General features: G+C 37.4%; 59 protein-coding genes (1 of these 59 only partly in view). 16 read left to right on the top strand and 43 right to left on the bottom strand.

Annotation, left to right across the window (positions count from 1 at the left end):
* The first annotated feature begins 83 nt into the window (after window positions 1–83).
* Together G530_RS0105525 and G530_RS0105520 are read left to right on the top strand one after the other, a co-directional pair.
* Window positions 84–509, top strand: coding sequence for a hypothetical protein (locus tag G530_RS0105525; RefSeq protein WP_026933579.1), 426 nt, complete (start codon window positions 84–86; stop codon window positions 507–509).
* Window positions 510–614: 105 nt separating this feature from the next.
* Window positions 615–1,247: a MarC family protein gene (locus G530_RS0105520; RefSeq protein WP_026933578.1), complete on the top strand. Its 633-nt coding sequence runs from the start codon at window positions 615–617 to the stop codon at window positions 1,245–1,247.
* Here the strand turns inward: G530_RS0105520 and G530_RS0105515 are convergent, their stop codons facing one another.
* The gene (locus G530_RS0105515) at window positions 1,248–1,451 is read right to left on the bottom strand and encodes a hypothetical protein (protein WP_026933577.1); all 204 of its coding nucleotides are present in this window, start codon (window positions 1,449–1,451) and stop codon (window positions 1,248–1,250) included.
* A 70-nt stretch (window positions 1,452–1,521) separates the two neighbouring features.
* Between G530_RS0105515 and G530_RS0105510 the strand changes: the two genes are divergently transcribed.
* The 3 genes from G530_RS0105510 (at window position 1,522) to G530_RS0105500 (ending at window position 7,177) form a co-directional block, all read left to right on the top strand.
* The gene (locus G530_RS0105510; protein ID WP_026933576.1) at window positions 1,522–2,958 is read left to right on the top strand and encodes an SDR family oxidoreductase; all 1,437 of its coding nucleotides are present in this window, start codon (window positions 1,522–1,524) and stop codon (window positions 2,956–2,958) included.
* Between the two features lie 24 nt (window positions 2,959–2,982).
* A complete protein-coding gene (locus G530_RS0105505) occupies window positions 2,983–4,476 on the top strand; it encodes a BCCT family transporter (protein WP_026933575.1) in 1,494 nt (497 codons plus the stop codon).
* 238 nt (window positions 4,477–4,714) lie between these two features.
* Window positions 4,715–7,177, top strand: coding sequence for a right-handed parallel beta-helix repeat-containing protein (locus tag G530_RS0105500; protein ID WP_026933574.1), 2,463 nt, complete (start codon window positions 4,715–4,717; stop codon window positions 7,175–7,177).
* A 37-nt stretch (window positions 7,178–7,214) separates the two neighbouring features.
* Here the strand turns inward: G530_RS0105500 and ctlX are convergent, their stop codons facing one another.
* Together ctlX and G530_RS0105490 are read right to left on the bottom strand one after the other, a co-directional pair.
* Window positions 7,215–8,138, bottom strand: coding sequence for a citrulline utilization hydrolase CtlX (ctlX, locus tag G530_RS0105495; RefSeq protein WP_026933573.1), 924 nt, complete (start codon window positions 8,136–8,138; stop codon window positions 7,215–7,217).
* 10 nt (window positions 8,139–8,148) lie between these two features.
* A complete protein-coding gene (locus G530_RS0105490; RefSeq protein ID WP_026933572.1) occupies window positions 8,149–9,060 on the bottom strand; it encodes a dimethylarginine dimethylaminohydrolase family protein in 912 nt (303 codons plus the stop codon).
* 474 nt (window positions 9,061–9,534) lie between these two features.
* Between G530_RS0105490 and G530_RS0105485 the strand changes: the two genes are divergently transcribed.
* The gene (locus G530_RS0105485; protein ID WP_026933571.1) at window positions 9,535–10,563 is read left to right on the top strand and encodes a glycoside hydrolase 5 family protein; all 1,029 of its coding nucleotides are present in this window, start codon (window positions 9,535–9,537) and stop codon (window positions 10,561–10,563) included.
* Window positions 10,553–14,317 carry a glycosyltransferase gene (locus G530_RS17255; protein WP_051199697.1) on the top strand — a complete coding sequence of 1,255 codons (3,765 nt, stop codon included), beginning with the start codon at window positions 10,553–10,555 and terminating at the stop codon, window positions 14,315–14,317. The genes G530_RS0105485 and G530_RS17255 overlap by 11 nt, the downstream gene beginning before the upstream one ends.
* A 60-nt stretch (window positions 14,318–14,377) precedes the next feature.
* Here G530_RS17255 and G530_RS0105475 read toward each other — a convergent pair whose 3' ends face one another.
* From G530_RS0105475 to rpsL, 39 genes are all read right to left on the bottom strand, one after another.
* On the bottom strand, window positions 14,378–15,661 hold the full coding sequence (locus G530_RS0105475) for a citrate synthase (protein ID WP_026933570.1): 1,284 nt from the start codon (window positions 15,659–15,661) through the stop codon (window positions 14,378–14,380).
* 262 nt (window positions 15,662–15,923) lie between these two features.
* Window positions 15,924–17,471, bottom strand: coding sequence for a glycogen synthase (locus tag G530_RS0105470; protein ID WP_026933569.1), 1,548 nt, complete (start codon window positions 17,469–17,471; stop codon window positions 15,924–15,926).
* A 156-nt stretch (window positions 17,472–17,627) separates the two neighbouring features.
* Entirely contained in the window at window positions 17,628–18,917 is a 1,290-nt protein-coding gene (eno, locus tag G530_RS0105465) for a phosphopyruvate hydratase (protein ID WP_026933568.1), read from the bottom strand.
* Between the two features lie 141 nt (window positions 18,918–19,058).
* Window positions 19,059–19,718, bottom strand: coding sequence for a hypothetical protein (locus G530_RS0105460; RefSeq protein WP_026933567.1), 660 nt, complete (start codon window positions 19,716–19,718; stop codon window positions 19,059–19,061).
* Between the two features lie 4 nt (window positions 19,719–19,722).
* A complete protein-coding gene (locus G530_RS16580; protein ID WP_051199695.1) occupies window positions 19,723–20,253 on the bottom strand; it encodes a hypothetical protein in 531 nt (176 codons plus the stop codon).
* A gap of 132 nt (window positions 20,254–20,385) precedes the next feature.
* Window positions 20,386–21,498, bottom strand: a complete 1,113-nt coding sequence (gene carA, locus G530_RS0105450) for a glutamine-hydrolyzing carbamoyl-phosphate synthase small subunit (protein ID WP_026933566.1) — start codon at window positions 21,496–21,498, stop codon at window positions 20,386–20,388.
* On the bottom strand, window positions 21,482–22,099 hold the full coding sequence (locus tag G530_RS0105445) for a hypothetical protein (protein WP_156888597.1): 618 nt from the start codon (window positions 22,097–22,099) through the stop codon (window positions 21,482–21,484). Before G530_RS0105445 ends, carA begins: the two co-directional genes overlap by 17 nt.
* 151 nt (window positions 22,100–22,250) lie before the next feature.
* Window positions 22,251–22,796, bottom strand: coding sequence for a 50S ribosomal protein L17 (rplQ, locus tag G530_RS0105440; RefSeq protein ID WP_026933564.1), 546 nt, complete (start codon window positions 22,794–22,796; stop codon window positions 22,251–22,253).
* 95 nt (window positions 22,797–22,891) lie between these two features.
* Entirely contained in the window at window positions 22,892–23,884 is a 993-nt protein-coding gene (locus tag G530_RS0105435; protein ID WP_026933563.1) for a DNA-directed RNA polymerase subunit alpha, read from the bottom strand.
* 22 nt (window positions 23,885–23,906) lie between these two features.
* Window positions 23,907–24,512 (bottom strand): 30S ribosomal protein S4, encoded by a 606-nt coding sequence (gene rpsD / locus G530_RS0105430; RefSeq protein ID WP_026933562.1) that lies wholly within the window; start codon window positions 24,510–24,512, stop codon window positions 23,907–23,909.
* An 83-nt stretch (window positions 24,513–24,595) separates the two neighbouring features.
* Window positions 24,596–24,997, bottom strand: a complete 402-nt coding sequence (gene rpsK / locus G530_RS0105425) for a 30S ribosomal protein S11 (protein ID WP_026933561.1) — start codon at window positions 24,995–24,997, stop codon at window positions 24,596–24,598.
* Between the two features lie 8 nt (window positions 24,998–25,005).
* Window positions 25,006–25,380: a 30S ribosomal protein S13 gene (rpsM, locus tag G530_RS0105420; protein ID WP_026933560.1), complete on the bottom strand. Its 375-nt coding sequence runs from the start codon at window positions 25,378–25,380 to the stop codon at window positions 25,006–25,008.
* Between the two features lie 2 nt (window positions 25,381–25,382).
* Complete coding sequence (ykgO, locus tag G530_RS17455; RefSeq protein WP_010519235.1) at window positions 25,383–25,499, bottom strand: type B 50S ribosomal protein L36; 117 nt, start codon at window positions 25,497–25,499, stop codon at window positions 25,383–25,385.
* Between the two features lie 116 nt (window positions 25,500–25,615).
* Entirely contained in the window at window positions 25,616–25,831 is a 216-nt protein-coding gene (infA, locus tag G530_RS0105415; RefSeq protein ID WP_011710675.1) for a translation initiation factor IF-1, read from the bottom strand.
* Between the two features lie 2 nt (window positions 25,832–25,833).
* Window positions 25,834–27,171: a preprotein translocase subunit SecY gene (gene secY / locus G530_RS0105410; RefSeq protein ID WP_026933559.1), complete on the bottom strand. Its 1,338-nt coding sequence runs from the start codon at window positions 27,169–27,171 to the stop codon at window positions 25,834–25,836.
* An 11-nt stretch (window positions 27,172–27,182) separates the two neighbouring features.
* Complete coding sequence (gene rplO / locus G530_RS0105405; protein WP_026933558.1) at window positions 27,183–27,635, bottom strand: 50S ribosomal protein L15; 453 nt, start codon at window positions 27,633–27,635, stop codon at window positions 27,183–27,185.
* Window positions 27,636–27,644: 9 nt separating this feature from the next.
* Window positions 27,645–27,827 carry a 50S ribosomal protein L30 gene (gene rpmD, locus G530_RS0105400; protein WP_026933557.1) on the bottom strand — a complete coding sequence of 61 codons (183 nt, stop codon included), beginning with the start codon at window positions 27,825–27,827 and terminating at the stop codon, window positions 27,645–27,647.
* Window positions 27,828–27,840: 13 nt separating this feature from the next.
* Entirely contained in the window at window positions 27,841–28,365 is a 525-nt protein-coding gene (gene rpsE / locus G530_RS0105395) for a 30S ribosomal protein S5 (protein WP_011710679.1), read from the bottom strand.
* A gap of 5 nt (window positions 28,366–28,370) precedes the next feature.
* Entirely contained in the window at window positions 28,371–28,727 is a 357-nt protein-coding gene (gene rplR / locus G530_RS0105390; protein ID WP_026933556.1) for a 50S ribosomal protein L18, read from the bottom strand.
* Window positions 28,728–28,739: 12 nt separating this feature from the next.
* Window positions 28,740–29,282, bottom strand: a complete 543-nt coding sequence (rplF, locus tag G530_RS0105385) for a 50S ribosomal protein L6 (protein ID WP_026933555.1) — start codon at window positions 29,280–29,282, stop codon at window positions 28,740–28,742.
* 19 nt (window positions 29,283–29,301) lie between these two features.
* Window positions 29,302–29,700: a 30S ribosomal protein S8 gene (gene rpsH, locus G530_RS0105380; RefSeq protein ID WP_026933554.1), complete on the bottom strand. Its 399-nt coding sequence runs from the start codon at window positions 29,698–29,700 to the stop codon at window positions 29,302–29,304.
* A 59-nt stretch (window positions 29,701–29,759) separates the two neighbouring features.
* Window positions 29,760–30,029, bottom strand: coding sequence for a 30S ribosomal protein S14 (gene rpsN / locus G530_RS0105375; protein ID WP_026933553.1), 270 nt, complete (start codon window positions 30,027–30,029; stop codon window positions 29,760–29,762).
* 2 nt (window positions 30,030–30,031) lie between these two features.
* Entirely contained in the window at window positions 30,032–30,583 is a 552-nt protein-coding gene (gene rplE / locus G530_RS0105370) for a 50S ribosomal protein L5 (RefSeq protein ID WP_026933552.1), read from the bottom strand.
* Between the two features lie 2 nt (window positions 30,584–30,585).
* Complete coding sequence (rplX, locus tag G530_RS0105365) at window positions 30,586–30,897, bottom strand: 50S ribosomal protein L24 (protein ID WP_026933551.1); 312 nt, start codon at window positions 30,895–30,897, stop codon at window positions 30,586–30,588.
* A 12-nt stretch (window positions 30,898–30,909) separates the two neighbouring features.
* Window positions 30,910–31,278 carry a 50S ribosomal protein L14 gene (rplN, locus tag G530_RS0105360; RefSeq protein ID WP_026933550.1) on the bottom strand — a complete coding sequence of 123 codons (369 nt, stop codon included), beginning with the start codon at window positions 31,276–31,278 and terminating at the stop codon, window positions 30,910–30,912.
* A gap of 2 nt (window positions 31,279–31,280) precedes the next feature.
* Window positions 31,281–31,538: a 30S ribosomal protein S17 gene (gene rpsQ, locus G530_RS0105355; protein WP_011710687.1), complete on the bottom strand. Its 258-nt coding sequence runs from the start codon at window positions 31,536–31,538 to the stop codon at window positions 31,281–31,283.
* Between the two features lie 18 nt (window positions 31,539–31,556).
* Complete coding sequence (gene rpmC / locus G530_RS0105350; RefSeq protein ID WP_026933549.1) at window positions 31,557–31,748, bottom strand: 50S ribosomal protein L29; 192 nt, start codon at window positions 31,746–31,748, stop codon at window positions 31,557–31,559.
* Between the two features lie 10 nt (window positions 31,749–31,758).
* Window positions 31,759–32,178: a 50S ribosomal protein L16 gene (rplP, locus tag G530_RS0105345; RefSeq protein WP_011710689.1), complete on the bottom strand. Its 420-nt coding sequence runs from the start codon at window positions 32,176–32,178 to the stop codon at window positions 31,759–31,761.
* A 20-nt stretch (window positions 32,179–32,198) separates the two neighbouring features.
* The gene (gene rpsC / locus G530_RS0105340; RefSeq protein WP_026933548.1) at window positions 32,199–32,918 is read right to left on the bottom strand and encodes a 30S ribosomal protein S3; all 720 of its coding nucleotides are present in this window, start codon (window positions 32,916–32,918) and stop codon (window positions 32,199–32,201) included.
* Window positions 32,919–32,926: 8 nt separating this feature from the next.
* Window positions 32,927–33,334 carry a 50S ribosomal protein L22 gene (gene rplV / locus G530_RS0105335; protein WP_011710691.1) on the bottom strand — a complete coding sequence of 136 codons (408 nt, stop codon included), beginning with the start codon at window positions 33,332–33,334 and terminating at the stop codon, window positions 32,927–32,929.
* 8 nt (window positions 33,335–33,342) lie between these two features.
* A complete protein-coding gene (gene rpsS, locus G530_RS0105330) occupies window positions 33,343–33,621 on the bottom strand; it encodes a 30S ribosomal protein S19 (protein ID WP_026933547.1) in 279 nt (92 codons plus the stop codon).
* A 3-nt stretch (window positions 33,622–33,624) separates the two neighbouring features.
* Window positions 33,625–34,461, bottom strand: coding sequence for a 50S ribosomal protein L2 (gene rplB / locus G530_RS0105325; protein WP_026933546.1), 837 nt, complete (start codon window positions 34,459–34,461; stop codon window positions 33,625–33,627).
* Between the two features lie 9 nt (window positions 34,462–34,470).
* Entirely contained in the window at window positions 34,471–34,761 is a 291-nt protein-coding gene (gene rplW, locus G530_RS0105320; protein ID WP_011710694.1) for a 50S ribosomal protein L23, read from the bottom strand.
* 9 nt (window positions 34,762–34,770) lie between these two features.
* Window positions 34,771–35,397, bottom strand: a complete 627-nt coding sequence (gene rplD / locus G530_RS0105315) for a 50S ribosomal protein L4 (RefSeq protein WP_026933545.1) — start codon at window positions 35,395–35,397, stop codon at window positions 34,771–34,773.
* On the bottom strand, window positions 35,397–36,008 hold the full coding sequence (gene rplC / locus G530_RS0105310) for a 50S ribosomal protein L3 (RefSeq protein ID WP_026933544.1): 612 nt from the start codon (window positions 36,006–36,008) through the stop codon (window positions 35,397–35,399). The genes rplD and rplC overlap by 1 nt, the downstream gene beginning before the upstream one ends.
* A gap of 146 nt (window positions 36,009–36,154) precedes the next feature.
* The gene (rpsJ, locus tag G530_RS0105305) at window positions 36,155–36,460 is read right to left on the bottom strand and encodes a 30S ribosomal protein S10 (RefSeq protein ID WP_026915146.1); all 306 of its coding nucleotides are present in this window, start codon (window positions 36,458–36,460) and stop codon (window positions 36,155–36,157) included.
* A gap of 10 nt (window positions 36,461–36,470) precedes the next feature.
* Complete coding sequence (fusA, locus tag G530_RS0105300) at window positions 36,471–38,582, bottom strand: elongation factor G (protein WP_026933543.1); 2,112 nt, start codon at window positions 38,580–38,582, stop codon at window positions 36,471–36,473.
* Between the two features lie 6 nt (window positions 38,583–38,588).
* Window positions 38,589–39,065 carry a 30S ribosomal protein S7 gene (rpsG, locus tag G530_RS0105295; protein ID WP_026933542.1) on the bottom strand — a complete coding sequence of 159 codons (477 nt, stop codon included), beginning with the start codon at window positions 39,063–39,065 and terminating at the stop codon, window positions 38,589–38,591.
* A 23-nt stretch (window positions 39,066–39,088) separates the two neighbouring features.
* Window positions 39,089–39,463: a 30S ribosomal protein S12 gene (rpsL, locus tag G530_RS0105290; RefSeq protein ID WP_010230128.1), complete on the bottom strand. Its 375-nt coding sequence runs from the start codon at window positions 39,461–39,463 to the stop codon at window positions 39,089–39,091.
* A 436-nt stretch (window positions 39,464–39,899) separates the two neighbouring features.
* Between rpsL and G530_RS0105285 the strand changes: the two genes are divergently transcribed.
* From G530_RS0105285 to G530_RS0105245, 9 genes are all read left to right on the top strand, one after another.
* Window positions 39,900–43,157, top strand: coding sequence for a SusC/RagA family TonB-linked outer membrane protein (locus tag G530_RS0105285; RefSeq protein WP_026933541.1), 3,258 nt, complete (start codon window positions 39,900–39,902; stop codon window positions 43,155–43,157).
* An 11-nt stretch (window positions 43,158–43,168) separates the two neighbouring features.
* Complete coding sequence (locus tag G530_RS0105280; RefSeq protein WP_026933540.1) at window positions 43,169–44,590, top strand: SusD/RagB family nutrient-binding outer membrane lipoprotein; 1,422 nt, start codon at window positions 43,169–43,171, stop codon at window positions 44,588–44,590.
* 31 nt (window positions 44,591–44,621) lie between these two features.
* The gene (locus G530_RS0105275; protein ID WP_156888596.1) at window positions 44,622–45,347 is read left to right on the top strand and encodes a hypothetical protein; all 726 of its coding nucleotides are present in this window, start codon (window positions 44,622–44,624) and stop codon (window positions 45,345–45,347) included.
* 332 nt (window positions 45,348–45,679) lie between these two features.
* Complete coding sequence (locus G530_RS0105270; RefSeq protein WP_026933538.1) at window positions 45,680–48,766, top strand: SusC/RagA family TonB-linked outer membrane protein; 3,087 nt, start codon at window positions 45,680–45,682, stop codon at window positions 48,764–48,766.
* Window positions 48,767–48,779: 13 nt separating this feature from the next.
* Window positions 48,780–50,300, top strand: coding sequence for a SusD/RagB family nutrient-binding outer membrane lipoprotein (locus G530_RS0105265; RefSeq protein ID WP_084519407.1), 1,521 nt, complete (start codon window positions 48,780–48,782; stop codon window positions 50,298–50,300).
* 17 nt (window positions 50,301–50,317) lie between these two features.
* On the top strand, window positions 50,318–51,175 hold the full coding sequence (locus tag G530_RS17250) for a hypothetical protein (RefSeq protein WP_156888595.1): 858 nt from the start codon (window positions 50,318–50,320) through the stop codon (window positions 51,173–51,175).
* Between the two features lie 101 nt (window positions 51,176–51,276).
* Window positions 51,277–52,011, top strand: coding sequence for a 23S rRNA (guanosine(2251)-2'-O)-methyltransferase RlmB (gene rlmB / locus G530_RS0105255; RefSeq protein ID WP_026933536.1), 735 nt, complete (start codon window positions 51,277–51,279; stop codon window positions 52,009–52,011).
* A gap of 296 nt (window positions 52,012–52,307) precedes the next feature.
* Window positions 52,308–55,520: a SusC/RagA family TonB-linked outer membrane protein gene (locus tag G530_RS0105250; protein WP_026933535.1), complete on the top strand. Its 3,213-nt coding sequence runs from the start codon at window positions 52,308–52,310 to the stop codon at window positions 55,518–55,520.
* 6 nt (window positions 55,521–55,526) lie between these two features.
* Window positions 55,527–56,900, top strand: a complete 1,374-nt coding sequence (locus tag G530_RS0105245) for a SusD/RagB family nutrient-binding outer membrane lipoprotein (RefSeq protein WP_026933534.1) — start codon at window positions 55,527–55,529, stop codon at window positions 56,898–56,900.
* A gap of 79 nt (window positions 56,901–56,979) precedes the next feature.
* Here the strand turns inward: G530_RS0105245 and G530_RS0105235 are convergent, their stop codons facing one another.
* A protein-coding gene (locus G530_RS0105235; protein ID WP_035716074.1) for a rhomboid family intramembrane serine protease crosses the window boundary here: on the bottom strand, window positions 56,980–57,671 show its 3' portion. It continues 55 nt past the right edge of the window; only the last 692 of its 747 coding nucleotides appear in the window; its start codon lies off the right edge, out of view — the gene reads right to left on this strand; its stop codon occupies window positions 56,980–56,982.

Raw genomic sequence — 57,671 nt, 5'->3', positions numbered from 1 at the left:
TTAATAAGTGCGCAAAGATAAAAAGAATTGAAGTTTCAGCCGTTAGGCTTTATGCTCAAATCCTTATATTTAGGAAAAAAGAAATGCTAGTTAATATTTCATACAATCGTCCGGCGATTTCTGAAAAAATAAATCTGGAAGTTGGTAAACCTTTTACTCTCTTTGAAAGGGTTAAACTGAAAGGTTCCGGTTCGCCAAAATTACACATCACCTCAACAAGTATCGATATTCACAACCTTCTAATTCTGGATAATAACGCTAATATTTGCAATGTAGAGATGCGAGGGAATGGAATTATTGTGATGTTCAGATCGATTTTGGAAACTTATGCATTGGTAATCCCTTATTATAAATTAAATCTTTACAAAGGTAAAGCGGAAGAGTACAGCATCTATAAAGACCATCATTTTATCAAGGTAAAAGCTGATAAACCTGGCATCCACAAATTCTTTCAAAAGATCATTGATTACAAAAATGATAATGCTCCTACCCAGATAGAAGATCTTTAAAATTCTATTTACATTCGGTTATTTTCAATACGATTCTTTAACCTAAAATTGACCTGGTTTTAATTCCTCAATTCCATTCCTGGCGCAACTTTGCGAAAAAAATTAATGGAATTATTCATTTATGTTTTCGCAGCACTTTTCTCGGTAATTAACCCATTAGGAACAGTTCCCATATTTGTAGGTTTAACCAAAGAAGATTCAAATAAGGTAAGGTCAAAAACTTCCATTCTTACGGCCATAAACATCTTCGTGATTCTTTTGATCAGTTTTTTTACCGGAAGATATATTTTAAAATTCTTCGGAATTAGCCTTGATTCACTGAGAATAGCGGGTGGTTTGATCATTGCAACTTCAGGATTTGCTTTACTTACAGGATCCTTTTCCAAGCACAAAGGGATGGATAAACCAAGGGTTAAGGAAGATGCTTTTCAAAGAGATGGAGTTTCATTAACTCCTTTGGCAATTCCTATGCTGGCAGGACCTGGTTCAATTTCTTTTTTAATTGGCCTTTATCAGGAATATGAATTATGGAATGATAAATTAATTGCCATAGCAGCTATTTTCAGCGTTTGTTTAGCAACATTTTTAGTACTTAGAAGCTCGCACTACATCACCAGTATACTAGGAGCATCAGGAATTAATGCCATCTCAAGGATTATTGGTTTTATTGTAATTGCGATTGGTGTGGAATACATAAGTTCATCGGTGATGAACATAATGAGAAACGTGTTTAACTAATTACCTTTTTCTAAAGGCCAATCCACCCACCAGGGAGAGGATGCCGAACACGATCATTGCATAAGATTGGGTATTGTCACCATGCGCTTCAACCTGTAATGGACCTGCATCTATGGCAAATTCTGGGGTAATAAGGTTATAAACTCCATATCCCACAAGTCCGATCCCAATAATCAACAGGACAAATTTAAGCACGTTATTCATTTAATAAAGTTTTATTAATCTGAAGTGAAAATAATAATTAAATTTCTAATTTGAAGGTCAAATACTTCAAATGCGCATATTACTTACCGGTGCCAATGGTTATATTGGAATGAGGCTTCTGCCTCAATTACTTGAGCAGGGACATGAAGTAGTTTGCGCTGTTCGAAACAAGAACAGGTTTACTTCAAATGACGAACTGAAAGAAAAAGTTGAAATCGTTGAGTTAGATTTTCTGGAAGATTCTTCGGCTCCGGAAAAGATCAGGAATATTGATATTGCTTATTATCTTATCCATTCCATGACCGGTTCCACCAAGGATTTCGATAAACAGGAAGCTCTGGCCGCTGAGAATTTCATTAAAATGATGTCTGAAACTTCGGTTAATCAGGTTATCTACTTAAGTGGTATCATTAATGAAGAAAAACTTTCCAAGCATTTAAAATCCAGAAAGGCGGTTGAAGAGATTCTCTATAAAGGAGATTTTAATTTAACGGTACTTAGAGCTGCAATCATTGTTGGTTCCGGAAGCTCTTCTTTTGAGATCATCCGCGACCTTTGTGAAAAACTACCAGTAATGGTAACTCCAAAATGGGTAAAAACCAGGTCGCAGCCAATCGCAATAAGAAATATCATACAATATCTAACAGGAGTTATAGATCGTAAGGAATGCTATAATGAATCTTTTGATGTTGGCGGCCCCGATGTTCTAACCTATCAGGAAATGATGGAGCAGTATGCTGAAGTTCGGGATCTTAAGATCTGGATCGTGGGAGTTCCTTTCATGTCTCCAAAGCTAAGTTCATACTGGTTATATTTTGTAACCTCAACCTCATACAGGTTAGCTCAAAACCTGGTGGATAGCATGTCTGTTGAAGTTATAACAAAAGACACCAGACTCAAAGAAATTCTGAATATTGAACTTATTTCATATAAAGAAGCCATTAGACTTGCGTTTTATAAGATCGAGCAAAATGAAGTGCTGTCTAGCTGGAAAGATTCTTTAAGCAGTGGAAGATTTAGAAAAGAACTTAACAAATACATTCAGATCCCTAAATATGGATGTCTCCAGGATAAAAAATCTATCAAGGTAGACAATCCTGAAGAAGCACTGGAACGAGTTTGGGCCATTGGAGGACTAAATGGCTGGTATTACGGTAATTGGTTATGGAAATTTCGAGGTTATATCGATAAACTGTTTGGAGGAGTTGGACTGAGACGTGGAAGGACGCACCCCAATAATATCAATGCCGGAGATTCGCTGGATTTCTGGAGGGTTCTACTGGCTGACAAGGAAGAAAGAAGGCTTCTACTTTTCGCAGAAATGAAAGTACCAGGTGAAGCCTGGCTCGAGTTTAAGATCGACGAGGACAATGTTCTTCACCAAAATGCCACCTTCAGACCCAAAGGATTATTGGGTAGAGCATACTGGTATGCGATGTATCCTTTTCACTTTTTCATATTTGAAGGTATGATCAACAAAATTGCCAAAGGAATAAAAAAGGATTAGCTTAGTGATTAAGAACTAATCAACTTGAAGCCAGTTTTCAACAATCTACTCAAGAACAAGGAATTTTCTGTTTCTGCAGCTATCCTTTTAATTAGTTCAATTTTAATATTCCTATTTACAGATCAATTTTATAATGGGATTGAAGAGATCTCCCTTTGGGTTAGAGCATATTTTGGAAGGTTCTATCTCTGGTTAGGCCTAGGCTGCGTATTTTTTCTTCTCATCATAGCTATTTCAAAATACGGCAGGATAAGGCTAGGAAATTCTCCTCCCGAATTTGATCGCTGGTCATGGATCGCGATGCTATATTCCGCTGGCATGGGTGCAGGAATATTACTGAGAGCTGTACAGGAACCGGTTTATATGTTTATAAATCCTCCTATACAGAGCGGTGAGATTGCCGAAATAATTTCTCTGGAATATACCTTTTATCAATGGGGTTTTACTGCCTGGGCCTTTTATGGCCTTTTTGCTTTAATAATTGGTTACTCAATATTTGTTGAGAAAACTGATGTTAGATTAAGCTCAGGCTTTTCAGCTTTTAGAAAAGTTCGTTTCCTACCAAAAACCATTGATATTCTTACTATTCTTACTACAGTTATAGGCTTGGTTGCAGCCATTGGCCTGGGTACCACCCAAATAGAGGGCGGTTTAAGCTATCTCCAATCAAAACCACCAGGAACTTTATGGCAAAATATGGGGCTGGTTTTCATTATTTGTGCTTTAGCATTCATATCGGCCTGGGCCGGGGTAAACAAAGGAATAAAGAGGATCTCTAACTGGAATATTTACGTGGCAATTCTATTAATGCTTTTTGTTTTCCTAACCGGTAATATTTCTGAAATTCTATTAAACTTTCTCCAATCATTTTATCATTATTTTCTTGATTTTATTCCGTTAAGTCTGGCTTCAGGGAATTTCGATCCTGGCGTACAATTCTTAACTGACTGGACGTATTATTACTGGGCTTTCTGGCTGGCCTGGGCTCCGTTCACAGGAATCTTTATTGCCAGAATTTCAAAAGGGAGAACGATTCGTGAGATGATATTAGGTGTTTTATTAATACCTTCCATTGGTAGTTTTTTCTGGTTTAGTGTATTCGGCACCTCAGCCTTTGAGATCATTGAGAGCTGGAACGTCTATAATAACGAATTTGGAAATGTATTCACCTCCATGTTCGTATTCTTTGATGCATATCCCTTACCAATTGTTACTAGTATTATCGTAATTATTCTGCTTATTAGTTTCCTGGTAACATCTGTAGATTCAGCCATTTTTGTATTGAGCATGTTCACCGATAAGGGTAATCCTGAACCTAAAAAGAAATACCGCCTTCTCTGGGCAGTATTAATCCTAATATTTTGCGAGGCAATAATTGTGTTGGGGCAGGTTAAACCTGATTCCAATGTTTTAACCGCCATGCAGAAATTTTTGATTATCAGTTCTCTGCCATTTGCGTTTTTGAGCGTGGCCATAATCATTCTATTTTGTCGTAAAATAATAAAAAAGACTTCCTGAATCCCGTTAATACAGTAATTCAGTTTTCCAATAATTACTCGCTAATAGGCAATCTAACTGAGAAACAAATTTTAACACTAAAGAACTCAACTTCAATATGTTAAATATTGTGCATTTCGTCGATTATTTTTGTAGTTAATCGATTTATGTGGTTAGTTTGTACCGACCTAATAACCTATTTATAAAATAAAGAATTAAACCATCCCCCCAGGTGCCGTTCTTAATTCCGAAAATCTAAATGAACTTAACCTATTACCCTACAATTTTTCTCACAAGAAAAATTTACAAAATAATTATAGCCCTAATCCCTGTATTTTTCTATGCTTGTTCTACAAATGATGAAGAGTTTATCCAGGAGAATGAGTTCATAAACGAGGAAACAAATGCAAATATAGAAAGCTCTGGAACTTCAATTTTCAAGGGTATTTTCGCCACTTCCGATGCTTCGAGACGAGGGACATTTTTGCTAAAAATTCCTGGTGGCGTTAAAAACCTTAATTTTATTGATGATCATGCTCTGGGAACTATTACTCTTTCTTCAGGAGAAAGCTTTGACGCCGAGGTAACTCAAATAAAGAAAACCGATAAAAGTTCAGATGTAATGGTTCAATTTGACTCTGAAGATTTCAGTTTCAAATTTTCGATTGATGAGAATAATAATCCAGTGATATCTGATGTCAATTTTAAAAATCAGGACGGTTCTATTATTGCTACTGAAGAAACTGCTGATAATAGTGTTACGCCTATAACAGGAACTTACAAATGTACCAACTGCCAGGATCAAGACTCTCCTCTTAATGGAATTGAATTGAATAATGCCGAAAGGACATTTAATATGCTTCTTACCACTGCAGATGGCACTACAAGTATTGACATACAGGCATTGGTAGTTTCTCTCCAGGAAACTGAATTGATTTCTCAGCAATCCTGTACCTCCAATTCTGATTATACTATTTGTGTATATGGCAGTGGAGTAAATGGGACGAACGAAGATTTAGAGTGGTCTGGCATACACCGATATACCTCTTCAGAAGAAAATGGAAACATTTGCGCAACCCTGGGTGGTAAATTCGCATTCAACTATGAGAATTTTGGTAGCATTGAAGGGGAGTTTAAAAGTGATAGTACCTGTCCAGATAAAACCTATTTCCTAAGTAATTCTGGAAATGATGCTAATTCTGGCCTATCACCAGAAGATGCCTGGAAAAGTATAACAAAATTGAATACAGTTGATCTTAATCCCGGTGATCAAGTGCTTTTTAAGGGAGGAGATGAATTCTCAGGTAATTTTCATCTTGACTCGAATGACGCAAACAATAGTGCCAATCCAGTATTAATATCATCCTACGGTACAGGAAGAGCAACAATACAAGCAGGAAACGGTTATGGCATTTATGCCTATAATACATCTGGGATCAAGATAGATAAACTAATTATCGCGGGTAACGGAATGAATACGAATACTAATTCAGGAATTTCATTTTATAATGATCTGGCGGGCAATGTTAAGTTAGATTATATTGAAATTACCAATACGGAAGTTTTCGGTTTCAGGGAGTTTGGTATTGTGATAGGTGCTTATAATGGAAATTCAGGTTTCACCAATGTTCTTATTGAAAACAATAAAGTGCATGACATATTAGATGCGGGAATTTCTTCCTACGGACAGTTTTCTGCAAGTAAAACAGGATATGCTCATTCTAATATTACCGTTAGAAATTGTGAAGTTTTCAATATTATTGGATATGATAAGGGTAAACATTCCGGAAACGGAATTCTATTATCTGATGTTCAGAATTCTGTGATAGAACATTCCACCGTTTACGACAGTGGTAGCGGAAATACCAATTGTGGTGGTCCCGTAGGTATCTGGTACTGGGATGCAGACCAGGTAACCATTCAATTTTCTGAAGTTTACAATATGAGCTCCGGTAGCGATTGCGATGGTGCTGGATTTGATCTGGATGGCGGCGTAACAAATGGATTAATGCAATATAATTATTCACATGATAATGATGGAGCAGGTTTTATGGCCGGGCAATTTACAGGTGCACGTCCCATGAATAATATCACCATTAGATATAATGTAAGTGAAAATGATGCCGCCACCAATGGTGGTAGTGTGTACCTATTTAATGGCGATAATAATTCTATGAGTGATATTTATGTACACAACAATACTTTGTATTTAAGCGAGCATGGAACTAATTCTTCTGCAGCAAACATTAAATATATTTACTGGAAACCGGTTAAGGAAAATATTAATTTCTATAATAACATCCTTTATGCTGTAAATGGTGCAGATCTCGTAAATATCCCGTCAGGTTATGATGGATACTTTGCCGGAAACCTCTATTATTCAGAATCAGATTTCAGAATAAAATATAAAGGCGCGAATTATAATTCATTGGAAAGTTTCAGAGCTACCGGGAATGAAATCTACGAAGGTTTTGATTCTGGATTCCAGGCAGACCCAATGTTAAAAAATGCCGGAAAAGGTGGAATAATAGGTTTTGGCAATAGAACTTCAAGCTTGACCGCTTATTTACTCGAATCTTCTTCTCCAGCCATTAATAATGGAATTGAAATTGATGATTTTGGAAGTAGAGACTTTTTTGGTAATACACTCACCAGCAATTCCAATGATATTGGTGCTCATCAGGCAGATATCACCCGAAGCCAGGAAATCGCTATGAAATAAAAAAAAAGGTGATTCTAACGAATCACCTTTTTAGATTTTAAGCCTTGGGAAGAAAGACTTCTGCCATCATACACCTGGCGCTTCCTCCTCCACAGGTTTCGATTGTCTGAATTTCTGAACTTAGAATTTCACAATGCTTTTCTATCCTTGAAATTTGCTCCTTATTTAAACTTCTATGAGCGCGAGCACTCATTACAAGATATTTTTTCCCTAATCCCTGAACCTGAAGCATATTCCCAGCAAATTCATGCATCTGCTCTTCACTGATGGAGATGATTTCCTTATCATCCATCTTTAAATGCTTCACCAAATTCTTTCGTTCCTTCTTATCATCGATGGTATCCAGACAGATCACCGCAAACTCTTCAGCTATGCACATCATCACATTAGTATGATAAATAGGCAGCCTTTTATTTTCAACACTTTGATATGCATTAAAAATAACCGGAGTAAATTCGAAGTCTTCACAGAACTCGATCAAAAGATCTTCATCTGCTCTTGGTGAAATAGCACAATATGCTTTTTGATTGACCCTATCCAGAATAAGACTTCCTGTTCCTTCTAGGAAAACATCATCTTCTTCAGCAATCGTATAATCCACAATCTCTGTGATCTTTAATCCAGCCTCTTCTAGTCTGGCGAAATATTCCAGTCGGCGCTCTTTTCTTCTGTTTTCAGCAAACATAGGAAATAGAGCGATCTGCCCGTCTTCGTGAAACGAAACCCAGTTATTAGGAAATATAGAGTCTGGAGTGTCATCTCCGGGAACATCATCTACCACTACTACATTCACTCCAACTGCTCTTAGCTTTTCCACAAAAATGTCGAATTCCTGAGTAGCTATTTCATTTATATTATCTCCAGCAATTTTAGTCTGAAAATAATTATTCACTGCCGTTTGTTCATTCATTCTAAAACCAACCGGCCTTACCATTAAAATCGTATCTGTAATCTGCTTCATCTTATTTTTTTTAATCCCTGATTAAAGGCAGGGTTGAGCAACGCAACAAGCCTTCCTGTTTTGAAATCTCAGCATAAGGGACTTCTTCAACAGTAATTCCCTGTTCTCTTAACCATGCATTCAATCTCGTAAATCCTTTTTCTGAAATCACTACGTCTTCTGAGATGGAAAAAATATTGGAATTCATTTGATACATCTCATCGCGAGTGATTTCATATACATTCTCCTTTCCGAAGAATTCAACCAACCAATTGTATTCTTCCTCGATCAAAAATCCTTCTTTATAAAGAATAGCTTTACCTTTTCCAACGGGTTGAAAACAACAATCCAAATGCAACGCATTATCTTTTGCCACGGTATTTGATTTCTTCAGGCTAAAGGAAACAACCTTTTTATCCGGGAACGCTTGTTCTAAAGCTTCAACCGCCTGCCGGTTAGTACGCGCTGTGATAAAGTCTTTATAATCCCTGCCTTTATATGTTCCAACAAAGATGTGATCTCCCATAGGCATAACATCTCCACCTTCAATATGCGCTTCTTCAGGTAATCTAATAATCTTAGAAGAATCAATCTGATCTATAACGTGCTTGATAGCTTCAATTTCCTGATCCCGATCTGGAAGAATATTTGATATTATAAATTTGTCATCTATTACAAATGCTATATCTCTGGTGAATATTTGATTATAATCCTTAATTATTTTCGGTCTATAGACCTTGACATTATATTTTTCTAAAACTGCAGCTACGGCTTCCATCTCCCTGACCATATCCTCTTCCTTAGGATAGGTTCCACCTTTAATATGCTCCTTAGATTTAGGATCATATGCCTCCTCTAAAGTAGGAATAGGTCCTATACTTTCGGCAGTACCCAGTACAACTGCTTTAAGTTTTGAAGTCTCATTGGTTATGTGCAAGTTCATATCGCAAATTTTTGCAAATATAGCAAAAGCCTGTTCCCATAAATACTAATATTGCAACAAAACAGTAGGTTATATATAGCTTAAACATAATGTTACGTAACACTAGGTCTCAAATAATTGCTATTATATAATTGATTTTTCTTTAATATATTAGGCATGATTTAAAATCCATTCTTACTTAAAATCTTTTTTCTGAAAAAATTTAGTTTAAAACTATTAGTAGGGGTAATTTATTTTTCTACAATAGCTTGTAGTGAAAATAAATGCCAGAACCATTCAGCTATTGTTCATATTGAAAAAACTGAAGAGGGATATAGTTTAATACGAAACGGCAATCCCTATTATATTAAGGGTGGTGCAGCTCAAGCCGAATACCTAACGCAATTAAAGAACTCCGGTGGAAATACGGCAAGAATATACGACACCCTATATTTACAACGCACCCTGGATAAAGCGCATTCTCTTGGTTTAGCTGTGGTTGTAGATATTCCTTTACCTAAATTTGATAGAGATCCTGAGTTTTATGAAAATGAGAATCTATTTAGAATCCTTAAGAATAAAGTCGGGAATACTGTAAAAAAATTTCATGATCATCCTGCCCTCCTTTATTGGAATTTAGGGAATGAGATTTACTACCCTTACCTTCATAAATCTACCGATTTCTTTTCAAATTACAACGAGCTTATAGACCTGATCCATACAATAGACCCGAATCATCCTGTAAGCACATCTACAATTGGAGCCAATAAATCCAGAGTGCTAACAATCAACACCAAAAGTCCCCAATTAGATTTTATTTCTTTTAATTCATTTGGGGTACTAAGCAAATTTTCCAGCAAATTAGCTCCCATCGCACCGATCTGGGATGGTCCACATGTTATCACGGAGTGGGGTGTTAATGGACCATGGGAGGCAGCTTTAACAAGTTGGAAAGCGCCCATTGAAGAAACCAGTACAAAAAAAGCTGAACAGATAAGAGAGCGCTATTATAGCTACATTGAACCAATCAAAAAAACAGGATCTTTGGGAAGTTTTGTATTTTACTGGGGTAAAAAAAACGAAATAACACCATCCTGGTATAGTCTTTTTGGAAAGGATAGACTTAAAACTCAGGCAGTCTTCGAGCTCGAAAATATATGGAAAGAAAAGAAGGAGAAATACAACGGCCCCGAATTAGATTATGTTCTGTTAAATGATAAAGGAGCCATGGATAATATAATAATTACCCCCAATTCAGAAGCTATTGCCGAGATAAAATTACCTGATTCAAACAAACAGGATTTAAGCTATACCTGGGAGATCAGGCCAGAGTCATGGTATCGCACAGGTGAAAGCAAAATAGCACCTAATATAAATTTTTCGCAAATAGACAGAAAAGCACGTTTTAAAGCTCCTAAAAACGAAGGGCCTTATAGGTTATTTGTATACTTAACGAACGGCACTGAATTTTACGCAACTGCGAATATTCCATTTTATGTTTTAAACCCACATAATGCGGAATAACATCAAACCACCTACAAAAAACGAGAATAACCTTATCAAGTTTTTAATAATGCTTGGTATTGTAAGTATTCTAAACTTTCTGTACTTCTTTTTTCAGAGTGACTATAGAGGTAATTTATTTTTATATTCATTACTCCTCATTAGCCTACTCTATGGAATAGCTAAAAAATTATACCTGTGGTATAATTATTCTAACATATCTATACCTCTAAAGCCTGAAAGTACTGAAGAATTCACAGTTGATATTCTAACAACATACTTTCCCGGGGAGCCAAGACAAATGGTTATCACAACTCTAGAGGCAATTCTCAAGATCAAATATCCACATGAAACATATTTGTGTGATGAAGCTGATGATCCCTATCTCAAAAATTTCTGTGAGAATCATGGTATTCATCATGTAACCAGAGACAATAGAATAGATGCGAAAGCCGGAAACATTAATAATACACTTCGGAAATTTGCTAAAGGTGAAATTGTTGTAATATTAGATCCAGACCATATTCCTGATTCTAATTTTCTGGATGAAGTTATCCCATATTTCTCAAATCCTGAAATTGGGTTTGTCCAGTCAGTCCAGGGATATTATAATACGAAGGAAACTTTGGTAGCTCGAGGAGCAGCGGAACAAACTTTTCAGTTTTATGGTCCAATGATGATGACCTTAAATTCTTATGGTAGTGTAAACGCTATTGGTGCAAATTGTGTATTTAGAAGATCGGCGCTGGATAGTATTGGCGGGCATGCGCCAGGGCTTTGTGAGGATATGCATACAGCAATGAAATTGTACGCCAAGGACTGGAAAGGCGTTTATGTTCCTAAAATATTAGCCCAGGGCTTATCCCCTTCTAACATTACCAGCTATTTTAAACAACAATTAAAATGGGCTCGTGGAACTTTTGATCTCCTTTTCAATGTATATCCCAGATTATTTAAGGATTTCTCCAACAGACAACGAATTCATTTTGGTATCCTTCCACTTCATTATTTAAGTGGGGTTATATGTCTTATTAATTTTATAATACCAATTATATCACTTCTATTTTCTGTAACACCATGGAAGGGTAACATTATAGATTTTGGTTTAGCATTGTTACCCGTAGTTGTAAGTTCAATCTTGATTCGAACATTTATTCAAAAATGGGTGATAGAAAGAAAAGAAAGGGGTTTTCATATAATTGGTGGACTTCTCGAAATCAATACCTGGTGGATCTATCTGCTGGGTCTTTTTTATACTATCATAGACAGAAAGATCCCTTATTTACCAACGCCTAAAGAAAATGAGTTTGCAACCAATCTAAAAATAATCACACCTAATTTCTTAATCGCAACTCTCTCTTTACTGGCTGTCTTTATAGGGTTATCCCGAGACTATACTCCCTTTAATATTCTCATGTCTGGTTTTGCAATATTCAATGCTATCATCATGGTCCTGGGGATCTACCTAACCATAAAGTCAACCAATGAGAATAATATTTTAAAGAATAACCTGAACAAGAAGGTCTTGAAAAGTTTAAATACCTTCAAGTTTAAATTTTATTCAAGTGGTAACTCTATATTTAACATAACAAGAATTACAGCACTTCCGCTTTTACTTCTAATTCTTATAGGTTCAATTTGGCTTAAACAACAGCAAGATTTATCGAAATGGGAAAATTTAAACCCTATTAAATTTGAAATTAATGCAGGTTCCTATCTGGGTATATTTCAGCCAGATAGAGATACTGGGATAGTAAATTTGAAACAAATAGATAAAATTGAAATGAAACAAGATGTGGATTTCGATATTATCTCTATTTATCTGGGCTGGGACCTTAATGACTCTACCATTTTTCCCGAAAGTCTTATGGATTCTATTGTCCTTAAAGATGCAATTCCTATGATTACCTGGGAGCCTTGGATAAATCAAAGCGCTTCCACTGGAGAAACAAGAACTAGTGGAATCTTTAAACAAATATCAAATGGTGATTTTGACGATTATATTTCAAATTTCGGAAAGAAGTTGGCTGAATTTGACAGACCGGTTTACTTAAGATTTGCGCACGAATTTGATAACCCTCAGTATCCGTGGAGCCAAACCAATGGTGATCTAAAGGAGGAGTTTAAAGCCGCATGGAAACATGTTTATAATATTATTAGAGTTCAGGGAGCTCATAAAGTGATAATGGTATGGAATCCCTGGCAATCTGAAGAAATGCTAGATTATTATCCTGGAGATGATTATGTAGATTGGATTGGCATTACCCTCTTAAATTATGGACCATTGAATAGAAGTGGCCAAAGTGTTTCATTCAAAAATCTCTATCAGCCATTCCACGATAATTTATTCTGGTTTACTAAAAAACCAGTCATGTTAGCAGAATTTGGATCTATCAACACAGGAAGTGATCAAGTAACATGGCTTAAAGAGGCTGCTAAAACTATTGAATCTGACTTTCCGGAAATATCAGCTATTGTAATGTTCAACAGCTCTTACGATAATAATATTCCCGAAGGAAGAATACATCTTGAAAAATACATTAATTGGAAAACCGATTCCATTAGTCTATTTAAAACTAATAGTAAGAACCCTAGCTTTATTTTTAAGGAAGAAGAAAGCCTGGAGACAAAACAAAAGAAACGTACAGAATTTGCAAAAAAACTCCGTGGAGTTCGATATAAAAAAGGTGTTAAATGGAATGAAAATTATTATGTTCTAAGTAGAGAAACATTGCTCAATGACTTTAATTTAATGAAAGAGAATGGTATTAATACAATTCTCTACCCAGGAGGAAATGTATACGACTATAATACTTTAAAATATGCTGAAGAGACTGGCATCAAAATACTTTTCGATTTTCAGCTTATCGAGCCTTCCAATTTCTTAGTTGATAGCCTGAAATTAAAGAAACAGGAAAAGGCAATCTTTAATAAAATTGAAGAAATTAAAACTAATCCGAATTTAATTGGGTTTTCTTTTAATTTTCAACCGGAACTTTACCATTATAAGCCACTGCTTTTTCAGCAAAGGCATGCAATGATAAAATGGTATAGATCAATCTTATCTAAAATAAAATCTCAACACCCATCTATACCCCTAATCGTTAACATCCAATTAAATCATGATACTCAATTTCTGCTTAAAAACCTTAATGAGCAATTACCGGCAGATTACTTCGGCTTAATTATTCAAGATACATTACACCTTGATGAGACTATAGATTATATGAAAAATAACGAGATCTCAGTATTTATTAGCTCCATCCCGCCAGAAATATATGATTTTGAAAACCTTAAACCTTCCTCTGTAATAATTCAGAATTGGCAGGATGAAAGACTAAGTAATAAATTAAGTTTTGACGGAATCCTGGATTTTGAAGGCAGAAAAAAGAACAGTTTCAGAAGAATAAGTGAGCAATGGGGCAAAAATTTTTCAACTGAACATGATGCTAACATCAGGATCTTAAAACCTGCTGTTCCTCTCCTAGCAAATGAGAATATGACCTATAAGGCGATGATATTTAGGGATAATAAATGGATAAGGCCGGAAGAAACAGATAGATATATGTTATATGAATGGACTCTAATAAAAACTGATACTTTTGGAAATCCATTAGCTATAAAACAATTAGGGACCGGACATAAGATCTCTTTCAAAATACCTGAAAACTACGAACATTACAAGCTTTTATTAACAGTAGAATCAACTTCAGAAGATTATGTAATGAGAACGATTTCAAATTTAAACACTCCTTTAAAAACATCTGAAAATTAAAAAAGCTCCATCTGATGATGAAGCTTTTTTTATGAATTCAGTTTTGATAAAAATCAAAGATTATCTGTTACCAAGAGGCTTGTATTCTCTGTGATTCTCACCTACATAAATTTGACGAGGACGACCAATTGGTTCTTTTTTCAATCTCATCTCTCTCCATTGTGCGATCCATCCTGGAAGCCTACCTAATGCGAACATTACGGTGAACATCTCTACTGGAATTCCTAGTGCTCGGTAAATAATTCCTGAATAGAAATCTACGTTTGGATATAGTTTTCTTTTTACGAAATAATCGTCTTCTAAAGCTTCTTTCTCTAAACCTTTGGCGATATCAAGAACAGGATCATCAACTCCTAATTGCGCAAGCACCTCATCTGCAGACTTCTTAATGATCTTCGCTCTAGGATCAAAATTCTTATATACTCGGTGTCCAAAGCCCATTAAGCGGAAAGGATCTTCTTTATCCTTAGCCTTTTGCATGAACTTATGGGTGTCTCCACCATCTTCCTTAATCTTTTCAAGCATTTCTATCACTGCCTGGTTTGCACCACCATGTAATGGCCCCCAAAGTGCAGAAATACCTGCAGAAAGTGAAGCAAATAATCCTGCATGAGAAGAACCTACCATTCTCACCGTTGAAGTAGAACAGTTTTGCTCATGATCTGCATGAAGAATTAATAATTTATCCAACGCATCGATCACCGCCTTATCTACACTATAAGCTTTATTCGGTTTTTCGAACATCATTTTATGAAGATTCTCTACATAACCAAGATCTTCATCTCCGTAGTTCAGCGGAAGACTATTTTTCTTTCTTAAAGTCCATGCTGCCAGAACTGGGAATTTCCCCAAGATCTTAACGATCGCCTTGTACATATCCTCTTCTGAAGAAACATCAACTGAAGATGGATTAAATGCAATAAGAGCACTGGTTAGTGAAGAAAGCACTCCCATAGGATGAGCAGATTTTGGAAATCCGTCAAGGATCTTTTTCATCTCCTCATCTACATGAGACTGTTCTTTAATATCCTTATTGAACTTTTCTAATTGTTCTTTATTCGGTAATTCTCCGAAGATCAAAAGGTAAACAACTTCAAGAAAATCAGCTTTTTCAGCCAGATCTTCAATTGCATAACCACGATATCTTAAAATACCTTTTTCACCATCCAAAAAAGTGATAGCACTCTCGCAGCTTCCAGTATTTTTAAATCCAGGGTCTAACGTGATAAGCCCTGCTTCTCCACGTAATTTTTTAATATCTATCCCTATTTCATCTTCGGTTCCCACGGTAACGGGAAACTCATATTTCTTTCCGTCAAATTCGAGTGTCGCTGTTTTAGACATATTATATTTAGTTCTTTTAGATTAATTTTTAAGGATTGCTAAATTACGAAATTTACTGTTAAAATAATTTTAAGCATAGTAACGAAATTTCATAAATACCCCGATTTTATTCAGTTTTCGTGAATTTTAACTATAGTCAACAAAAAACTTGGGGTAGTTTTAATAAGAATGGCCTGAATATGGAAAAAATATCGCTTTCTATATTTAGTCTCTATATGTACATAAACGATCTCGTTAGCTTTAAAAAGTTAGCAGAAAGAGATCAATTTTCTATACTATAAAGCTTTTCATAATATTCGTCTACAGATTTCTCCCAGGTAAATCTTTGCTTTTTAGCCTTAGCACATATTTTTTTCCATTCCTTTTTATCGTTGAAAAAAAGATCGACCGCTTCTGAAAAGATCCTTATAAAATTCTCAGTTTTCTCCGCTGTTGTTTTTCCATCGAAACTAAAACCTGTTTTTCCATGGATCACAGTATCTTTTAAACCACCTGTATGATGAACTAAACAAGGCTGACCGTTTCTCATGGCAAGCATCTGACTAATTCCGCAGGGTTCAAACTGACTAGGCATCAGGTATAAATTAGAATCCTGATATAGCATATCTATAATACTGTCTGACTGGGCATTGATAAAGATGAAATTCCTATACTTATAACTGGCCTCTCTGAAAATGATCTCATATTCTGGCGCACCAGTTCCAAGGAGAATATAAATCCCATTCACCTCTGTAAGCTTCTGCATCAAACCTGCTAATAGCTCTGGATTTTCCTTAAAGAAAAAGAATTTCTGCTCTGTCAATCTGGCCACACTGGAACAGATAAAATCAGGTTTATGCTCTTGCCAGCGAGTAATTTTTTCACCGGTATGTGCGAGATAATGTGCTTTATAATCTTTCTTTTCTTCCTGAAGCCACCTGAATAATCTGCGTACGCATTGTCTTAACAGAATCCCTTTTTCAACTTTCTCAATATTCGAGTAATTAGCGCCATTAAGAATACCAAACAATCGGTTATCTTTTTCAGCAATTTTGAGATCTTCCTCCAACCCTTCTCCTCCAATAAAATGAGGCGCATCACTTGGTTTCTGAATATCTTCTTTATAGGATGGTGAAACAGTATGTACTGCATCGGCAAGTCTAATTCCCACCGCCATAAGATTAATACAGTCCTGGTAACGATGATCGTAAAGTAATTCACGATCATAAACTATCTCAGGGAAAAATGCATCTACAGACGAGAAATTATTACTAAAAGGTCTTATTCCCTGGATCGCAAGGTTATGAATTGAATAAACAAATCTGATATCCTTAAGCACTTCAAACCTTGGATTGAATTCTCTTAGAAATAGAAGCATACTGGTATGCCAGTCATGAAGATGAATTATATCTATAGCTTCGAAGACATTTTCCCTTATCGCCGCAGCTACTCCGGTACAAAAAAGGGAAAATACGTTCGCATCTGTATAAAAAGCCTGATCTGGATCATTATAGTAAATATGAGCTATATCTCCCGACTTGATATCGGGATGATGAAAAACATAATGCTTAATCCCCTCTATTTGCTTTTTACCTGGAATTTCATAGATCTCTCCATTATGAGGAACGCCCCGGAATACAAAATTGACATCTGCAACTTTGGTCGCTTCAGAATTATGTAATCTGGAATATGCAGGAGTGATCACATTTGCCTTATTTCCTTTGGCTGCGATCTGCCTAGGCACATCTCTAACAACATCTCCCATGCCTCCCGCTTTACAGCGTGGAATTCCATCATTTTCCGCAGCAATAAATAAAAAATTGGTTTTCAAATGGTCTGGTTGGTTAATTAGCTGAATTTAGTAAATAAGACTCAGCTACCACAGTCAGGTTAATTAAATGATTGTTAATATAACATATAAATAAATAAGGGATGAACAAAAAAGCCCCTTCTTTCGAAGAGGCTTCTCATTATATTCACTCAAAGATTATTTTATCTTGAAAGCCTTATCCTGCGGATAATATGCAACATACCCTAATTCCTCTTCTATTCTTAGTAATTGATTGTATTTAGCCATACGATCACTACGAGATGCAGAACCGGTTTTTATCTGTCCTGTATTAAGAGCAACAGCAAGATCGGCAATTGTGTTATCTTCAGTTTCACCTGAACGGTGAGACATTACAGAAGTATAACCTGCATTATGCGCCATATTTACAGCGGCAATAGTTTCGGTTAATGTACCAATCTGGTTTACCTTAATAAGGATAGAGTTGGCTATGTTTTCTTTAATTCCTCTACCAAGACGTTCAACGTTTGTAACAAAAAGATCATCTCCTACTAACTGAACTTTTTCACCAATTTTATCTGTAACTGCTTTCCAGCCTTCCCAGTCATTCTCATCCATTCCATCTTCAATAGAAATGATCGGATATTTAGAAGCTAATTCTGCAAGATATTCTGCTTGTTCCTCGCTAGTTCTTACTTTTCCTTTGTCACCTTCAAATTTTGTATAATCGTATTTTCCATCTACAAAGAATTCAGCTGCAGCACAATCTAATGCGATCATAACATCCTTTCCAGGAGTATAGCCTGCTTTCTCTATCGACTTCAAAATAGTATCCAAAGCATCTTCTGTTCCATCCAAGGTTGGTGCAAAACCACCTTCGTCACCTACAGCAGTACTAAGACCGCGATCATGAAGAACCTTTTTTAGGTTATGGAAAATTTCAGTTCCAATTTTTAAAGCATGAGAAAAACTATCTGCCATTACCGGCATGATCATGAATTCCTGAAATGCGATTGGAGCATCACTGTGGGAACCTCCGTTAATGATATTCATCATTGGTACGGGAAGTGTATTTGCGCTCACCCCTCCTACATACCTGTAAAGTGGCATATTTAATTCGTTCGCAGCCGCTTTTGCCACCGCAAGAGAAACACCTAAAATAGCATTCGCTCCTAATTTAGATTTATTTGGCGTTCCATCCAGGTCGATCATGGTTTGATCTATCAGGTTTTGTTCAAAAACTGAATAACCTAGTAACTTTTCTGCAATCGCGCCATTTACATTTTCAACAGCATTTTTAACTCCTTTCCCCATAAAGTCATCTCCACCGTCACGAAGCTCCACAGCCTCATGTTCTCCAGTTGAAGCTCCTGAAGGAACTGCAGCACGCCCCATTATTCCGTTCTCTGTGTATACATCTACCTCTACAGTAGGATTTCCTCTTGAATCAAAAATCTGACGTGCGTGAATATCTAATATAGCGCTCATTGTATCTTTATTTTTTTAGTTAGTTGAACAACCTGCAAGATACAAATCCAATGCTTAAAAATCGACTGAGACCGTTAGTTTTAAAGCATTTATAACATAAAAAGATACTAAAACGTTTTCGCTAAATAAGATAATGAGAGGCTATTTCTGGAATATATCAACATAAACTCGAATGGTTAGTCCAATACCATCTTCACTGCCGCCATTGTAATTTCGAGAAGTATTGGCGAACTGTAAATTATTAAATTCTTTCTCTGTATTTATAGTGCTATAGTTCAATAAAACACTAAAAGTAACTTTATCCAGATCAAAGAAATTCCCTTCAATCCCAGCCGAAAAATTCCAGAAATCAATTTTCTGCGAATCATCAATTGCCTCAGAAAGCTCATATGAATTTCTATTAGGAGAGAAATAGCGCTTGTATGTTCTAATATTACCAATATTGAATTCCGGAATAATCACTAAAGCTGCTTCTTCATTACCAAAGGTTATTTTCGGGCCTAGTGAGATTACGAAAGAGTTAAATCTGGAGTCAAATTTCGCAAGGCCCTCAGGAGGATTCTGATCAAAATTTAAAACTTCCAATTCTTTAGGAGAACCTGTATAATACTTTAAACCTATTTCTGGAGCTAAAAATCCAACTTCAAATAATTCTGCACCTATTTCGAACGAACCATAGATATTCTTCTCAAATCCTTTATTGTATAAGCCATTAAATCCAGCGTATATCTTTGGACTAAACTGCGAATGAGCAGGAATAGCACCCAGGATAAATAGAAGCAAAAAATGAATTTTTTTCATGAATCTACCTTCCTAATTTCCATCCTAACTGCAGTCCGAATAAAGGAGTGAGATAAGCATTCCCACCTTCATTAAAACCCATACCTAGTCCAAGATTAAGATTTAATTTGAAGCCACTATTGTAAATTCTTTGCAAGCCCCAGGCAGGACCAACAAAACCGGCAAAATCATCTGTATATTCCAGATCACCAATAATTGGTTTTCCGCTCGTAATAGAGGCTACTCCGGCGATATAATTTGCGCTATTTTCCGATGTCTTTTTTCCCTTATCAACTCTATTACCGAAATTATAATAGTAACGATACTGAGCCTCGATTCCTGGAAATAGACCGAATGCTTCCCCACCGTAGGAAGAATTATGATAGGCAAAACCCACCCCCAGGTTCATATCTATTGTGGAGCGACCGGCTACCGCTAACTCATATTCAGCAGAAGGCGCTAAAAGATTCAAGGAAAACTGGCTTGCGGTAGTTGTTTCTTGAGAGGAAACATTTAAGGAACCAAAAAATGTAAGAAAAAATAAAAGCTTTTTCATTAAAACTAAATTGAAGAATACTCAAAGCTATACCAATATAATTTAATACCAAATTTTATTGCATCCCCAAGAGTGATAAAAAAAGCCGAACTAAATAAGTCCGGCTTTTTAAAATACTCAAATTATATAATATCAAACCTTTACAGATTTTATCCTATCAATAAATTCATCAAATAAATAACTTGCATCGTGTGGCCCAGGGCTTGCTTCTGGGTGATATTGCACTGAAAAGGTATTCTTGTTCTTCATAGCCAGACCTCCTACAGTACCGTCATTCAAACAAATATGAGTTACTTCAACTTCCGGATGTGCTTCGGTTTGTTCCTTATCTACAGAGAAACCGTGGTTTTGAGAAGTGATTTCTCCTTTACCGGTTACCATGTTCTTTACAGGATGATTAATACCCCTATGTCCATGATGCATTTTATATGTATCAATTCCATTAGCAATGGCTATGATCTGATGACCAAGACAAATTCCGAATAATGGATGATCCTTTTCTATGATCGTTTTAGTGACATTTATTGCACTTTCCAAGGGTTGAGGATCACCAGGACCATTTGATAGGAAATAGCCGTCAGGATTCCACTCTTTCATATCCTCGTAAGTAGCATCATATGGGAACACCTTTATATAAGCATCTCTTTCTGCCAGGTTTCGCAGAATATTAGTTTTAATCCCTACATCTAAAGCTGCGATCTTGTAAGTAGCATTTTCATTCCCGAAGAAATAAGGTTTTTTTGCAGAAACCTTTGAGGCAAGTTCAAGACCGTTCATATCTGGAACTTCGGCAAGCTCTTTCTTTAAACCTTCTATATTTTCAACATCTGTAGATATAATAGCATTCATAGCACCATTTTCACGAATATAGGTCACCAAAGCTCTGGTATCTACATCTGAAATAGCAAAAATATTACTCTCCTCCAGAAATTCCTCCAGAGTTCTGTCAGCAGCAGGCCTAGATTGAGTGTAACTAAAATTCTTACAGATAAGGCCGGCAATTTTAGGCGAATCAGATTCGTTTTCACTTCCGCTAGTACCGTAATTACCAATATGTGCATTGGTTGTCACCATTAACTGACCAAAATAAGATGGATCTGTAAAGATCTCCTGGTAACCGGTCATTCCCGTATTAAAACAAACTTCTCCTGTTGCACTTCCCTCTTTATTTCCAACTGCTTTACCATAAAAAATGGTTCCGTCTTCTAATAAGATAATCGCCTTACGTTTAGCCTGATATTTCATTGGTATGTAATAAATTTAAAAGCTTAATTACTTCTCCTTCTTTCCTTAACGACCAGTTTTCGTCTTTCGTAATTTTCTTCACTTCTTGCTTTTGATCGTCAAAATATTTTAAAATATTCCTTTTGTTTAATGTAATTAATTCTGATTTTCCATTTTCAGAAAAATAATAATTTTCAACAACCCTTATTCTATCTGGGCCATCGTATCTTCCATTTAAAGGATTAATTGATTGTTTGTAAGTTTTGGTCTCAAATGATTTATAGAACATGAAATCGTTATGAGAATAAAGTAATTCCTCAAATCTTGATCCATCTTTACTGATTGGGATTAATAGCTTTCCATTAATTTTTAGGCTATCTATATTATTCCCTGTAAAAGCATATAGACTATCCTTTACTCCGAGAAATTCTATCGCGTCTTTTTCAATATTATAATTGACTTGTAACAGATTTAGTTTTCTTCCGGTTAAATAGATTTGAGCAGATGACCAATCCTTATTTATATAAGTGGAACCTTCCCGAACCTGATTTTTCACTTTTCTCCCTACAATCCAATTAGAGTTTCTCATAGTATTATTAACATCCATTTCTTCTTCATTCAAATTCTGAGAAAAAACAGAACTAATACAAATTAAAATGATTACGAAGGTGAGAATCGAAATTTTCATGAAAATGTTTTAAAAAAAGATATAAAAAAAGGATAAACTGAAACAGTTTATCCTTTTAAAATTTAGGCGATAATAAGAATCATATCTATTCTTCTTTTTTATCGTCTTTTTTTTCTTCAGCTTTAGACTCTTCAGCCTTTGGCTCTTGTTTTTTAGTTTCTTTAGCAGAAGCTTCTTTCGGCTCAGCAGTAGAAGCTGTATCTTCAGCTTTCTTCTTACCAGCACGACGAGTAGATTTTTTCTTCTTAGGCTTCTCTCCTACGTTGTAGGTTTCATTGAAGTCTACTAGTTCTACAAGCGCCATTTCTGCAGCATCTCCAAGACGACTACCAAGTTTAATAACTCTGGTATATCCTCCCGGACGATCTCCTACTTTAGGAGCTACCTCACGAAACAATTCGCTTACCGCTTCTTTGCTTCTAAGTTTACTAAACACAAGACGTCTGTTATGCGTTGTATCATTTTTACACTTAGTTACTAATGGCTCTACAAATACTTTAAGAGCTTTAGCTTTAGCAACAGTCGTATTAATACGCTTGTGCTCGATCAGGGAACATGCCATATTCGCAAGCATTGCCTTACGATGTGCAGTTTGTCTACCTAAGTGGTTTGTTTTCTTTCCGTGTCTCATGACATTTTTTGTTTCGTCATCTTGCTGCAACTCATTTTGAGGAGCAAATTATGACTATTGTTATATTTTAAATACCAGTAGAATTTAAATTCTGACTAGTCTTTATCTAATTTATATTTAGAAAGGTCCATTCCAAAGTTTAAACCTTTGTTGCTTACAAGCTCTTCAAGTTCAGTAAGTGATTTTTTACCGAAGTTTCTGAATTTCATCAAGTCATTCTTGTTGTAAGATACAAGGTCACCTAAAGTATCAACCTCTGCTGCTTTAAGACAGTTTAGAGCTCTTACCGAAAGATCAAGATCTACCAACTTGGTCTTAAGAAGTTGTCTCATGTGAAGAGATTCTTCATCATAAGTTTCAGTTTGAGCGATTTCATCAGCTTCTAAAGTAATTCTCTCATCAGAGAATAACATGAAGTGGTGAATAAGCGTCTTAGCTGCTTCAGTTAATGCATCCTTTGGATGAATAGAACCGTCGCTGATTATTTCGAATACCAGTTTTTCATAGTCAGTCTTCTGCTCCACACGATAGTTCTCGATGCTATACTTTACATTCTTAATAGGAGTGTAAATAGAATCGGTGAAAATCGTACCTAGAGGAGCATTGGCCTTCTTGTTTTCTTCAGCCGGAACGTAACCTCTACCTTTTTCGATAGTAACTTCCATGTTCAGGCTTACTTTCTTATCCATATGACAGATTACCTGGTCTGGATTAAGAACTTGAAATCCTGAGATGAATTTCTGGAAGTGACCGGCAGTTAACTGATCTTCTCCGGAAACCGAAATCGTAACCGATTCGTTATCGATCTCATCGATTTGCCTTTTGAATCTGATTTGCTTCAGGTTAAGGATTATCTCGGTTACATCTTCTACTACTCCTGCGATGGTAGAAAATTCGTGATCTACACCTTCGATTCTTACTGAAGTGATCGCGAAACCTTCCAAAGAAGATAAAAGCACTCGTCTTAAAGCGTTACCAACAGTTAATCCATATCCAGGTTCCAAAGGGCGAAATTCAAATTTCCCTTCGAAATCGGTTGAATCAATCATTATAACTTTATCGGGCTTCTGAAAATTTAGTATTGCCATATTTCGACTTCTGTGTGAATTATTATTTCGAATATAATTCGACTATAAATTGTTCATTAATGTTTTCAGGAATTTGAACTCTTCCAGGAACAGATACGAAAGTACCTTCTTTCTTTTCTGAATTCCATGAAATCCATTCGTAAACACTGCTGTTATTTGATAATGACTCCTGAACCACAGCAAGTGATTTGGATTTTTCTCTAACTCCAACAACATCCCCAGCTTTCAAGTGGTAAGAAGGAATATTTACAAGTTCTCCGTTTACTGTGATGTGACGGTGACCAACTAATTGACGGGCAGCTCTTCTTGAAGGAGCAACACCCATACGGTACACTACGTTATCTAAACGAGACTCACAAAGTTGAAGAAGCACCTCACCAGTAATTCCCTGGGCACGGGTTGCTTTTTCGAACATGTTGCGGAATTGACGCTCAAGGATACCATAAGTATACTTGGCTTTTTGCTTCTCCATTAACTGGATAGCGTATTCTGATTTTTTTCCACGACGACGGTTATTACCGTGTTGTCCTGGAGGATAATTTCTTTTTTCGAAAGATTTGTCGTCTCCAAAAATAGCTTCTCCGAATTTACGGGCTATTTTAGTTTTTGGACCAGTATATCTTGCCATTACTATAGTTGTTTTAGAAAGGGATTATGAATTAAGGCATAAGTCCTTCGATAATCTAATTCCTCTCCTATTAATTAAAATTATTAAACTCTACGTCTCTTTGGTGGACGACAACCGTTATGTGGAAGTGGTGTTACATCGATAATCTCAGTTACCTCTATACCATTGTTATGGATAGATCTAATTGCAGATTCTCTACCATTTCCTGGACCTTTTACGTATACTTTTACTTTACGCAAGCCAGCTTCGTGAGCTACTTTAGAAGCATCTTCAGCAGCTAGCTGTGCAGCGTAAGGAGTATTCTTCTTAGATCCTCTAAAGCCCATCTTCCCTGCAGAAGACCATGCTACAACATCACCCTTTTTATTAGTAAGGGAAATAATGATATTGTTGAAGGAAGCAGTTACGTGTGCTTCACCGTTGGACTCAACGATTACTTTACGTTTCTTCTGAGTTTTAGCTTTTGGATTTGCTTTCTTTGCCATACTACTTACTATTTAGTTGCTTTTTTCTTATTAGCAACTGTTTTTCTTCTTCCTTTTCTGGTTCTGGAGTTGTTTTTGGTTCTCTGACCTCTTAAAGGTAATCCGGCTCTGTGACGGATACCTCTGTAACATCCAATGTCCATAAGACGTTTGATGCTCATCTGAACTTCTGTACGCAACTCACCTTCGATTGTAAACTGACCAACGGCTTCACGGATCTTTCCGATCTCCTCATCGTCCCATTCTGAAACTTTCTTGCTTTCGTCTACTTTAGCCTGTGCAAGTATCTCTTGAGCCCTGCTTCTGCCAATTCCGAAGATATAGGTCAATGCTATAACTCCTCGCTTTTGTTTAGGTATATCTACCCCTGCAATTCTTGCCATAATTAGCCTTGTCTTTGTTTAAATCTAGGATTCTTTTTGTTAATTACGTAAAGGCGCCCTTTTCTGCGTACAATTTTGCAGTCGGCACTTCTCTTTTTTATTGATGCTCTAACTTTCATCTTATTCCTTTTTTATTCACCGGCAGAGATTTAACTCTTAAGGTGAAATTTTAGCCGTCGTAAATTTTTCAGAGTGCAAAAGTATGAAAAATTTATAAAAGGCTGAAAATTACTTTTTAGTATCTGTAAGTTATTCGAGCCTTAGTTAAATCGTAAGGACTCATTTCCAGTTTTACCTTATCCCCTGGAAGCAATTTAATGTAATGCATACGCATCTTCCCGGAGATATGGGCAGTCACGACGTGACCATTCTCTAATTCTACCCTGAACATTGCATTAGACAATGCTTCAATGATAGTTCCATCCTGTTCAATCGCTGCTTGCTTTGCCATAATTAAGCTACTGCTTTTCTGTTTTTACCTGTTTTCATTAATCCGTCATAGTGTCTATTCAGCAAGTAAGAATTTACCTGTTGCATAGTATCTATTGCAACTCCAACCATAATTAAAAGCGAGGTACCTCCGAAGAATAACGCCCAACTCTGCTGTACACCCAGCAAAGAAAATACTATCGCAGGGAACACTGCAATAAGTGCCAGGAAGATTGATCCTGGAAGGGTTATCTGGGACATAATACGATCCAGATATTCAGCAGTTTCTGTTCCCGGACGAATACCAGGAATAAAACCACCACTTCTCTTAAGATCGTCTGCCATTTTATTTGTTGGAACTGTGATCGCCGTATAGAAATACGTAAATATTATAATTAATAATGCGAACACAAGATTATACCAGAATCCGAATATATTCTGAAATGCTGCCGTTACTCCCTGTGCAGTATCTGAATCTGAAAGACCAGCAACCGCGACAGGTATGAACATAATTGCCTGAGCAAATATGATAGGCATAACTCCTGAAGCATTCAGTTTTAACGGAATATATTGTCTTGATCCGAAAACATTCTTTTCATATCCACCTGAAGCAGATCTTCTGGCATATTGCACTGGTATTTGACGAACCGCCATAACCAGCATAACTGAAGCCATGATAATAGCAAACCAGATAACTAATTCTATCAGAATCATTACCAGACCACCATTCGATTCAAATACTCTTGAAGCGAATTCCTGAATAAAGGCTTGTGGCAGGGTGGCAATAATACCAACCATAATCAATAATGAAATACCGTTACCAATACCTTTATCTGTGATCTTCTCACCAAGCCACATCGCGAATATAGTACCTGTAGTAAGGATGATTACCGATGAGATCACGAATGTAAGGTTATCCCCCAACATAAATGCTTCTCCCGGTAACGTAGCAAACAGGTTATAGATATAACCAGGCCCCTGTACCAGGGTAATTGCGATCGTTAACCAACGTGTGATCTGATTAATCTTCTTACGCCCGCTTTCTCCTTCTTTTTGAAGTTTCTGAAGATAAGGAATTGCAATCCCCATCAATTGAACCACAATAGAAGCAGAAATGTAAGGCATAATACCCAATGCAAATACAGAGGCGTTAGAAAACGCACCTCCGGTAAAGGCATTAAGCAGGCCTAATAAACCACTATCTGTTTGGTTCGCCAGATTTGATAACTGGGCGGCATCAATTCCGGGAAGCACAACCTGTGCACCGAATCGATATACCAAAAGCAAACCGAGGGTAACTAAAATTCTATTTTTTAGCTCCTCGATTTTCCAAATATTTTTAATCGTATTGATGAATTTCATTTGATTATCTATTATAAAGTAACAACTTCACCTCCGGCAGCTTCGATAGCTTCTTTCGCTGAGGCCGTAAATTTATGAACAGATATTTTCAACTTTGCCTTTAATTCACCTCTACCTAATATCTTAACAAGCTCGTTTCTTCCGGCTAAACCGTTTTCAACCAACACGTCCATATCAACTGTATCCTTAATTCTTCCTTCATCAACAAGAGACTGAAGAGTATCCAGGTTAATACCCTGGTATACTTTACGGTTTCTGTTTGTGAATCCAAACTTAGGCACACGTCTTTGAAGTGGCATCTGCCCTCCTTCAAAACCGATCTTTTTCGAATAACCAGAACGTGACTTGGCACCTTTGTGACCTCTGGTAGCGGTTCCACCTTTACCAGATCCTTCACCACGACCAATACGCTTGCTATTCTTTCTAACTGAACCTTCTGCAGGTTTTAAGTTACTTAAATCCATGAGAGATTATTATTTTGTTTCTTCGACAGAAACTAAGTGTTTAACTTTATTTACCATACCAAGGATGTTTGGCGTATCGTCATGCTCAACCGTCTGCCCGATTTTCTTAAGTCCTAATGACTCAAGAACAAGCTTTTGATTCTTTGTGCGGTTGATTGCACTTTTTACTTTTGTGACTTTTATCTTTCCCATCTTATTCCTTGATTTATCCTTTAAAAACCTTTTCCAATGAAACACCTCTCTGTTTTGCAACAGTCTCGGCACTTCTTAATTGAAGTAAGGCATCAAAAGTAGCTTTTACAACGTTGTGAGGGTTTGAAGATCCCTGGTTCTTAGAAAGTACATCATGTACTCCTACAGATTCCAATACCGCACGAATCGCACCACCAGCAATAATACCGGTACCGGCAGCAGCAGGAAGCAACATTACTCTTGCTCCACCATACTTACCTTTTTGTTCGTGAGGTAAAGTTCCTTTATGTAAAGGAATGCGTACCAGATTTTTCTTAGCGTCTTCTACCGCCTTAGAGATAGCGTCTGCAACTTCCTTAGATTTTCCAAGTCCTTGCCCAACTACACCATTTTCATCTCCTACTACAACAATAGCAGAAAATCCAAAGGCTCTACCACCTTTTGTAACCTTAGTAACACGTTGTACTCCAACCAAACGATCTTTCAATTCAAGACCTCCTGGTTTTACATGTTCTACGTTTTTATAATCTTGATACATATTTTCTAGAATTTTAGTCCGCCTTCGCGAGCACCCTCTGCTAATGATTTAACTCTACCGTGATATAAATACCCACCTCTATCGAAAGAGATAGTATCTATTCCGGCTTTCTTCGCTTTCTCTGCAATGGCTTTCCCAACCATTTGAGCCTGCTCTTTTCTATCTGCAGATGCAGAAGCGATATCCTTATCTCTCGAAGAAGCTGACGCTAAAGTTTTACCTTCTACATCATCGATGATCTGAGCATAAATTTCTCTATTGCTTCTAAAAACAGATAATCTAGGACGGCTTGTTGTTCCAACGATTTCCTTACGGATACGTTTTCTAATTTTATTTCTTCTATCTAATTTTGATAATGCCATAACTAAACTTTATTAAGCTGATTTACCTGCTTTTCTTCTCAATTGCTCTCCTACAAACTTAATACCTTTTCCTTTGTATGGTTCTGGTGCTCTGAATGAACGGATCTTCGCTGCAACTTGTCCAACAAGTTGTTTGTCATGAGAAGTAAGCTTCACGATAGGATTCTTACCTTTTTCTGATATTGTCTCCACTTTAACTTCTGGAGCCAAATCTAGTACAATATTGTGGGAAAATCCAACTGCAAGATCTAACTTGTTCCCCTGGTTGGTCGCACGGTAACCTACACCTACTAATTCTAGTGATTTAGTATAACCGTTCGAAACTCCCTCTATCATATTGTTAACTAACGCACGATATAAACCATGTTTAGCTTTCTGATCACTTTTCTCTGAAGAACGCTCAAAAGTAATAACATTATCTTCGATCTTAACATCGATGTCTTTTACTTCCTGTTTAAGTTCTCCCAATTTTCCTTTTACCGTTACCATACCATCCTTGTGATCTACTGTCACACCTTCTGGGATCGTAATTGGGTTTTTACCTATTCTTGACATTTCTTTAGTCTTTTAAGTATTAGTAAACGTAGCATAATACTTCACCACCAACTTTATCTGCTTTCGCTTGCTTACCTGTCATTACTCCGTGAGAAGTAGAAACAATAGCAATTCCAAGTCCATTAAGGATTCTTGGGATCTCAGTTGATCCGGCGTATTTACGTAAACCAGGTTTACTTATTCTTTGAATTTTCTTAATTACTGGCTCCTTAGTAAGTTTATCATACTTTAGAGCGATCTTGATAGTTCCCTGAGCGGTAGTATCTTCGAACTTATAACTAAGAATATATCCCTGATCGAATAATATCTTGGTGATCTCTTTTTTAACATTGGAAGCAGGAATTTCCACTACTCTGTGGTTTGCAGCATTTGCATTCCTGATTCTTGTTAAGTAATCTGCAATAGGATCTGTATTCATCTATCTTTATTTGCGGATGTGGTTTTCATTATTTAGAACCTTCATCCAATTTATAATTTTTACCAGCTTGCTTTCTTAACACCTGGGATAAGACCTTGATTAGCCATTTCTCTGAACATAACACGAGAAAGACCAAATTGTCTCATGTACCCTTTAGGTCTACCTGTTAATTTACATCTGTTATGTAAACGAACTGGAGAAGAGTTCTTTGGTAATTTCTGTAGGCCTTCCCAATCACCAGCTTCTTTAAGAGCGGCTCTTTTCTCAGCGTACTTCTTTACCAATTTCTGTCTTTTTACCTCACGGGCTTTCATTGATTCTTTAGCCATAATTAGTTCTTTTTAAAAGGTAATCCTAGTTCAGTTAACAATGCTTTTGCTTCTTTATCGGTTTCAGCAGTAGTAACGAAAGTGATATCCATACCAGCGATTCTGTTCACCGCATCAATATCGATCTCAGGGAAAATGATCTGCTCAGTGATCCCTAAGTTATAATTACCTCTACCATCAAATCCATTAGATTTGATTCCGTTAAAATCACGTACACGTGGCAACGCACTTGTGATTAATCTGTCTAAGAATTCGTACATTCTGTACCCACGTAAAGTAACTTTAGCACCAATTGGCATTCCTTTACGAAGTTTGAACGATGCAACATCCTTTTTCGAAATAGTAGAAACGGCCTTTTGACCACTAATAGCTGAAAGTTCGTCAATAGCATGATCGATAAGTTTCTTATCTGCCACTGCTCCACCAACTCCACGGCTAATTACTATTTTCGTAAGTTTTGGCACCTCCATAACATTGGAGTAGCTGAATTCTTCCTTAAGAGCACTTTTCACTCTCTCGTTATATTCCTGTCTAAGTCTTGGTACGTATGCCATAACTATATTACTTCATTAGATTTCTTGGAAAATCTCACTTTCTTTCCATCTTCTTCTCTGTAACCAACTCTCGTTGTTTCACCGTTCTTATCGATTAGTGAAAGATTAGAAATATGGATAGGAGCTTCTTTCTCCTTAATTCCACCTTGTGGATTAGAAGCACTAGGCTTCTCATGCTTAGAGATCATATTAACCCCTTCCACAATGGCTTTATTCTTTTCTATAAGTACCTTCTGCACTTTACCTTCCTGACCTTTATGGTCTCCAGCAATTACACGAACGGTATCTCCTGATTTTATTTTAAGCTTTGTCATTTTCTTAATGTATTAAAGCACCTCTGGTGCCAATGATACAATTTTCATGAATTGCTTATCACGAAGTTCACGAGCTACAGGACCAAATACACGGGTTCCGCGCATTTCTCCCTGAGGACCTAATAATACACATGCGTTATCATCAAAACGGATATAAGATCCATCTGGTCTGCGAACTTCTTTCCTGGTACGAACAACAACTGCTGTTGAAACTGCACCCTTCTTGATATTTCCGTTAGGTGTAGCTTCTTTTACACTGACAACTATCTTGTCTCCAACAGATGCGTATCTTTTCTTTGTACCTCCTAATACACGGATAGCTAAAACTTCTTTAGCTCCGGTATTATCTGCTACTTTTAGTCTGGACTCTTGTTGTACCATGGTTATTTAGCTCTTTCAATTATTTCTACTAGTCTCCAAGTCTTGGATTTACTTAAAGGTCTTGTTTCCATGATCTTTACAGTATCACCTTCGTTGCAGTCGTTATTTTCGTCGTGTGCTACGTATTTTTTCGTTTTTAAAACGAATTTACCATACATAGGATGTTTTACTTTTTTCACTTCAGAAACCACTATGGATTTCTGCATTTTGTTACTTGTAACAACTCCTACACGCTCTTTTCTTAAGTTTCTTTTTTCCATCTTTCAGCAGAATAACAATTATTGTTGTTCTCTTTTAGTTAACTCTGTAGCTAATCTCGCCACATCTCTTCTTACAGTTCTTAACTGTATCGGATTTTCCAAAGGCGAAACAGCGTGAGCCATTTTTAAATCTGAATAAGCTTTTTGAGACTTACCAAGCTCTTCTTGCAATTCTGCAACAGACAATTCTTTTACTTCTGATTGTTTCATAATTCCAATATTATTCTTGATAATCTCTAGCTACAACAAATTTAGTTCTCACAGGAAGTTTCTGAGCTGCAAGGCGTAATGCCTCTTTAGCCACATCCATTGGTACACCACCAATTTCAAACATGATTCTTCCTGGCTTCACTACAGCTGCCCAATATTCAACGGCACCTTTACCTTTACCCATACGTACTTCAAGAGGTTTCTTAGTGATAGGCTTATCCGGGAAAATTTTGATCCAGATAGATCCTTCTCTTTTCATATAACGGGTAGCGGCGATACGCGCGGCTTCTATTTGACGTGCAGTAACAAAACTGGAATCCATAGATTTGATTCCAAAGGTACCGTTAGAAAGTCTATGTCCTCTTTGAGACAAGCCCTTCATACGGCCTTTTTGTTGCTTACGGTATTTTGTTCTTTTAGGTTGTAACATTTTTTCTTTCCTTTAAAAAATTACTTTCTACGACGTGATTTATTTCCACCTCGTCCGGCACCGGATTTCTTTCCTTGGCTTTTTGCAAGACCAACAAGAGGCGAAAGCTCTCTTTTTCCGTATACCTCACCTTTCATGATCCATACTTTAACACCCAATCTACCATAAGTAGTGTGTGCTTCAACTAAAGCATAGTCAATATCAGCCCTAAAAGTAGACAATGGAATTCTACCATCTTTGTATGATTCTGAACGTGCCATCTCAGCACCGTTTAAACGTCCGGAAATCTCAATTTTGATTCCTTCAGCGTTCATTCTCATTGCAGCCGCGATAGCCATTTTAATTGCACGACGGTAAGAGATACGATTCTCAATTTGTCTGGCAACACTTGCACCCACTAAATGAGCATCAAGTTCTGGCCTCTTAATCTCAAAGATGTTGATTTGAACTTCCTTGTCGGTAATCTTTTTTAGCTCTTCCTTAAGCTTGTCTACCTCTTGACCACCTTTACCGATAATGATACCAGGTCTGGCAGTAGTGATAGTAACGGTTACAAGCTTAAGCGTGCGCTCGATGATTACACGCGATACACTCGCTTTTGAAAGACGAGCATGGATATACTTTCTAATCTTATCGTCTTCGGCTAACTTGTCACCGTAGTCATTACCTCCGTACCAGTTGGATTCCCAACCTCTGATGATACCAAGGCGATTCCCGATTGGATTTGTTTTTTGTCCCATACTATCTCTTAGCTTTGTGTATTATTGTTTGCTCCAAGCACTAATGTAACGTGATTGGATCTCTTTCTAATTCGGTGTGCACGACCCTGTGGAGCTGGACGAAGTCTTTTTAACATACTTCCTCCGTCAACACGAATCTCTTTCACAAATAATTCAGCCTCTTCAAGATTTGCATCTTCGTTCTTAGCTTGCCAGTTGGCGATAGCCGAAACTAAAAGTTTCTCTAAACGGTTTGATGCTTCTTTCTTGCTGAATTTTAGAATATGAAGCGCTTTTTCTACTTTTTCACCTCTTACTAAATCCGCCATAAGACGCATTTTTCTAGGTGAAGTAGGGCAGTTATTTAACTTTGCAAAAGCTACCTGTTTCTTGGCTTCTTTTATCTGCTCTGCTCTTTCTCTTTTACGAACTCCCATAGCTTCAATTATTTTCTACCTTTATTTTTCGCACCCGCATGTCCTCTGAAAGAACGTGTTGGTGAAAATTCTCCTAGTTTATGACCTACCATGTTCTCAGTTACATAAACAGGAACAAATTGTTTCCCGTTGTGTACTGCGATAGTTTGTCCTACAAAATCTGGAGTTATCATAGAAGCTCTAGACCAGGTTTTGATCACGGCTTTCTTTCCTGACTCAACATTCTGAGCCACTTTTTCTTCCAGTTTGTAATGAACGAAAGGTCCTTTTTTTAATGAACGTGCCATATCTTATTTCTTTCTAGTCTTTCTACGTTCTACAATATATTTATTACTCGCTTTTGTTCTTGAGCGGGTCTTGAATCCTTTAGCAGGAAGACCTTTTCTAGACCGTGGGTGACCACCTGAAGCTCTACCTTCACCACCACCCATTGGGTGATCGACAGGGTTCATCGCTACTGGTCTTGTTCTTGGCCTGATACCTAACCATCTGCTTCTACCGGCTTTACCACCGATCAATAACTGATGATCACTGTTTGAAACAGCTCCTATAGTTGCCATACATAAAGCAAGAACTCTTCTTATCTCACCTGAAGGCAATTTAATAGTAGCATACTTTCCTTCTCTTGCCAATAACTGAGCAAAAGCTCCAGCACTACGTGCCATAACAGCACCTTGACCTGGTCTTAGCTCGATACAAGAAATTACAGTACCAAGAGGAATGTTTGCCAGCGGCATTGCATTCCCAATTTCAGGAGCCGCAGCTTCATTAGCTGAAACTACATTCTGACCTACCTGAAGCCCGTTTTGAGCAATAATATACCTTTTCTCTCCGTCTTGATAATTCAATAAAGCGATAAAGGCCGTTCTGTTTGGATCGTATTCTATACTAGCAACAGTGGCAGGGATCCCCTGCTTGTCACGTTTAAAATCGATAACTCGGTAACGTTTTTTATGACCACCACCTTTGTAACGGATAGTCATCTTACCTTGACTGTTTCTACCACCTGATTTTTTTATCGGCGCCAATAGGCTTTTCTCCGGCTTATCAGTAGTAATGGCGTCATACCCATTAACTACTCTAAAACGCTGACCAGGTGTAATTGGTTTTAATTTTCTAACTGACATTCTTTAATCTTAAAGATTACTATATAAATCAATAGTCTCACCTTCCGCCACCTGTACTACTGCTTTTTTATAAGCCTTAGTTTTACCAGTGATCATACCAGATTTTGTGAATTTGGTATTACGATCCGGACGGACATTCATAGTTCGAACTTTAGTAACAGACACGCCATAAGCAGATTCGATCGAATCTTTGATCTGAATCTTATTTGCCTTGTTACTTACCACAAAAGTGAAACGATTGTTCATCTCACTATCTGCAGTAGCTTTTTCTGTAATAACAGGTTTAATTAAGATGCTCATAACGATATATTAACTTAAATTCGACTCAATTCCTTCTAAAGAACCTTCTAAAAATACAATATTCTTAGCATTAAGAATTTTATAAGTGCTTAATTCTGAGCTACTTATCACTTCAGAGGTCTTTAAATTGCGCGACGACAAATATACATTTTTATTTGAGTCACCCAACACTATTAGAGATTTTTTACTTTCAATACCCAGAGCCTTAAGAACTTCCATGAAGTTTTTAGTCTTTGGAGTGTCGAATGAAAAATCCTCTACTACCATAATTGCCTTATCATTTGCTTTAATAGAAAGCGCAGATTTTCTGGCAAGACGCTTAAGGTTTTTGTTTAATTTAAAACCATAATTTCTTGGTCTTGGTCCAAAAACACGTCCACCACCTTTAAAGATAGGAGACTTGATACTACCTGCTCTTGCAGTACCAGTACCTTTTTGTTTCTTGATCTTACGAGTAGAACCCGCAATCTCTGCTCTTTCTTTAGCTTTATGAGTTCCCTGACGCTGGTTAGCCAAGTATTGTTTAACATCTAGATAAACAGCATGGTCATTAGGCTCTATAGCGAAAACAGAATCAGAAAGCTTTGCTTTTCTGCCTGTCTCTTTTCCTTTAATATCTAAAACTGCTATTTCCATTACTTACTAATGATTACGTATGAGTTTTTAGATCCTGGCACACATCCTTTTACTACTAAAAGGTTCTTGTCTGCAACTACCTTTAAAACTCTCAGGTTTTCAACTTTAACTCTCTCGCCACCCATTCTACCGGCCATCTTCATTCCTTTGAAAACTCTCGCAGGATAAGACGCTGCTCCAATAGAACCAGGAGCTCTTAATCTGTTGTGCTGACCGTGTGTGGCCTGTCCAACTCCTCCAAATCCGTGTCTCTTAACAACACCCTGGAAACCTTTACCTTTAGATGTACCTGCGATATCCACAAATTCACCTTCTTTGAAATGTTCCACGGTAACAGAGTCACCTAATTTGTAATCTTCATTATAACCCTGGAATTCAACGACTTTACGTTTTGCAACGGTTCCTGCTTTTTTAGCGTGCCCTTCAGCAGCTTTATTAACAGTCTTTTTGTCATCGAAACCAAGTTGAAGTGCTTCATACCCGTCAACCTCTTTGGTTCTGACTTGGGTAACCACGCATGGTCCAGCTTGAATCACGGTACATGGGATGTTTTTCCCATTCTCGTCGAAAATGCTGGTCATGCCGATCTTTTTTCCTATTAACCCAGACATATTTAATTAATTATTAATTGTTTACTTATTTAAAAAACTAAGGGCTGAAAAACACATTCAGCCCTGAATTGTATTTTTCACCGTTTTTCCTTTGCGAAACGCGCCGGACATGTTAACCGCGTACCGAAGTACGCGGAACTGTTTTATCACACTTTGATCTCTACTTCTACACCACTTGGCAATTCAAGCTTCATCAACGCATCTATCGTTTTTGAAGAAGAGCTATAGATATCAAGTAATCTCTTGTAAGAGCTTAATTGAAACTGCTCTCTGGATTTCTTGTTCACGTGAGGTGAACGAAGAACAGTAAAGATTTTTTTGTTTGTTGGTAACGGAATTGGCCCGGTAACAACAGCCCCCGTAGTCTTTACGGTTTTTACGATTTTCTCAGCAGACTTGTCTACCAGGTTATGATCGTAAGATTTTAGTTTTATTCTGATTTTTTGACTCATTTCCTTAAGATTATTCGTTTGCTGCTCCTTTAGCTGCTTTGATCACTTCTTCAGAAATATTAGAAGGAGTTTCAGCATAGTGAGAGAATTCCATAGTTGAAGTTGCTCTACCTGATGAAAGTGTTCTTAATGTAGTTACATAACCGAACATTTCAGAAAGTGGCACTTCAGCTTTGATTACTTTCGCTCCAGATCTGTCTGACATGTTGTTTACCTGACCTCTTCTTCTGTTAAGGTCACCAACAATATCACCCATATTCTCTTCCGGAGTAACAACTTCTACCTTCATGATTGGCTCCAGGATTACAGCACCTGCAGACTTAGCAGCAGCTTTATAACCCATTTTTGCAGCCAGTTCGAAAGAAAGTTGATCTGAATCCACCGGGTGGAAAGATCCATCCTTAAGTTCAACCTTAAGAGTATCCATTGTAAACCCAGCTAACGGACCGTTCTTCATTGCTTCTTTGAAACCTTTCTCTACAGAAGGAACAAATTCTTTTGGAATACGCCCACCTTTAATAGAGTCGATAAACTGAAGACCTTCACCTTCAAAATCTTCATCTACTGGTCCCATTGTGAAAACAATATCAGCAAACTTACCACGTCCACCAGACTGCTTCTTGTAAACTTCTCTCTGTTCAGCTTCTCTACGAACAGCTTCTTTATACTCTACCTGAGGCTCACCAACGTTAACTTCTACTTTAAACTCACGCTTCATACGATCAATAATGATCTCAAGGTGAAGCTCACCCATACCAGAGATAATTGTTTGACCTGAATTCTCATCAGTCTTAACAGTAAACGTAGGATCTTCTTCAGCTAATTTACCAAGAGCCATTCCCATTTTCTCAACATCAGCCTTAGTTTTAGGCTCAACTGCAATACCGATAACCGGCGCAGGGAAAGACATAGATTCAAGGATAATAGGATGGTTTAAATCTGTAAGAGTATCACCAGTCTTAATATCTTTAAATCCTACTGCAGCTCCAATATCTCCAGCCTCGATACTATCTATAGGCTCTTGTTTATTAGAGTGCATCTGGTAAATTCTTGAAATACGTTCTTTCTTACCTGAACGAACGTTCAATACATAAGAACCAGCATCAAGAGTACCTGAATAAGCACGGAAGAAAGCCAGACGACCTACGAAAGGATCGGTAGCAATTTTAAATGCAAGCGCAGAAAATGGAGAATCCACATTTGGCTTACGTTTTTCTTCTTCGCCCGTATCAGGGTTTGTACCTTCAATTGCTTCAACATCTACTGGAGAAGGAAGGTAACGCATTACAGCGTCAAGCATAGCCTGAACACCTTTATTCTTAAATGCAGAACCACACATCATAGGTATGATACTCATATCTATAGTAGCAGCTCTTAAAGCAGCGATGATCTCATCTTCAGTAATAGAACTCTCGTCCTCGAAGAATTTCTCCATCAATGCTTCATCATATTCAGCAACTGCCTCTACTAATTCTGCACGGTATTTATTTACATCTTCTAAAAGCTCTTCAGGAATATCGATAGTCTCATAGGTCATCCCATGATCTTCGTCATTCCATATGATTGCTTTCTTAGAAATAAGATCTACCACCCCTTTAAAGTCAACTTCATCACCGATTGGAACCTGAAGCGGCACCGGGTTACCACCAAGCATTTCTCTTACCTGACGACATACGTTGAAGAAATCTGCTCCCTGACGGTCCATTTTGTTAACGAAACCTAGACGTGGAACTCTATATTTATCAGCTTGTCTCCATACAGTTTCAGACTGAGGCTCTACCCCGTCTACTGCAGAAAACAATGCAACAACACCATCAAGTACACGCAATGAACGCTCTACCTCTACAGTAAAGTCAACGTGACCTGGAGTGTCAATAATATTAACTGTAAATTCTTGATCACGATACATCCACTTACAATGTGTAGCTGCAGAGGTAATAGTAATACCACGCTCCTGCTCTTGCTCCATCCAGTCCATAGTGGCAGCACCATCATGAACCTCACCGATTTTGTGACTTATACCTGTATAATAAAGGATACGCTCTGTTGTTGTAGTTTTACCTGCATCAATGTGAGCCGCAATTCCGATATTTCTAGTAAATTTTAAATCTCTTTGTGCCATGTTGTTTTAGAATCTAAAGTGAGAGAATGCTTTGTTAGCTTCAGCCATCTTATGAGTATCTGTTCTTTTCTTAACAGCAGCTCCTTCTTCTTTTGCAGCCGCAAGAATTTCAGCAGATAGCTTTCCAGCCATAGACTTCTCATTTCTCTTACGCGCAAAACTAATTAACCACTTCATTGCAGTAGATACTTTACGATCTGGTCTTATCTGCATCGGGATTTGGAATGTTGCACCCCCAACACGTCTACTTCTCACTTCAACGTGAGGCATAACATTAGAAAGAGCATCTTTCCAGATCTCTAATCCAGTTTTCTCTTCGTCTTGTTTCTTTTCTTCTACAATAGCGATTGCATCATAGAAAATTTTAAAGGCAACCGATTTCTTACCATCCCACATCATCATGTTCACAAAACGTGTCACAAGCTGATCATTAAATTTTGGATCCGGTAAAAGAGGTCGTTTTTTCGCCTGTCTTTTTCTCATTTCTTTACATTAAAAGTTTTTAATTACTTCTTAGGGCGTTTTGCTCCGTATTTAGATCTACGCTGAGTTCTACCTTCAACACCGGCAGTATCTAACGCACCACGAACAATGTGGTATCTAACACCAGGCAAATCTTTTACCCTTCCACCTCTAACCAATACTATCGAGTGCTCTTGTAGATTGTGTCCCTCTCCAGGAATGTAGGCGTTAACCTCTTTCCCGTTAGTCAACCTCACCCTTGCTACTTTTCTCATAGCAGAGTTTGGTTTCTTAGGAGTTGTTGTGTACACACGTGTACAAACACCTCTCCTCTGAGGGCACGAATCCAAAGCAGCCGATTTACTCTTCTTGGTTATTTTGGCTCTTCCTTTTCGTACTAATTGTGAAATTGTTGGCATAATTTCCTATACACTAATTATTAATAAAATTTACTCCCCTGTTTTTTTAGGGTCTGCAAAGGTAGAAATAAAAAAATACTATTCAAATATCGAAAGGTTTATTTTTCAGAAAATTAGATGTTTAACTAATTTTATTGTTTGGCGTAGGAATATTAATTCAGCAAACCCCATTTTAATATCCTCTGCATTTAACTTAAATAACTAAGAATTAATAACAGATAAATACACGGTCACCTATAATAATTCCTAATATTTCATTTTTTTAATATTTCCCAGCATTTATAAGGCTTAAAAGGCTATTGATGTTAAATTATTTCTCCTACACACTCCCTCCCAGAGGTTTAAAATGTTAACTATTTCCTAATGCTCCAAGAAGCTTGGATTGCTCTGTATTTCTACCCACTTTTGGCCCTGGCTAATTCAAATAATTTTTAAAATGAAAACAAAATTTAGTAGTATTTTAACGCTATTACTGGCGTTTGTTGTGCAAATGACTTTTGCACAGGAACGAACGATTACCGGTACGGTAACAGACGAGGACGATCTGCCCCTACCCGGTGTAAACATCGTTATTAAAGGTACATCTACTGGTGTACAAACCGATTTTGATGGAAATTACTCCATTAACGCAAATCAGGGAGACGTATTGGTTTTTTCCTTCGTAGGATTAAAACAAGCGGAATACACTGTTAGTAACAACGATCAAATAGATGTTGTTATGGAAGCTGATTCTGCTCAATTAGACGAGGTAGTTGTCACTGCACTGGGTATCAAAAGAGAAAAGAAATCTCTGGGATATGCAACTCAGGAAGTTGGTGGTGAAGCAGTATCTGATGTTCCACAACAAAATTTCGTAAACTCCTTATCAGGTAAAGTATCTGGTTTAAGTATCAAATCTTCCGGAACATTAGGAGGATCTACTAACGTTGTTATACGTGGTAACTCTTCTCTAACAGGAAACAACCAGGCTCTATTTGTAATAGATGGCACTCCGGTTAGTAACCTTAATACAAACAGCTCAGACCAGAGAAGTGGTAGAGGTGGATACGATTATGGTAATGCTGCATCAGACATTAACCCAAATGACATTGCTTCAATCAACGTACTTAAAGGTGCTGCTGCAACCGCATTATACGGTGCAAGAGCTGCAAATGGTGCTGTAATTATTGAAACTAAAAAGGGATCAAAGAAAAAAGGAATTGGAGTTTCTATTCAATCTTCTCTTACAGTAAGTAATGCAGACAAAAATACTCTGCCAGAATATCAAAAACAATATGGTGCTGGATATGGTCCATACTATGGTTCTGCAGATGGGTATTTCAATTTATATGACATAAGCAAAGATGGAACTCTAGATGAGAGTACACCTTTTACAGAAGATGCTTCTTTTGGAGCGCCTTTTGACTCAGACAGAATGATCTATCAATGGAACTCCATTTACCCATCACTAGAAAGCACTTACCAAGAGGCTTCTCCATGGGTAGCCGGAGAAAATGACCCTAACAGCATCTGGCAAACGGGTTACACCTCTATTAATTCTGTTGCATTAGATGGTGGTAATGAAACCAGTTCTTTCAGAATTAGTGGAACTCACCTGAATCAACAAGGAAACTTGCCAAATTCAAAAATTAAAAGGAACTCACTAAAATTTAGTGGTTCTCATGATTTTACAGATAAATTCAGTGCCCAAACGAATATTACATATACTAAAACCGACGGAAAAGGACGTTATGGAACTGGATATAGCTCATTAAACATCATGCAGCAATTCAGACAATGGTTCCAGACAAATGTTGATTTCGCAGAGCAAAGAAGAGCTTATGAAGCGACTGGTCAGAATATCACCTGGAATCCTAATAGTCCAAGTAACTTGTCACCAATTTATTCTGACAACCCTTACTGGACATTCTTCGAGAATTATGAAACTGATACTCGTAACAGATACTTCGGTAACGTAAATCTAACTTATGAATTCAATGATGTATTCAGTTTACTAGGTAGATTCTCTTTCGATACTTATGACGAACTTCAGGAAGAAAGAATAAACGTAGGTAGTGCAGATATCGCCAAGTATAGCAGATACAACAATAGAGCATCTGAATATAACTATGATCTTATTCTGAATTTCAACAAGGATATTACTGAAGATATCAACCTTGATGGAAATGTTGGTTTCAATCTAAGAAGAAACGAAAGAAACAGTATTTATGCATCTACTAACGGCGGATTAAATAAGGCAGGATTTTACGCATTGAGCAACAGTGCCAGTCCTTTAAATCCACCAAATGAATATGAGATGACAAGAATGCTTGATGGTGTATACGCCAGAGCAGGTGTAGGATTATTCAATACTTACTTTATTGAAGGTACTATTCGTAGAGACCGTTCTTCTACCCTTCCATCTGCAAACAATACGTTCTACTATCCATCTATTTCCTCTAGTGTTATATTATCTAACCTAATTGAAGCCGACTGGTTAAGTTTCGCTAAAATAAGAGGTAACTATGCGGAAGTTGGTAACGATACTGATCCTTACAACGTATTTAACACATACACTGTTTATGCACCATTCGATGGAGCAGGTGTCGCCAGCAATAACTTTACATTGAAAAACCCTGAATTAAAACCAGAGCGTATGAAGTCATACGAATTTGGTTTAGAAGCTAATTTCTTCGACAGAAGATTTGGGTTTGACATTTCTTACTATAATTCAAAAACTGAAGACCAGATCACTCCTGTACCGGTTTCAACGGCAACTGGATTTGGTGAAAAGCTTTTAAACGCTGGTACTATTGAAAATAAAGGTATTGAAGTTGCTTTAAACATCAATCCTATAAGAACTGATGATTTCAACTGGAATATTAATGTAAACTGGGCGAAAAACGAGAATGAAGTTCTTAAACTAACAGATGGTATTGATAACCTTCAGTTAGCATCTCCACAGGGAGGTATATCAATTAATGCTGCTCCTGGACAGCCATATGGTGCTATTAGAGGAACAGACTTTGTATATGACGACCAAGGGAATAAAGTAATTAACTCTAATGGTTACTATGCAAAAACCCCTAACTCCAATTATATAATTGGTGATTTTCAGCCAGACTGGATTGGTGGTATTCAAAATACATTCACTTATAAGAACATTTCACTTGGATTCCTTATTGACATTCAAGAAGGTGGGAATATCTTCTCTCTTGATCAATGGTACGGAGCTGCAACTGGTATTTATGCCAATAGCGTAGGAACTAACGATCTTGGAAACCCAATTAGAAACTCACTGTCAAATGGTGGTGGTATAGTTCTAGACGGTGTACAGGGAGATGTATCATTTAATCCTGATGGAACTTATGAGGTAACTAACACCTCTTCTAATAATGTAAGAGCAGATTATTCTACATATGCGAATCCATTTGGATATGCGAGAGCTCCTAATGCACAACATGTATATGATGCTTCATACGTAAAATTAAGAGAGGCAAATCTTACCTATAATTTTGGCGACAAAATGATGGAAGCGCTACCATTTACGAGAGCTTCAGTTTCTTTAATAGGACGTAACCTTTGGATCATCAACAAAGAAATTCCTTACTCAGATCCAGAAGCAGGTTTAAGCTCTGGTAATGTACAAGGATACCAATCGGGTGCCTACCCTACAATGAGAGAAATTGGCGCAAGCATTAAACTTAACTTTTAATCAAAATCACTATGAAAAAATATATTGTAGCTATAACAGCACTCGTAACGCTATGGTCTTGCCAGAGCGACGAGAAGTATGAGGATCTAAACAGAGATCCTAAAAATCCTACTGAAGTAGCTTCAGACTTTTTGTTTACCGCTGCTACTGTAAGTTTAGGAGATTACATGGCTAGCCCTAATGTTAATGAACCCCTATATCGTTTCTTAGGACAGTATTTAACAACAACCACTTACCTGGATGAACCAAATTACGATTTCACAGCACGTCAGAATCCAGATGCTGTATGGTCTGAATATTACAGAGATGTAATTTTTGATCTACAGGATGCAAAACGTATTGTAATGGAAAATCCTGATTTGTCCCAGGCAGAAATCGACGCAAGATTAGGACAACTAGAAGTTATTGAAGTTTATACTTGGCATGTATTGGTTGACTCTTTTGGAGACATTCCTTATACAGAAGCTGTGCAGGCAGATGAATTCCCACAGCCTAAGTATGACGATGACGCAGTTATCTACGAAGATTTAATTTCAAGACTTGACAGCGCAAACACATTGCTTAGTGCCGGGAACGGTTACAGCTCTGCCGATGTTGTTTTTGGCGGTGATATGGATAAGTGGATGATGTTCGCTAATTCTATAAAATTAAGATTGGGAATGAGACTACAGGATGCTAATCCTGGTTTAGCGCAATCTACCGTTGAAGATGCTGTTGCAGATGGTGTATTAATGTCTAATGATGACAATGCAACCATTGAATACCAATCTAATGACCCAAACACCAATCCACTTTGGGAAGATCTAGTACAGAGCGGAAGATCAGATTTCCTTATTTCTGAAACTATCGCAGATTACATGAATGATCTTAACGACCCACGAAGAATGGTGTATTTTGACGAAAACGTTGACGGATACATTGGTGGTGATTATGGTGGAAGTAACAACTATGGTTCTTTCACACATATTGGGGATCCATTTTTAGACCCAACTAGAGAAGGTATCCTTTTGGATTATACGGAAGTTGAATTCAATCTTTCAAAAGCAGCAGATCTTGGATATAATGTTGGAGGTAGCGCAGAATCACATTACAACAATGCGATTACTGCTTCCATGGAATACTGGGGAGTTTCAGATTCTGAAATTTCAGACTACCTTTCTCAACCAAGTGTAGCTTATGATGGCTCTGTGACACAATTTGCCACACAGTTCTGGATCGCAATGTTCGACAATCCTTTTGAAGGTTGGAGTACTTGGAGACTATATGATGCTCCAGCTCTTAACATACCTAGCGATTCTGGTAGTGATGTACCTCTTAGATACACATATCCAGTTGACGAACAAAACCTTAATAATACTAACTATATTGAGGCTGCAACCGCGATAGGTGGAGACGATACTCAAACACCTATTTTCTGGGATATTAATGAGTAATCGATTTAATTTAAATTTTAAAATAAACACAATGAAAAGAAATATAAAATATTGGGGACTTTGTTTATTTCTCGCTGCAGGATTAACTTCATGTGAAAGCGATGAAGCCGATTATCAGAAAGATGCAGCTAAAGATGTTGGAGGTTATGCATTTCTTGCTAATCAAACTATTAGTTCATTCGATAAAAGCGAAGACCTTAGTATAGACCTTTATACAGATTCTGGAGTAACCGTAAATTCTGTTGAAGTATTGCAGGAAGGTTCGTCAATAGCTTCAGCAACAGTTGGAGAAGAAACAGCAACCTTCAATTCATCTTCTTTTGGAGATATTGCAATAGACGATGAATTTGACATCATGCTAGAATCTCAATTATCTAATGGCAATATGGCCCAGGATCCATTCACAGTTTCTGTTGTTAGTCCTATTAGTATAGACGACGACAACCCAAGTGAATTAACCCTGGATTCTATTAGCGATGGTGCTGCAGTTGATTACTCAACTTACACACTTTCTGCTCCAATAGATACCGCTGAACTTTTCTTAAAGAAAAATTCTGATGGTACTTACTCTAACAGTGGAGCTGAAGTTTCTAACGAAGGTGGTTCAATTGAATTAGCAGATACTAACTACGATGAACTTAACCTTATGGTAAATGATACGCTTTATTATGAATTCACTGTAATGAGTGGAAGTTTATCTGAATCTGAATCTTCATATATTGTAATTCAGGAAGAAGAAGAGGAAGAAATGGAATAAGGTTAGATTTTTAAAAAAACTCAGCCATTTAAATGAAAAGCCACCCAAATTGGGTGGCTTTTTTTATGATTAATTTTTTTTTCAAACTTAGCACAGCTACACCGTATACTTTATAAACGTTAAATAATTGCGTATTAACTAAATCAAATCAATCATATCCCCTTTTAACTATAAACACTCAATAGTTTTCAGGATTAAGATAAATTAACTTCAATAAACCGCTTTATTTCTTCCGACTCATTCAAACTTCTAAATTTATTTAACATTTTTTTTATTGGTACTTAACATATTTTTGGCATTTTTGGCGCTGGCTAATTCAAACAAATTTAAAAATGAAAGCAAAATTTAGTAGTATTTTGACGCTATTACTAGCGTTTGTTGTGCAAATATCCTTTGCCCAACAACAAACGATTACCGGTACGGTAACAGATCAGGACGATCTGCCTCTACCCGGTGTAAATATCGTAGTTAAGGGAACATCGAATGGTGTTCAAACCGATTTTGACGGTAATTATTCAATTCAGGCTGAACAAGGTGATGTATTGGTTTTCACATTCGTAGGTCTAAAAAAAGCTGAATATACTGTGGACGACATCACCGAAACATTAAATGTAGTTATGGAAGCTGACGCTTCTCAACTGGATGAGGTGATTGTTACAGCACTTGGTATTGAGCGAAATCCTAAAGAGCTATCGTATTCGGTAAAGGCTCTGGATAATGATGATATTACCAAGACTAAAGCTGTTAACGTTGCAACCAATATGGTTGGTAAAGTTGCCGGTTTACAAATTAACACAGTTAATAACGGAGTAAATCCAAATACTCGTGTTGTTCTTAGAGGTAACAGATCACTTCTAGGTAATAACCAGGCTTTAATCGTTGTTGATGGTTTCCCGTCTTCGCGTGGTGTTCTTGACAGAATTAACCCAAACGATATTGAGGAAATGACCGTTTTAAAAGGTGCTAATGCCTCTGCTCTATACGGTTCTGAAGCAGCCAATGGGGTAATTGTGATTACAACAAAATCTGGAAAAGGAAAACTTAAGGTAACTATTGATTCTTCTACTCAATTTGAAACGGTTGCATATCTTCCAGAATTCCAGGATCAATTTGGTGCTGGTGGATTTCCTGATGGAACTCTTTACCCATTAGAAAATGTTAACTGGGGACCTAAATTTGACGGTCGATTAGTTGACGCTAGTGAGACATATGCTGACGGTAGAGTATGGCAGGTTCCTTTTTCGCCAATTGAAGATGTTCATGAGAGCTTTTTTAATACTGGTGTAACCACGAGAAATGGAATTACACTTGCTGGAGGTGATGAAAATGGGGACTTCTTACTTTCACTTGATCAAAGTAACATAACTGGTACTGTTCCAAAAGATAAGTACAACCGTACTAATGCCAGATTAAAAGGTAGCAGAAAATTTGATAAACTTGAAATTGGTGGTAACCTTTCGTTCTTCAGATCTCACTCTAATACTGTTGGAAATGGTGGTCGTCAAGACAGACCTGTATACTGGAATATAATCAATACTCCTCTTCATATTCCAATAACACAAATGAAAAATTGGAGAACAGGAGAATTTACAAGAAATGAAGTTTCTTATTATAGATTCTACGAAAATCCATATTTTATTATTGATACACAGAGAGAGAAGTCTGACTTCTTCCAATTTAACTTATTAGCTAACGCGAAGTATAATTTCACTGAAAATTTCTCTGCAACGTTAAGAGCAGGTTTCACAGGAGATAGTAATAACTTCAAAAGGGAGTTTGGTGCTTACCAAAAAGCTTTTACTGTACCTGGAGCTTATTCTAACATGGCCGATTATGGTGCCAGAACTGCAGATAGCAAAAATAGCTCAGAGAGATTTAATAGCGATTTTATTCTGAACTATAACTCAGATTTAGGAGAAACTTTCTCTGTAGACGCTACAGTTGGACACAACTTAAGAATCGAAAGATCAGACGCTATAAATGTGAGTGGTAATGACTTAATCATCCCAGGATTTTACAACGTTTCTACAAGAACAGGAAACCTTGAAGGTGGTCAATCTACTTCTCAATATAGACGTTTTGGTGTGTATGGAGATGTAACCGTAGGATTTAATGACTATCTTTTCTTAAACGTAACTGCTAGAAATGATTGGTCATCTACCCTGCCAGAGGATAATAGATCTTTCTTCTACCCGGGTGCTGGTATATCTTTTGTTGCATCTGATGCATTCCCAGGAATGGAGGGACCAAATGGATTTAGCTACTTAAAAGCTAATGTTAACGTTACAAAGACCGGTAATGATCCAGGAGTTTATCAAGTGAATCAAACTTTTTTCGCACCATCGAATTTCCCTTACGGATCTACTGCAGGACTTGCTCAATCTAGCGTTGAACCAGATCCAAACCTAAATCCAGAATTTACAACTTCTATAGAAGCAGGTGTTGAATTTGGATTATTTAAGAACAGATTAACTGGTGGAGTAACTGTTTACCAAACAAACTCTACAGATCAAATTATTCCAGTAAATGTTTCTCTAGCATCTGGAGCTAGTAGCAACCTGATCAACATCGGAGAGATTGAAAACCAAGGTCTAGAAATAGACTTAAATGGTAAGATCTTTAGTACAGATAATTTTTCTTGGGATTTAGGCGTAAACTACACTGGATTTGAATCAGAAGTAATTTCATTAGCTGAAGGAGTTGATGAACTAGACATCGGAGGTTATTCTTATGCGCAAATTATAGCAAAAGTTGGAGAGCCATACCCATTAATCAGAACTACTTCTTACCAGAGAGATTCAGAAGGAAGAGTTATCGTTGGAGCTAACGGAGATCCTTTACAGGATTCACAGCTTAAAACACAAGGACAAACTTCTCCAGATTACATAGTAGGTTTAAATACAACTCTTAGATGGAAAAATTTCTCTCTTTATGCCGTAGCAGACTATAGAACTGGTCACGTATTTTTTAATGATATCGTAAATGCAATGGAATTCACTGGTTTAACTCAGCATAGTGCTAGTTCAAACAGACGTCCATTCATATTCCCTAACTCATCTTATTCTGATGGTCAAGGAGGTTTTATTGAAAATACTAACAGACCAACCTCAGGTGGTGGTAATGCATTCTGGGATAATTACAACAATGTTGCAGAGAACTATGTTACAGACGCAACAACTCTTAAATTAAGAGAATTGGCATTAAATTATTCTTTTAATGAAGATCTTATTAGTAAATTAAAAATGCAACAGTTAACTTTAGGTGTATATGGAAGAAACCTTATAACCCTAAGACCAGCTGATAACGTTTACACTGATCCAGAATTTAACTTTACAACAGGTAATGCTATTGGAGTTGGAACACAATCTCAAACAGCTCCTACAAGACAGTACGGTATTAGTTTAACAGCGCAATTTTAAAAAATAAAAAATAATGAAGACAAAGAAATTTTTAATAAAACCCTTGTTGATGCTTTTCGCAGTAGCTGCGATTAGTTGTAGCGAGGACATGTTGGATGTTAATGAAAATCCAAACAATCCATCAACCTCTACACCAAGTTTAACTCTTCCGGTAGCTCAAGATGATTTCGTTGCACTTAATGCACGGTCAATGACTTACCTAGGACAGTTCATGGTATATAATTGGGCAGTTCCTTCAAACTGGTCTGCCAATGGTGACTTAATTAGATATAATATTACATCTAACTTCTTTACCAATATATTCGAAACATCTTATGTTTCAATATTCAAGAACCTTACGTATGTTGAAAACTTTACTGATCCCTCCGGAGCAGTTAGTTATGATGCTTATGATGTAATAGCTCAAACTTTAAAGGGCTTCCAGTACCAGTATTTAGTAGATCTTTACGGAGATGTACCTTATACAGAAGCAAATTTGAGAGGAGAAAATCCTACCCCTGCTTATGATGATTCTGAATTGATCTATAAAAGTGTAATTGATTCTCTTACAAATGCAGCTAACAATGCATTAAATTTACCAGAGAATGCTGAAGACCCAGGTAATCAGGACATCATTTATGGTGGAGACATGACTGGATGGGCTCAATTTGCTAACTCTGTTAAATTAAGAATGTTAGTAAGAATGAGTAATACTGGTCAAGATTCATACATTCAAGAACAAATAGCCTCTATAATGGCTAACGGAGCTGGATTCATTACAGATAATGTAGTTGCTAATCCAGGTTACTCAGATAATGCAGGACAGCAAAACCCATTTTATGGCTATGTTGGAGTTGGACCAAATGGTGCTGCTCTAGACAGACAGGATTTTACTGTAGCTACAGATTATGCAATCGAAACTTTGACAGATTTTAATGACCCTCGTCTAGAAAGTCTTTATTCTGATGCTGTAAATCATGGTTACATAGGTGCTGAACAATCAACACAGCTTCCTGGAACTGGATTCACATCTGATGATCTTTCTCATGTTGGACCAGGACTTTTGAAAAGTTCAGATCAGGATCAACCGATTATGCTTTTATCTGAAGCTTTATTTTTACAGGCGGAAGCTACCTTTAGAGGCTACCTTCCAGGTGGAGAGGCTGCAGCTAAAGAACTATACGAACAAGCTATCGCGGCATCTTTTGAATTCCTAGGAGCACAAGAAGAGAATGTAGATGGAGATTTAGTTGATGCAGATCCAGAAGAATATTATACTCAGTTAATAGAAAATGTATCTTGGGACGCATCTCCTAACAAAATTGAAGCTATAATTACGCAAAAATGGATTGCTCTTAATGGTACTTCATCTATCGAGTCTTGGGTAGAATGGATTAGAACAGGATTCCCAAATACTTTACCAATACCTGCTGAATCAGGTGGTGTAAGACCAGTAAGCCTGCTTTACCCTGTATCTGAGATCGCAAGAAACAGTGATAATGTACCAGCTCAAACACCTTCTGACGCCTTTACTAACGCCCCATTTTGGAGATAAATAATATTAAAGAAAACATGAAACACATAATTAAAAATTTTAAAATTGTAGCCATCGCTTTGCTTGCATTAGGTGTGAGTTCTTGTGATGAGATACTAGATGACGACCTTACAGACTTTGGTACAGGACCAAACTTCGTAGGATTTAGTGCTGCATCTGTAACTGCTCCATTCGCCGTAGGTGCTGAACCTCAAACTTATGAGTACAATGTCCCGATTTTCTTAGATGGACCTAGTGCTGAGTTTGAATCTGGTGAAATCGTAGTAACATTTGAACTGGATCCGGCTTCAACAGCTCAACAAGGCTTAAATTATGACTTTACAGCCGGTAATACTGTTACGTTGAATTCATCAAATGATTTTTCAGCTAATATACCTGTAACGGTTTATACAGAAGGTGTGAGTCCTCCAACTGTTGAATCACTAATATTGAATATTACTGATATCTCAACTTCAGGAACTTCTACACCAGTAGTTGCTAATGAGAAAAGCGAAAGCACAACAGTGAATCTTAGCTATATCTGTGAAACAGACCTATCAGGTGATTATCTAATGAATTCAGGTGTTCGTGATGGTCGAGTTCAAGATTTTCCGGTTACAATTTCTGCGAATGATGAGGGTGGCTGGGATGTCTCAAACCTTGATGGAGGTGCACTAGAATCTACAGGTAATGGTTCATTAAGCGCTGCTGGAAGTATTATCGTAGTTTGTGGAGAAGTTCAGACCCAGACAGCTGCTAATTATTGTGATGCCCTAGGTATAGGATGTATTACATCTGGTACATGGGATGAAGAAGCAGGTGTTTTAACAATTCAATACAACGATTCTTATTTCGGTTTTGGAGATTATACAGCTACTTACACTAGAATTGAATAATAATAACCATATTACAATTATTAAAACCACCCCTAACCGGGTGGTTTTTTTATTTGTAAAAACGCGAAGCAGGAAATATTTTAAATGTTAACTTTGCCAGCATGAAAGAAACTACCAGGATCTTCGGGATAAGAACAGTTATTGAGGCTATTGAAAGCGGAAAGTCTATTGAGAAAATATTTGTTCAAAAAGGTCTTTCAGGCTCCTTGTTTCAGGAACTGAATCGACATCTTAGAAAAGGTAACTTTGCCGTTTCTTATGTTCCCGTTGAAAAACTGAATAAACTTAGTAAAGGGAACCACCAGGGCGTAGTAGCCAACATCTCCCCTATCAGTTTTATCAGTCTTGAGAAAATGGTTGAAGACTCCCGGGATAATTCTACTCCTCCTCTATTTCTTTTACTGGATGGCTTAACCGATGTTAGGAATTTCGGAGCTATTATTAGAACTGCAGAGTGTTGTGGCGTTTCAGGTATTATAATACCAGAAAAAGGATCTGCTCCTATTAATGCAGATACAGTAAAAACTTCAGCCGGTGCAGTTTTCAATATTCCCATTTGCAAAGTGAATCATATCAAAGATGCTCTTTTTCACCTTCAGACTTATGACATTAAGATAATAGCTGCTACTGAGAAGACAGATCAAGTAATTTATGATCTAGACTTGAAGCAACCCCTTGCTATAATTATGGGGAACGAAGAAAAGGGCGTTTCTAATTCCATTTTAAAATCTGCAGATTTTAAGGCTAAATTACCTATGCAGGGAAGTATTGCTTCCTTAAATGTCTCAGTAGCCTGTGGCGCATTTTTATATGAAGTGGTAAGACAGCGACTTTAATTTCACAGCATTTCTTCTAAGTTTCTCCAGGTAGCTTAAACTACATCTTAATTCAATCAACGCAGATTGAATTAAGCCTGGAAAATATTTGAATTTCAATAATACATTTCCTACAAACACCTGACTACAAGGTGTTTAACTACTTTACGCCAAATCGTTTACACCCACCCGAAATATTGGGTATTCACAGCGTTTTTGAATTTACTCACATCTTTTTACTGTTATTTTAACGATATAGCTGTCATTTATTAACTGTTTTTTCACAATTTTATATGATAATCATAAATTCATCTAAAATGGAAAAAAAATTACCACGCATTATCATTGGGTTGTTTATGCTTCTGGGCTTACTTTCCTATGGCCAGGAACAAACAATTAATGGTACGGTTACCGGGGAAGATGATTTCCCTCTACCTGGTGTGAATGTATTCATCAAAGATTCCACCACCGGTACACAAACAGATTTTGACGGAAATTATTCCATCAACGCAAGCCAGGGTGATGTTCTGGTTTTCTCATTTGTAGGGAAAGAAACTCAGGAAATCACAGTAGGAAATCAAACTACTATTGATGTTAAACTTGGTGCAGACTCCGCTGAACTTGAAGAAGTTGTAGTAACTGCACAGGGAATCCGTGCAAAACCGCGATCCCTTAGCTATGCTTTAGAATCAGTAGAGGCAGACGATGTACAGAAATCGAGGGAAACAAACTTGGTTTCTGCCTTAAGCTCCAAAGCTTCAGGTGTGCAGGTTACCTCATCTTCAGGTTCCGTAGGAGCTTCTGCAAATATTAGAGTAAGAGGTAATACGTCGATAACCAGATCAAATTCACCTTTATTTGTGGTGGATGGTGTGCCTATTGACAACTCTTCTTTTTCAGAAGATCCAACACAAACTAATAATAATTCCAGTTTAGGAGGTAGTGATTTTTCAAACAGGGCTATAGATATTAACTCAAATGATATCGCTTCTATCTCAATTCTTAAAGGTATAGCAGCCCAAACCCTATATGGTTTACGTGCTGCCAACGGAGTTGTACTAATCACAACGAAAAAGGGTAAGGCTGGTAAAACCAGGGTATCTATAAATTCAACACTGTCCTTTGCAGAATATAATAAGGTACCGGAAACTCAAGAACTGTATGCTCAGGGTAGGCACTTTGAAGGTGCTCTACAATATCAAGGTCCGGAAACTTTCGAGGGTGACTCCTGGGGGCCATTACTATCTGACCTGGAATTTGATGGAGCCACAGACTATCCATTTGACAGAAACGGAAGACTTGTACCAGCAGGAACCGGAAACGGAATGCCTGCTCAGGCTTACGACCGCTATAGTTTCTTTAAAACCGGGCAGACTACAGATTTAAGTATTGGAATTAGCGGAGGAAGTGAGAAAGTGAATTACCGGGCATCGATAGGAAAATTAAATCAGCAAGGTATATCTCCAAATGAGGTATTTGAGAGAAAAACATTCAGGGTAGACTTAAGAGCTGACTTGACCGAGAACTTAACTTTAGACGGTTCTGCTCAGTATACTAATTCTGGTGGTAATAGAGTTCAGAGAGGTTCCAATATTTCAGGTGTAATGCTCGGTCTCCTTCGTAATGCCCCTACATTCGACATGGGGAATGGTAAAGAAGGTCAGGCTGCAGCAGATGATCCAGCCTCCTATTTCTACGATATACCAGGCGCTGAGCTACCCGGGCATAGAAGCTATAGAGATGGTATTTATAATAGCCCATACTTTGCAGTAGCAAGAAATGCTAATCTGGATGATGTAAACAGGACAATTGGAAAACTAGGTTTGACTTATGATATCACAGATTGGTTAAGTTTTAAAACTTCAGGTTCTATCGACAGATATACAGATACGAGAAAAATTGGATTCGACATTCTTGATGCATCTTTTGGTAATGGACGCGTTATTAACGACGTCATCTCTAACCAGGATGTAAACTGGAGTGGTATTTTCAACGCAGTTTACAACTTTTCAGATACCTTCGGAGTCGACGCCAATGTTGGTTATGACGGATATTACAACAAAACTAACCGACAAACCGTAATTGGTGACGGAATGACCATTCCGGGATTCTTTAATCTTTCAAATGTAAGCACGACGCAGGCTCAGGAACTTTCTACAAGAAGAGAACTTATTGGTGTTTTCGCTACGGCGACTTTAAGCTATGATAATATGCTTTTCTTAACTCCGTCATTTAGAAATGACTGGTCTTCGACTCTTCCTGTAAACGACAACACTTTCCAATCATATTCTCTTGGAGGTAGTTTCGTATTTACTGAACTCATGGATAGCAATTTCCTTAATTACGGTAAGTTACGTGGGGCATGGGGTAGCGCAGGTAATGACGCACCAGTATATGCTACTATCACCAATTTTGGAGGTACATCTGTAAGCGGTGACGGTTTCATTCAAAGTGTGACCTTTCCAGCTTATGATGCCACCTCATTTGAAAGATCATCGAGAGCGGGAAATCCGACTCTTACACCAGAAAAAACGACTGAATTTGAGGTGGGAATCGAGTTATCCATGCTAGAAAGCAGGCTCAAATTTGATTTCGCCTATTATGATAAAGAGACAGAAGATCAGATCATTTTTGTAGATGCAGCACCCTCTTCAGGCTTTGTAGACAGGTATGCTAACGTAGGTCTGGTAACCAATACAGGTTACGAGGTAAGTTTAAGCGGAACACCCATTAGAACAGAGGATTTTGAATGGAGCATTAGTGCAAACTGGACTACCTATGAAAACATAGTTGAAGAACTGGTTGAAGGTGTAGAATCTGTAACTCTAAATGGTTTCTCTGGAACAAGTTCACGTGCAGTAGTCGGCGAGTCTTATGGTGCGTTGTTCGGGGGAAGATATGCCAGAAATGATGCAGGCCAGGTTTTAATTGATGATGATGGCTATCCACTATTGGCAGATACAGATGGTGTAATAGGTGATCCTATCCCAGACTGGCTTGCTGGTATTAGCAGCCAGATTCAATATAAAAATATAGGATTATCATTCCTTTTTGATATTCGTCAGGGTGGTGATATCTGGTGTGGATCATGCGGTATTCTGGATTACTTCGGGGTTTCTGAGGAAACTTTATTAAGAGATCAAACTACCGTTTTTGAAGGAGTTGTACAATCCACGGGGCAACCAAATACTCAAGTAGTACCTTATTCAGATCCAACAATTAGTGAAAATAATAATTACTGGAGAAGATATGGTTTTGGTGACGTAGACGAAGGCAATGTTTATGACGGTTCATGGGTAAGACTTAGAGAAGTGACCTTAAGTTACTCCCTTCCCGATAAATTTCTGGAAAATACATTTATAGATGGTATATCATTTTCAGCATTTGGAAGAAACTTATGGGTAGAGACAGATTATCCCGGAGTAGACCCTGAGACAAACCTTACAGGAGATAGTAACGGATTGGGACTGGATTATTTTAACCAGCCCAATACAAAAAGTTACGGTTTAAACGTTCAATTAAATTTTTAGGAAAATATGAAAACTATAAAAATATTTATCTGGATAGCATTGATCGGTTTTTCTACATCTTGTGAAATTACCGATGCTAATATTGACCCGGATAACCCCTCAGCAGAATCAGTAAACGCGGGTGCAATATACCCCGGGATGATCGCTCAGACTCATAGAAATTCTGTTGCTCTTGGCGGCAGAATAGCCGGAATAATAATTCAACATTTTGACGGTTTAGACGCACAGCAAATTGCTTATGACCAGTATAATATAGGTGAAAGTGATTCAGATGACCTCTGGGATTTTGGCCTGTATGGCGCAGGATCAATGAAAGATGCCTATGTAATTATTCAGAATAATGAAGGAGAAATCAGCGCTTTGGCCAAATTATATATGGCGGCAAACCTTGGCGTAGCCACGAGTGCCTGGGGTGACATTCCATATTCAGATGCATTTGTAGGAGATCAGGGAAATTTGAACCCAACATATGATACACAGGAGTCTGTTTACATGGAAATTCAATCATTACTAACCGAGGCTATTGATGAAGGTGTTGCTGCAGGAATTGGAGAATTCGCTGGTGCTGGAAGCACTGATGATATAGATTGGGAAGGTGTAGCCCATGCCTTAAAGGCTCGTTATTACCTACATCTCACCTCTATTAACGGAACTACTGCGGCACAGAATGCTTTAACCGAAATCCAACAGGCATTTTCAAGCACTACAGAACAGCCGGATTTTGTATATAGCACTCCGGCTCAGAATGCCAATCCATGGTTTCTCTTTGATAATGACAGACCAAGTACACTAGGTATTTCTCAGGTACTTGTTGACGAGATGAAGAGTCAAAACGACCCAAGACTACCCTTTTACACTACAGACGAAGTAAATTTCGCTGGAGTTGAAGGCTTATTCTGGGGTCAGGCCGACTCTCCTACTCCTTTAATCTCCTATTGGGAAGTTAAGTTTATTGAAGCTGAAGCAATCGTAAGAACCGGTGGCTCTGATGCTGATGCACTGGATGCCCTTACAGAAGCGGTTACAGCCAATATGGAGTACATTGGGGTAGAAGGAAGTGAAATTAGCTCCTACGTGGACGCATTGTCCTTATCTGGATCTGAAGATGAGAAGATCCAAACTATTATCAATGAGAAATGGGTGGCCCTATATGGAAATGCACCCCTGGAGTCATGGGTAGACTTCAGAAGAACCGGATATCCCGAATTAACACCTAGTCCCGATGCGGTTCCAAATGTGAATCCATCCGGCATCGTTCCAAGAAGATTTCTATATCCAATTTCTGAACGTCAGGCCAATTTGGAAAACTATAATGCTGCAATCCAGGCACAAGGAGGACATTTATTAGATGATGATATCTGGGCTTTCCCAAATAATTAGAATTAGCCAAATTCTAGAAAACCACCTTCGGGTGGTTTTTTTTCTTTAGCCTTATTAATGAATCCAGTATTTTCCAGGATCAAGTATTCTCATTCCTCTTTGAACCTTCCTTATAAATATAATTATATGGCGACTCTTCAGAACCTTCCTCCTGCTCATCAGGCAACTTCTCGATAAAATTCCCATTTTCATCAAAGTGCTTCATAAAAGGATCATCTTCTTCAGAATAATCAGGTTGCTCCCATTGATACTTGGGTGGTTCAGCAATATTTCTTTTAAATATGAGTGAGAGTCCAAATCCGCTAAGGAGACCTGATAAATGCCCCTCCCAGGAGATGGTAGGATCTATTGGTGTTACATACCACACAAGACCACCATATATAAACACCACAATTAAGGATAGAGCCACCAGACGGTAATGCTTAGAAAAGATCCCCTTAAAGAATAGAAAGGTTGCCAGCACATAAATAATCCCACTAGCACCAATGTGATTCGAAGGTCTGCCAATTAGCCATGTAAGTAATCCTGAAGCGAGGAGACCAATGAGGAGCACTTTCCAGCTTATTGGCCTATAGAAATAAAATAGAGCTAGTGATAATATGAATAATGGAATAGTGTTATTAAATAAATGTTCAATATCTGAATGTATAAATGGAGAAAATAGAATTCCCCTTAAACCTACAATTTCACCCGGCCTTACGCCATAAGTATTAAAGCTCACTCCAAAACGGACTTCTATCCAGAAAACGATCCAGATCAATAACACAAACA

This window comes from Christiangramia echinicola DSM 19838 (assembly GCF_000423065.1).
GTDB classification, from domain to species: Bacteria; Bacteroidota; Bacteroidia; order Flavobacteriales; family Flavobacteriaceae; genus Christiangramia; species Christiangramia echinicola.
Note: the sequence above shows the minus strand (reverse complement) of the source record. Positions and strands in the feature narration are given on the sequence as shown.

What these genes read in the sequence shown, in the direction of transcription:
- rpsN (WP_026933553.1), bottom strand. Translation starts at nt 30,029, where the DNA reads ATGGCTAAAGAATCAATGAAAGCCCGTGAGGTAAAAAGACAGAAATTG.
- G530_RS16580 (WP_051199695.1), bottom strand. Translation starts at nt 20,253, where the DNA reads ATGAAAAAGCTTTTATTTTTTCTTACATTTTTTGGTTCCTTAAATGTT.
- G530_RS0105460 (WP_026933567.1), bottom strand. Translation starts at nt 19,718, where the DNA reads ATGAAAAAAATTCATTTTTTGCTTCTATTTATCCTGGGTGCTATTCCT.
- G530_RS0105435 (WP_026933563.1), bottom strand. Translation starts at nt 23,884, where the DNA reads ATGGCAATACTAAATTTTCAGAAGCCCGATAAAGTTATAATGATTGAT.
- eno (WP_026933568.1), bottom strand. Translation starts at nt 18,917, where the DNA reads ATGAGCGCTATATTAGATATTCACGCACGTCAGATTTTTGATTCAAGA.
- G530_RS0105475 (WP_026933570.1), bottom strand. Translation starts at nt 15,661, where the DNA reads ATGTCTAAAACAGCGACACTCGAATTTGACGGAAAGAAATATGAGTTT.
- rplO (WP_026933558.1), bottom strand. Translation starts at nt 27,635, where the DNA reads ATGGATTTAAGTAACTTAAAACCTGCAGAAGGTTCAGTTAGAAAGAAT.
- rplE (WP_026933552.1), bottom strand. Translation starts at nt 30,583, where the DNA reads ATGGCATACGTACCAAGACTTAGACAGGAATATAACGAGAGAGTGAAA.
- G530_RS0105250 (WP_026933535.1), top strand. Translation starts at nt 52,308, where the DNA reads ATGGAAAAAAAATTACCACGCATTATCATTGGGTTGTTTATGCTTCTG.
- rpsG (WP_026933542.1), bottom strand. Translation starts at nt 39,065, where the DNA reads ATGAGAAAAAGACAGGCGAAAAAACGACCTCTTTTACCGGATCCAAAA.
- G530_RS0105490 (WP_026933572.1), bottom strand. Translation starts at nt 9,060, where the DNA reads ATGAACTTGCACATAACCAATGAGACTTCAAAACTTAAAGCAGTTGTA.
- G530_RS0105265 (WP_084519407.1), top strand. Translation starts at nt 48,780, where the DNA reads ATGAAGACAAAGAAATTTTTAATAAAACCCTTGTTGATGCTTTTCGCA.
- G530_RS0105515 (WP_026933577.1), bottom strand. Translation starts at nt 1,451, where the DNA reads ATGAATAACGTGCTTAAATTTGTCCTGTTGATTATTGGGATCGGACTT.
- rpsM (WP_026933560.1), bottom strand. Translation starts at nt 25,380, where the DNA reads ATGGCAAGAATTGCAGGGGTAGATATACCTAAACAAAAGCGAGGAGTT.
- rpmC (WP_026933549.1), bottom strand. Translation starts at nt 31,748, where the DNA reads ATGAAACAATCAGAAGTAAAAGAATTGTCTGTTGCAGAATTGCAAGAA.
- rpsL (WP_010230128.1), bottom strand. Translation starts at nt 39,463, where the DNA reads ATGCCAACAATTTCACAATTAGTACGAAAAGGAAGAGCCAAAATAACC.
- G530_RS17255 (WP_051199697.1), top strand. Translation starts at nt 10,553, where the DNA reads ATGCGGAATAACATCAAACCACCTACAAAAAACGAGAATAACCTTATC.
- rpsD (WP_026933562.1), bottom strand. Translation starts at nt 24,512, where the DNA reads ATGGCAAGATATACTGGTCCAAAAACTAAAATAGCCCGTAAATTCGGA.
- rplV (WP_011710691.1), bottom strand. Translation starts at nt 33,334, where the DNA reads ATGGGAGTTCGTAAAAGAGAAAGAGCAGAGCAGATAAAAGAAGCCAAG.
- rpsH (WP_026933554.1), bottom strand. Translation starts at nt 29,700, where the DNA reads ATGAATACAGATCCTATTGCAGATTACTTAACAAGAATCAGGAATGCA.
- rplR (WP_026933556.1), bottom strand. Translation starts at nt 28,727, where the DNA reads ATGGCATTATCAAAATTAGATAGAAGAAATAAAATTAGAAAACGTATC.
- G530_RS0105510 (WP_026933576.1), top strand. Translation starts at nt 1,522, where the DNA reads ATGCGCATATTACTTACCGGTGCCAATGGTTATATTGGAATGAGGCTT.
- rplQ (WP_026933564.1), bottom strand. Translation starts at nt 22,796, where the DNA reads ATGAGACACGGAAAGAAAACAAACCACTTAGGTAGACAAACTGCACAT.
- ctlX (WP_026933573.1), bottom strand. Translation starts at nt 8,138, where the DNA reads ATGAAGCAGATTACAGATACGATTTTAATGGTAAGGCCGGTTGGTTTT.
- rpmD (WP_026933557.1), bottom strand. Translation starts at nt 27,827, where the DNA reads ATGGGAAAGATAAAAGTCACAAAAGTAAAAAGTGCAATCAACCGCACA.
- G530_RS0105285 (WP_026933541.1), top strand. Translation starts at nt 39,900, where the DNA reads ATGAAAACAAAATTTAGTAGTATTTTAACGCTATTACTGGCGTTTGTT.
- rplD (WP_026933545.1), bottom strand. Translation starts at nt 35,397, where the DNA reads ATGGAAATAGCAGTTTTAGATATTAAAGGAAAAGAGACAGGCAGAAAA.
- rpsC (WP_026933548.1), bottom strand. Translation starts at nt 32,918, where the DNA reads ATGGGACAAAAAACAAATCCAATCGGGAATCGCCTTGGTATCATCAGA.
- carA (WP_026933566.1), bottom strand. Translation starts at nt 21,498, where the DNA reads ATGAAATATCAGGCTAAACGTAAGGCGATTATCTTATTAGAAGACGGA.
- rpsQ (WP_011710687.1), bottom strand. Translation starts at nt 31,538, where the DNA reads ATGGAAAAAAGAAACTTAAGAAAAGAGCGTGTAGGAGTTGTTACAAGT.
- G530_RS0105245 (WP_026933534.1), top strand. Translation starts at nt 55,527, where the DNA reads ATGAAAACTATAAAAATATTTATCTGGATAGCATTGATCGGTTTTTCT.
- rplW (WP_011710694.1), bottom strand. Translation starts at nt 34,761, where the DNA reads ATGAGCATCTTAATTAAACCTGTTATTACAGAAAAAGCTACTGCAGAT.
- rpsS (WP_026933547.1), bottom strand. Translation starts at nt 33,621, where the DNA reads ATGGCACGTTCATTAAAAAAAGGACCTTTCGTTCATTACAAACTGGAA.
- G530_RS0105280 (WP_026933540.1), top strand. Translation starts at nt 43,169, where the DNA reads ATGAAAAAATATATTGTAGCTATAACAGCACTCGTAACGCTATGGTCT.
- rplP (WP_011710689.1), bottom strand. Translation starts at nt 32,178, where the DNA reads ATGTTACAACCTAAAAGAACAAAATACCGTAAGCAACAAAAAGGCCGT.
- rplX (WP_026933551.1), bottom strand. Translation starts at nt 30,897, where the DNA reads ATGACAAAGCTTAAAATAAAATCAGGAGATACCGTTCGTGTAATTGCT.
- G530_RS17250 (WP_156888595.1), top strand. Translation starts at nt 50,318, where the DNA reads ATGAAACACATAATTAAAAATTTTAAAATTGTAGCCATCGCTTTGCTT.
- rplF (WP_026933555.1), bottom strand. Translation starts at nt 29,282, where the DNA reads ATGTCAAGAATAGGTAAAAACCCAATTACGATCCCAGAAGGTGTGACA.
- secY (WP_026933559.1), bottom strand. Translation starts at nt 27,171, where the DNA reads ATGAAATTCATCAATACGATTAAAAATATTTGGAAAATCGAGGAGCTA.
- G530_RS0105275 (WP_156888596.1), top strand. Translation starts at nt 44,622, where the DNA reads ATGAAAAGAAATATAAAATATTGGGGACTTTGTTTATTTCTCGCTGCA.
- fusA (WP_026933543.1), bottom strand. Translation starts at nt 38,582, where the DNA reads ATGGCACAAAGAGATTTAAAATTTACTAGAAATATCGGAATTGCGGCT.
- rplB (WP_026933546.1), bottom strand. Translation starts at nt 34,461, where the DNA reads ATGTCAGTTAGAAAATTAAAACCAATTACACCTGGTCAGCGTTTTAGA.
- G530_RS0105500 (WP_026933574.1), top strand. Translation starts at nt 4,715, where the DNA reads ATGAACTTAACCTATTACCCTACAATTTTTCTCACAAGAAAAATTTAC.
- rpsE (WP_011710679.1), bottom strand. Translation starts at nt 28,365, where the DNA reads ATGTATCAAGATTATAAAAACGTAGAACATGTAAAACCAGGAGGTCTT.
- infA (WP_011710675.1), bottom strand. Translation starts at nt 25,831, where the DNA reads ATGGCAAAGCAAGCAGCGATTGAACAGGATGGAACTATCATTGAAGCA.
- rlmB (WP_026933536.1), top strand. Translation starts at nt 51,277, where the DNA reads ATGAAAGAAACTACCAGGATCTTCGGGATAAGAACAGTTATTGAGGCT.
- G530_RS0105270 (WP_026933538.1), top strand. Translation starts at nt 45,680, where the DNA reads ATGAAAGCAAAATTTAGTAGTATTTTGACGCTATTACTAGCGTTTGTT.
- G530_RS0105525 (WP_026933579.1), top strand. Translation starts at nt 84, where the DNA reads ATGCTAGTTAATATTTCATACAATCGTCCGGCGATTTCTGAAAAAATA.
- rplN (WP_026933550.1), bottom strand. Translation starts at nt 31,278, where the DNA reads ATGGTACAACAAGAGTCCAGACTAAAAGTAGCAGATAATACCGGAGCT.
- rplC (WP_026933544.1), bottom strand. Translation starts at nt 36,008, where the DNA reads ATGTCTGGGTTAATAGGAAAAAAGATCGGCATGACCAGCATTTTCGAC.
- rpsK (WP_026933561.1), bottom strand. Translation starts at nt 24,997, where the DNA reads ATGGCAAAGAAAGCAAATCCAAAAGCTAAAACTCAGAAGAAACGTAAA.
- G530_RS0105520 (WP_026933578.1), top strand. Translation starts at nt 615, where the DNA reads ATGGAATTATTCATTTATGTTTTCGCAGCACTTTTCTCGGTAATTAAC.
- ykgO (WP_010519235.1), bottom strand. Translation starts at nt 25,499, where the DNA reads ATGAAAGTTAGAGCATCAATAAAAAAGAGAAGTGCCGACTGCAAAATT.
- rpsJ (WP_026915146.1), bottom strand. Translation starts at nt 36,460, where the DNA reads ATGAGTCAAAAAATCAGAATAAAACTAAAATCTTACGATCATAACCTG.